54 protein-coding genes, 3 tRNA genes and 3 pseudogenes (1 of these 60 cut by a window edge) are annotated in these 53,418 nt (G+C 73.1%); 49 read left to right on the top strand and 11 right to left on the bottom strand.

Translation table 11 applies throughout. From position 1 onward, the window contains the following. The 6 genes and pseudogenes from FH609_RS26610 to FH609_RS26585 form a co-directional block, all read left to right on the top strand. Window positions 1-146, top strand: a pseudogene (locus tag FH609_RS26610) (ATP-binding protein); the annotation flags it as partial. A gap of 184 nt (window positions 147-330) precedes the next feature. Continuing rightward, a complete protein-coding gene (locus tag FH609_RS26605) occupies window positions 331-1,113 on the top strand; it encodes a fumarylacetoacetate hydrolase family protein (RefSeq protein WP_139672595.1) in 783 nt (260 codons plus the stop codon). Continuing rightward, entirely contained in the window at window positions 1,106-2,581 is a 1,476-nt protein-coding gene (gene gltX, locus FH609_RS26600; protein WP_139672598.1) for a glutamate--tRNA ligase, read from the top strand. The genes FH609_RS26605 and gltX overlap by 8 nt, the downstream gene beginning before the upstream one ends. 148 nt (window positions 2,582-2,729) lie before the next feature. Further along, window positions 2,730-2,801, top strand: a tRNA-Gln gene (locus FH609_RS26595). Window positions 2,802-2,834: 33 nt separating this feature from the next. Further along, window positions 2,835-2,907, top strand: a tRNA-Glu gene (locus tag FH609_RS26590). Between the two features lie 29 nt (window positions 2,908-2,936). Further along, window positions 2,937-3,009 (top strand) — tRNA-Glu (locus FH609_RS26585). A gap of 62 nt (window positions 3,010-3,071) precedes the next feature. Here the strand turns inward: FH609_RS26585 and FH609_RS26580 are convergent. Then, window positions 3,072-3,743, bottom strand: coding sequence for a MerR family transcriptional regulator (locus tag FH609_RS26580; protein ID WP_139672601.1), 672 nt, complete (start codon window positions 3,741-3,743; stop codon window positions 3,072-3,074). 199 nt (window positions 3,744-3,942) lie between these two features. Between FH609_RS26580 and FH609_RS26575 the strand changes: the two genes are divergently transcribed. Further along, window positions 3,943-4,455, top strand: coding sequence for a DUF4188 domain-containing protein (locus FH609_RS26575; RefSeq protein WP_193318063.1), 513 nt, complete (start codon window positions 3,943-3,945; stop codon window positions 4,453-4,455). 31 nt (window positions 4,456-4,486) lie between these two features. Here FH609_RS26575 and FH609_RS26570 read toward each other — a convergent pair whose 3' ends face one another. After that, window positions 4,487-5,215 carry an IclR family transcriptional regulator gene (locus FH609_RS26570; RefSeq protein WP_139672603.1) on the bottom strand — a complete coding sequence of 243 codons (729 nt, stop codon included), beginning with the start codon at window positions 5,213-5,215 and terminating at the stop codon, window positions 4,487-4,489. Window positions 5,216-5,376: 161 nt separating this feature from the next. Here FH609_RS26570 and leuC point away from each other — a divergent pair, with 161 nt between their 5' ends. The 5 genes from leuC to FH609_RS26545 all read left to right on the top strand — a co-directional run bounded on the left by leuC (window position 5,377) and on the right by FH609_RS26545 (window position 8,827). Then, the gene (gene leuC, locus FH609_RS26565) at window positions 5,377-6,801 is read left to right on the top strand and encodes a 3-isopropylmalate dehydratase large subunit (RefSeq protein ID WP_139672606.1); all 1,425 of its coding nucleotides are present in this window, start codon (window positions 5,377-5,379) and stop codon (window positions 6,799-6,801) included. A gap of 3 nt (window positions 6,802-6,804) precedes the next feature. Beyond that, a complete protein-coding gene (leuD, locus tag FH609_RS26560) occupies window positions 6,805-7,398 on the top strand; it encodes a 3-isopropylmalate dehydratase small subunit (protein WP_139672609.1) in 594 nt (197 codons plus the stop codon). 125 nt (window positions 7,399-7,523) lie between these two features. Continuing rightward, window positions 7,524-7,775 (top strand): hypothetical protein, encoded by a 252-nt coding sequence (locus FH609_RS26555; protein ID WP_139672612.1) that lies wholly within the window; start codon window positions 7,524-7,526, stop codon window positions 7,773-7,775. 126 nt (window positions 7,776-7,901) lie between these two features. Next, on the top strand, window positions 7,902-8,486 hold the full coding sequence (locus tag FH609_RS26550) for an HU family DNA-binding protein (protein ID WP_139672614.1): 585 nt from the start codon (window positions 7,902-7,904) through the stop codon (window positions 8,484-8,486). A gap of 137 nt (window positions 8,487-8,623) precedes the next feature. Further along, window positions 8,624-8,827, top strand: coding sequence for a hypothetical protein (locus FH609_RS26545; RefSeq protein ID WP_122185502.1), 204 nt, complete (start codon window positions 8,624-8,626; stop codon window positions 8,825-8,827). On the opposite strand, the gene cofC is transcribed toward FH609_RS26545, so the two are convergent. Then, window positions 8,799-9,527, bottom strand: a complete 729-nt coding sequence (cofC, locus tag FH609_RS26540; protein ID WP_226961966.1) for a 2-phospho-L-lactate guanylyltransferase — start codon at window positions 9,525-9,527, stop codon at window positions 8,799-8,801. The two genes, FH609_RS26545 and cofC, sit on opposite strands and share 29 nt — an antisense overlap. Window positions 9,528-9,756: 229 nt before the next feature. Here cofC and FH609_RS26535 point away from each other — a divergent pair, with 229 nt between their 5' ends. The 3 genes from FH609_RS26535 to FH609_RS26525 are packed head-to-tail and all read left to right on the top strand — an operon-like array spanning window position 9,757 to window position 12,717. Beyond that, a complete protein-coding gene (locus FH609_RS26535; RefSeq protein ID WP_139672620.1) occupies window positions 9,757-10,530 on the top strand; it encodes a lysophospholipid acyltransferase family protein in 774 nt (257 codons plus the stop codon). Then, complete coding sequence (locus FH609_RS26530; RefSeq protein ID WP_139672623.1) at window positions 10,527-11,528, top strand: NAD(P)H-dependent glycerol-3-phosphate dehydrogenase; 1,002 nt, start codon at window positions 10,527-10,529, stop codon at window positions 11,526-11,528. Before FH609_RS26535 ends, FH609_RS26530 begins: the two co-directional genes overlap by 4 nt. Before the next feature lie 34 nt (window positions 11,529-11,562). Next, window positions 11,563-12,717: a D-alanine--D-alanine ligase family protein gene (locus FH609_RS26525; RefSeq protein WP_139672626.1), complete on the top strand. Its 1,155-nt coding sequence runs from the start codon at window positions 11,563-11,565 to the stop codon at window positions 12,715-12,717. Window positions 12,718-12,749: 32 nt separating this feature from the next. Here the strand turns inward: FH609_RS26525 and FH609_RS26520 are convergent, their stop codons facing one another. Both FH609_RS26520 and FH609_RS26515 read right to left on the bottom strand, forming a co-directional pair. Beyond that, window positions 12,750-13,319, bottom strand: a complete 570-nt coding sequence (locus FH609_RS26520; protein WP_226961965.1) for a DUF3515 domain-containing protein — start codon at window positions 13,317-13,319, stop codon at window positions 12,750-12,752. A 35-nt stretch (window positions 13,320-13,354) separates the two neighbouring features. After that, window positions 13,355-13,588, bottom strand: a complete 234-nt coding sequence (locus tag FH609_RS26515; protein WP_122185497.1) for an Lrp/AsnC family transcriptional regulator — start codon at window positions 13,586-13,588, stop codon at window positions 13,355-13,357. 137 nt (window positions 13,589-13,725) lie between these two features. On the opposite strand from FH609_RS26515, the gene FH609_RS26510 reads away from it, so the two are divergent. Continuing rightward, window positions 13,726-14,715, top strand: coding sequence for a thiamine-phosphate kinase (locus FH609_RS26510; RefSeq protein ID WP_139672628.1), 990 nt, complete (start codon window positions 13,726-13,728; stop codon window positions 14,713-14,715). A gap of 27 nt (window positions 14,716-14,742) precedes the next feature. Beyond that, window positions 14,743-15,528 (top strand): bifunctional hydroxymethylpyrimidine kinase/phosphomethylpyrimidine kinase, encoded by a 786-nt coding sequence (gene thiD / locus FH609_RS26505; protein ID WP_139672630.1) that lies wholly within the window; start codon window positions 14,743-14,745, stop codon window positions 15,526-15,528. 395 nt (window positions 15,529-15,923) lie between these two features. Here the strand turns inward: thiD and rpmB are convergent, their stop codons facing one another. Next, window positions 15,924-16,109, bottom strand: a complete 186-nt coding sequence (rpmB, locus tag FH609_RS26500; protein ID WP_122185494.1) for a 50S ribosomal protein L28 — start codon at window positions 16,107-16,109, stop codon at window positions 15,924-15,926. Window positions 16,110-16,358: 249 nt separating this feature from the next. Here rpmB and FH609_RS26495 point away from each other — a divergent pair, with 249 nt between their 5' ends. From FH609_RS26495 to mutM, 10 genes are all read left to right on the top strand, one after another. Further along, window positions 16,359-18,035 (top strand): DAK2 domain-containing protein, encoded by a 1,677-nt coding sequence (locus tag FH609_RS26495; RefSeq protein WP_139672632.1) that lies wholly within the window; start codon window positions 16,359-16,361, stop codon window positions 18,033-18,035. 40 nt (window positions 18,036-18,075) lie between these two features. Next, window positions 18,076-20,331: an ATP-dependent DNA helicase RecG gene (gene recG / locus FH609_RS26490; protein ID WP_139672635.1), complete on the top strand. Its 2,256-nt coding sequence runs from the start codon at window positions 18,076-18,078 to the stop codon at window positions 20,329-20,331. Between the two features lie 184 nt (window positions 20,332-20,515). Further along, complete coding sequence (locus FH609_RS26485) at window positions 20,516-21,001, top strand: DUF6227 family protein (RefSeq protein WP_139672638.1); 486 nt, start codon at window positions 20,516-20,518, stop codon at window positions 20,999-21,001. Window positions 21,002-21,127: 126 nt separating this feature from the next. Next, complete coding sequence (gene rsmD, locus FH609_RS26480) at window positions 21,128-21,772, top strand: 16S rRNA (guanine(966)-N(2))-methyltransferase RsmD (RefSeq protein WP_139672641.1); 645 nt, start codon at window positions 21,128-21,130, stop codon at window positions 21,770-21,772. Window positions 21,773-21,798: 26 nt separating this feature from the next. Next, a complete protein-coding gene (gene coaD / locus FH609_RS26475) occupies window positions 21,799-22,278 on the top strand; it encodes a pantetheine-phosphate adenylyltransferase (RefSeq protein WP_193318064.1) in 480 nt (159 codons plus the stop codon). A gap of 82 nt (window positions 22,279-22,360) precedes the next feature. Continuing rightward, on the top strand, window positions 22,361-23,452 hold the full coding sequence (locus FH609_RS26470; RefSeq protein WP_139672648.1) for a cell division initiation protein: 1,092 nt from the start codon (window positions 22,361-22,363) through the stop codon (window positions 23,450-23,452). A gap of 212 nt (window positions 23,453-23,664) precedes the next feature. Continuing rightward, a complete protein-coding gene (locus tag FH609_RS26465; protein WP_139672651.1) occupies window positions 23,665-24,276 on the top strand; it encodes a YceD family protein in 612 nt (203 codons plus the stop codon). A gap of 2 nt (window positions 24,277-24,278) precedes the next feature. Next, on the top strand, window positions 24,279-24,452 hold the full coding sequence (gene rpmF / locus FH609_RS26460) for a 50S ribosomal protein L32 (protein ID WP_078856454.1): 174 nt from the start codon (window positions 24,279-24,281) through the stop codon (window positions 24,450-24,452). A 19-nt stretch (window positions 24,453-24,471) separates the two neighbouring features. Beyond that, window positions 24,472-25,305 carry a ribonuclease III gene (gene rnc, locus FH609_RS26455; RefSeq protein WP_139672654.1) on the top strand — a complete coding sequence of 278 codons (834 nt, stop codon included), beginning with the start codon at window positions 24,472-24,474 and terminating at the stop codon, window positions 25,303-25,305. After that, the gene (mutM, locus tag FH609_RS26450) at window positions 25,298-26,158 is read left to right on the top strand and encodes a bifunctional DNA-formamidopyrimidine glycosylase/DNA-(apurinic or apyrimidinic site) lyase (protein ID WP_139672657.1); all 861 of its coding nucleotides are present in this window, start codon (window positions 25,298-25,300) and stop codon (window positions 26,156-26,158) included. The genes rnc and mutM overlap by 8 nt, the downstream gene beginning before the upstream one ends. Window positions 26,159-26,195: 37 nt before the next feature. On the opposite strand, the gene FH609_RS26445 is transcribed toward mutM, so the two are convergent. Then, window positions 26,196-27,011 carry a CAP domain-containing protein gene (locus tag FH609_RS26445; protein WP_139672660.1) on the bottom strand — a complete coding sequence of 272 codons (816 nt, stop codon included), beginning with the start codon at window positions 27,009-27,011 and terminating at the stop codon, window positions 26,196-26,198. A 172-nt stretch (window positions 27,012-27,183) separates the two neighbouring features. Between FH609_RS26445 and FH609_RS26440 the strand changes: the two genes are divergently transcribed. The 4 genes from FH609_RS26440 (at window position 27,184) to ftsY (ending at window position 33,221) form a co-directional block, all read left to right on the top strand. After that, entirely contained in the window at window positions 27,184-27,537 is a 354-nt protein-coding gene (locus FH609_RS26440) for an acylphosphatase (RefSeq protein WP_139672663.1), read from the top strand. Window positions 27,538-27,870: 333 nt separating this feature from the next. Then, window positions 27,871-28,077 carry a hypothetical protein gene (locus FH609_RS26435; RefSeq protein ID WP_139672665.1) on the top strand — a complete coding sequence of 69 codons (207 nt, stop codon included), beginning with the start codon at window positions 27,871-27,873 and terminating at the stop codon, window positions 28,075-28,077. 188 nt (window positions 28,078-28,265) lie between these two features. Beyond that, on the top strand, window positions 28,266-31,832 hold the full coding sequence (gene smc / locus FH609_RS26430; protein ID WP_139672668.1) for a chromosome segregation protein SMC: 3,567 nt from the start codon (window positions 28,266-28,268) through the stop codon (window positions 31,830-31,832). A 174-nt stretch (window positions 31,833-32,006) separates the two neighbouring features. After that, entirely contained in the window at window positions 32,007-33,221 is a 1,215-nt protein-coding gene (gene ftsY, locus FH609_RS26425) for a signal recognition particle-docking protein FtsY (RefSeq protein WP_139672671.1), read from the top strand. Between the two features lie 57 nt (window positions 33,222-33,278). Here ftsY and FH609_RS26420 read toward each other — a convergent pair whose 3' ends face one another. Further along, a complete protein-coding gene (locus FH609_RS26420) occupies window positions 33,279-33,983 on the bottom strand; it encodes a bifunctional DNA primase/polymerase (RefSeq protein WP_139672674.1) in 705 nt (234 codons plus the stop codon). 297 nt (window positions 33,984-34,280) lie between these two features. Between FH609_RS26420 and FH609_RS26415 the strand changes: the two genes are divergently transcribed. From FH609_RS26415 to FH609_RS26330, 18 genes and pseudogenes are all read left to right on the top strand, one after another. Further along, window positions 34,281-35,825, top strand: coding sequence for a hypothetical protein (locus tag FH609_RS26415; protein WP_139672677.1), 1,545 nt, complete (start codon window positions 34,281-34,283; stop codon window positions 35,823-35,825). A gap of 403 nt (window positions 35,826-36,228) precedes the next feature. After that, on the top strand, window positions 36,229-37,431 hold the full coding sequence (locus FH609_RS26410) for an ammonium transporter (RefSeq protein ID WP_405379112.1): 1,203 nt from the start codon (window positions 36,229-36,231) through the stop codon (window positions 37,429-37,431). After that, entirely contained in the window at window positions 37,428-37,766 is a 339-nt protein-coding gene (locus FH609_RS26405; RefSeq protein ID WP_122399767.1) for a P-II family nitrogen regulator, read from the top strand. The genes FH609_RS26410 and FH609_RS26405 overlap by 4 nt, the downstream gene beginning before the upstream one ends. 32 nt (window positions 37,767-37,798) lie before the next feature. After that, complete coding sequence (locus FH609_RS26400) at window positions 37,799-40,285, top strand: [protein-PII] uridylyltransferase (RefSeq protein WP_139672679.1); 2,487 nt, start codon at window positions 37,799-37,801, stop codon at window positions 40,283-40,285. Window positions 40,286-40,361: 76 nt separating this feature from the next. Continuing rightward, window positions 40,362-41,918: a signal recognition particle protein gene (gene ffh / locus FH609_RS26395; protein WP_139672682.1), complete on the top strand. Its 1,557-nt coding sequence runs from the start codon at window positions 40,362-40,364 to the stop codon at window positions 41,916-41,918. A 73-nt stretch (window positions 41,919-41,991) separates the two neighbouring features. Beyond that, window positions 41,992-43,407 (top strand): proline--tRNA ligase, encoded by a 1,416-nt coding sequence (gene proS, locus FH609_RS26390; protein ID WP_139672685.1) that lies wholly within the window; start codon window positions 41,992-41,994, stop codon window positions 43,405-43,407. A gap of 146 nt (window positions 43,408-43,553) precedes the next feature. Continuing rightward, window positions 43,554-44,153, top strand: a complete 600-nt coding sequence (locus FH609_RS26385) for a hypothetical protein (protein ID WP_193318065.1) — start codon at window positions 43,554-43,556, stop codon at window positions 44,151-44,153. 148 nt (window positions 44,154-44,301) lie between these two features. Beyond that, window positions 44,302-44,727, top strand: coding sequence for a 30S ribosomal protein S16 (rpsP, locus tag FH609_RS26380; RefSeq protein ID WP_139672691.1), 426 nt, complete (start codon window positions 44,302-44,304; stop codon window positions 44,725-44,727). A 1-nt stretch (window position 44,728) separates the two neighbouring features. Next, window positions 44,729-44,968, top strand: coding sequence for an RNA-binding protein (locus tag FH609_RS26375; RefSeq protein ID WP_122184000.1), 240 nt, complete (start codon window positions 44,729-44,731; stop codon window positions 44,966-44,968). Window positions 44,969-45,075: 107 nt separating this feature from the next. Then, entirely contained in the window at window positions 45,076-45,666 is a 591-nt protein-coding gene (gene rimM / locus FH609_RS26370; protein WP_139672693.1) for a ribosome maturation factor RimM, read from the top strand. After that, a complete protein-coding gene (gene trmD, locus FH609_RS26365) occupies window positions 45,663-46,472 on the top strand; it encodes a tRNA (guanosine(37)-N1)-methyltransferase TrmD (RefSeq protein ID WP_139672696.1) in 810 nt (269 codons plus the stop codon). The genes rimM and trmD overlap by 4 nt, the downstream gene beginning before the upstream one ends. Window positions 46,473-46,606: 134 nt before the next feature. Beyond that, window positions 46,607-46,954, top strand: a complete 348-nt coding sequence (gene rplS / locus FH609_RS26360; protein ID WP_097233032.1) for a 50S ribosomal protein L19 — start codon at window positions 46,607-46,609, stop codon at window positions 46,952-46,954. 30 nt (window positions 46,955-46,984) lie between these two features. Further along, the gene (lepB, locus tag FH609_RS26355; protein WP_139672699.1) at window positions 46,985-47,713 is read left to right on the top strand and encodes a signal peptidase I; all 729 of its coding nucleotides are present in this window, start codon (window positions 46,985-46,987) and stop codon (window positions 47,711-47,713) included. Continuing rightward, window positions 47,706-48,875: pseudogene (lepB, locus tag FH609_RS26350) on the top strand (signal peptidase I); the annotation flags it as partial. The gene lepB (FH609_RS26355) and the pseudogene lepB (FH609_RS26350), both read left to right, overlap by 8 nt. Then, entirely contained in the window at window positions 48,781-49,806 is a 1,026-nt protein-coding gene (gene lepB, locus FH609_RS26345; protein WP_405379118.1) for a signal peptidase I, read from the top strand. The pseudogene lepB (FH609_RS26350) and the gene lepB (FH609_RS26345), both read left to right, overlap by 95 nt. Before the next feature lie 57 nt (window positions 49,807-49,863). Next, a complete protein-coding gene (lepB, locus tag FH609_RS26340) occupies window positions 49,864-50,628 on the top strand; it encodes a signal peptidase I (RefSeq protein WP_139672705.1) in 765 nt (254 codons plus the stop codon). Between the two features lie 13 nt (window positions 50,629-50,641). After that, window positions 50,642-50,977, top strand: coding sequence for a DUF2469 domain-containing protein (locus tag FH609_RS26335; protein ID WP_139672708.1), 336 nt, complete (start codon window positions 50,642-50,644; stop codon window positions 50,975-50,977). Between the two features lie 108 nt (window positions 50,978-51,085). After that, window positions 51,086-51,592 (top strand): annotated as a pseudogene (locus tag FH609_RS26330) (peptidoglycan DD-metalloendopeptidase family protein); the annotation flags it as partial. Window positions 51,593-51,676: 84 nt separating this feature from the next. Here FH609_RS26330 and FH609_RS26325 read toward each other — a convergent pair. From FH609_RS26325 to dprA, 3 genes are all read right to left on the bottom strand, one after another. Then, window positions 51,677-52,300 carry a TetR/AcrR family transcriptional regulator gene (locus FH609_RS26325; RefSeq protein WP_139672957.1) on the bottom strand — a complete coding sequence of 208 codons (624 nt, stop codon included), beginning with the start codon at window positions 52,298-52,300 and terminating at the stop codon, window positions 51,677-51,679. 117 nt (window positions 52,301-52,417) lie between these two features. Then, the gene (whiG, locus tag FH609_RS26320) at window positions 52,418-53,260 is read right to left on the bottom strand and encodes an RNA polymerase sigma factor WhiG (protein WP_122184008.1); all 843 of its coding nucleotides are present in this window, start codon (window positions 53,258-53,260) and stop codon (window positions 52,418-52,420) included. Between the two features lie 144 nt (window positions 53,261-53,404). Next, a protein-coding gene (gene dprA, locus FH609_RS26315; protein ID WP_139672960.1) for a DNA-processing protein DprA crosses the window boundary here: on the bottom strand, window positions 53,405-53,418 show its 3' end. Its footprint extends 1,144 nt past the window's final position; the window shows 14 of its 1,158 coding nt (coding positions 1,145-1,158); its start codon lies off the right edge, out of view; it ends in the stop codon at window positions 53,405-53,407.

The following is a 53,418-nucleotide window of genomic DNA, read 5'->3' as shown; positions in this document are numbered from 1 at the left end:
AGCCGTACTCTCCGGAGGAGGTGCGGGAGGCGTTGCAGATCGGTCCTGACGCGCCGATCATCACGACCGACGCGCGGCATCGCGCGGAGGCGAAGAGCGCGTTGATCACCCTCGTCGAACACGCCCTCATGGCCCGCCTGCGCTGAGCCGCCGCGCGGCCGCACGCTCCGCCACCTCCCTCGTTCCCCCGCCTCCCGAACGCGCGGTTCGGGAGGCGCCGTCCTCGTCGCGCCCGCCGGTGTCCTAGGCTGGGGCCCGCAGGTTTCCGGGCGCGAGCCGGGCTCGGCCGGGCCGCGCCACTCCGAGCAGGCCAGTGAGGGACTACCCAGCGTGCGCATCGCCAGATTCTCCATCGACGGCACCGTCGGATTCGGTGTGGTGGAGGGGGAGCCGACCGACGAGAACGGGCTCCAGCTCGACATCATCAAGGGCCATCCGTTCGCCGAGTTCGAACGCTCCGGCCACCGCGTCCCGCTGAGCGAGGTCAGGCTCCTGCCGCCGGTGCTCCCCAGCAAGGTGGTGGCCATCGGCCGCAACTACGCCGAGCACGCGCGGGAGCTGGGCAACGAGGTCCCCGACGTTCCCGTCACCTTCTTCAAGCCGTCCACCTCGGTCATCGGCACCGGCGACGAGATCCGCTACCCCTCGATCTCCTCCGACGTCCACCACGAGGCCGAGTTGGCCGTGGTCATCGGCCGGCTCTGCCGCGACGTGCCCAGGGAGCGTGCCCGCGAGGTGATCCTCGGCTACACCTGCGCCAACGACCTGACCGCGCGCGACGTTCAGCAGCGCGAGAAGCAGTGGGCCAGGGCGAAGGGCTTCGACACGGCCTGCCCGCTCGGCCCCTGGATCGAGACCCAGCTCGACCCCGAGGACCTGGCCATCATGTGCACGGTCAACGGCGAGCAGCGACAGTTGGGGCGCACCAGCGAGATGGTGCGCTCGGTGGAGGATCTGATTGTGCACATCACGGAGTCGATGACCCTGCTGCCGCAGGACGTCATTCTCACCGGAACCCCGGCCGGCGTCGGCCCCGTGCGGGTCGGCGACGAGGTCGCCGTCAGCATCGAGGGCATCGGCACCCTGACCAACAAGGTGGTGCGCCGTGACTGAGGTCAGGGTCCGCTTCTGTCCCTCGCCGACCGGCGACCCGCACGTCGGGCTGGTCCGCACCGCCCTGTTCAACTGGGCGTTCGCCCGCCACCACGGCGGCACCCTGGTGCTGCGCATCGAGGACACCGACGCAGCGCGGGACTCCGAGGATTCCTACCGCGCGCTGCTGGACTCGCTGCGCTGGCTGGGCCTCGACTGGGACGAGGGCCCCGAGGTCGGCGGCCCGCACGCGCCCTACCGGCAGTCGCAGCGGATGGAGATCTACGCCGACGTCGCCACGAAGCTGCTGGCCGCCGGGCACGCCTACCACTGCTACTGCACGCCCGAGGAGTTGGCGACCCGCCGCGAGGCCGCCAGGGCCGCCGGCCGGCCCTCCGGCTACGACGGCGCCTGCCGCACGCTGAGCGAGGAGCAGGCCGCCGCCTACCGCGCCGAGGGCCGCGAGCCGATCGTCCGGTTCCGGATGCCGGACACCGAGATCGGCTTCACCGACCTGGTGCGGGGCGAGCTGACCTTCGCCCCGGAGAACGTCACCGACTACGGCATCGTCCGCGCGAACGGCGCCCCGCTGTACACCCTGGTCAACCCGGTCGACGACGCGCTGATGGGCATCACCCACGTGCTGCGCGGCGAGGACCTGCTCTCCTCCACGCCCCGGCAGATCGCGCTCTACCGCGCGTTGGCCGAGATCGGCGTGGGCTCCGGCGCGGTGCCCGCCTTCGGCCATCTGCCCTATGTGATGGGCGAGGGCAACAAGAAGCTCTCCAAGCGCGACCCGCAGTCCTCGCTCAACCGCTACCGCGAGGCCGGATTCCTGCCCGAGGGGCTGCTCAACTACCTTGCCCTGCTGGGCTGGTCGCTCGCCGAGGACCGGGACGTCTTCGGCCTGGACGAGCTGGTCGCCGCCTTCGACATCGCCGCGGTCAACGCCAACCCGGCGCGCTTCGACCTCAAGAAGTGCGAGGCGATCAACGCCACCCACATCAGGGAACGGCTCACCGTCGAGCAGTTCGTCGAGGTCTGCCAGCCCTGGCTGCGCGCCCCGCACGCGCCCTGGCGCCCCGAGGACTACGACCCGGCGGCGTTCGCCGCGCTGGCCCCGCTGGCGCAGACGCGGGTCACGGTGCTCTCCGACATCACGGCCAACGTGGACTTCCTGTTCCTGCCGGAGCCGGCCATCGACGAGGCGTCCTGGGCCAAGGCGATGAAGCCGGGTGCCGACGCGGTGCTGGCCAGCATCGCGAAGGGGCTGGCCGAGCTGGACTCCTGGACGGCCGAGCCGCTGAAGGAGGCCGTCCTGGCCGCCGGGGAGGCGCACGGGCTCAAGCTGGGCAAGGCGCAGGCCCCGCTGCGGGTGGCGGTCACCGGGCGCACGGTAGGGCTGCCGCTCTTCGAGTCGCTCGAGGTCCTGGGCCGGGAGCGCACCCTGGCCCGGGTCGACGCCGCCCTGGGCCGGCTGGCGGGCTGACCACGGACGGGGGACGGAGCCCGCGAGGCCCATCTCGTTTTGGTGCACCGTCCCCCATCGGGTAGTGTTCTTTCTGCCGCTGAGGGGCTCAACACCCCGAACAACAGCGGTCACCCAAGCAAAACCCCCGGTCGGGGTTGCGTTTTGGTGGGCTATGGTGTAATTGGCAGCACGACTGATTCTGGTTCAGTTAGTCTAGGTTCGAGTCCTGGTAGCCCAGCGCGATCTTGTATCAAGCACTTCGCAAGATCATGCCCCCGTTGTGTAGCGGCCTAGCACGCTGCCCTCTCAAGGCAGTAGCGCCGGTTCGAATCCGGTCGGGGGTACGGAGATCCTTCCGGGGATCTCTGCGGGAGCCCCCGTTGTGTAGCGGCCTAGCACGCTGCCCTCTCAAGGCAGTAGCGCCGGTTCGAATCCGGTCGGGGGTACATGATCCACCAGCGGCCTTCCGCCCCAAGGGGCGGGAGGCCGCTCGGCGTTGTGCGTCCCTTCAGTCCGAGGCGCGGGGCGCGTCCTCCCGGGGAAGGGCGTCCTCGCGCAGGCGGCGGGTGGCCTGCTCGGCGTGGGCCAGCCGGCGCAGGCTCAGCAGCACCGGCTCGTAGAGCACGGTGAGCGCCACGGCTGCCTCCAACTGCGTGGTGGGCGCGGCGAACTTGTCGATCAGCGCCAGCTCGTGCTCGGCCAGCCGCTCGGCCAGCTTGCCGTAGGGCAACAGCGCCTCGCCGTCGCAGGGATAGCCCAGCCGCAGCAGGGCGCTGACGGCGGAGACCAGCGCCTGGTGCGCCGGGTTCTCCGGGACGACGCGCCAGCCGAGCCGCTCCTGCACCTCTCTGGCCACCAGGTCGGCCGTGACCGCCTCCGCGTCGTCCGGTGCGGGCGCCGGCAGCACCTGGGGGAGGGCGGCGACGGCCGTGCCCATCCGGGAGACCTGGTCGAGCGAGGCGTCGTCGACGGCGGCCAACACCGCGCGGGCGTCGGCCACCGAGATCCCACCGACCTGGATCAGCGCCCTGATCAGCGTCAGTCGCCGCAGGTGCTCCTCGTCGTAGTCGGCCTGGGTGCTGGTGATCCGCCTCCCGGGGTGCAGCAGCCCTTCGCGCAGATAGAACTTGATCGTCGCCGTCGACATCCCGCTGCGCCTGCTCAGCTCCGAGAGCCGCATTCGTACACCCCTTGCGCGATCGGTGGGAGAGTGGCACTATCTAAGCATGGATAGTGATGCTATCCAATGTGGGGTCGGCGCCGTTCACGGTGCCGCGACCGGCGCGTTCCGTTCCGCGTCGCTCGCTCTTCTCGCCGCCGTGGTGGGGGAGTTGGGCCGCGTCGGGCGGGCGGCCACGAGAGAAGGGGAGGTGTGTGCCATGGCGGCGACGATCGCGCGCGAGCGGATGACGGCCCGGGTCGACGAGCAGCTGGTGGTGTTTCTGGTGGGGATGCGGATCACCCGCTTCTGGCGGGTCCGCGAGTGGTGGCCGGTCTTCCGTGCCATGCCCGCGATGCTGCGGGAGCTGTCCCGCGAGCGGGAGCGCGGGATGTTGGGCTATCGGCTGTGCCTGAGCCCGGTCAGGGAGATCTTCGTGGTGCAGTACTGGTCGGGCCTGGAGCCGCTGTTGGCCTACGCCTCGGACTCGGACGGGGAGCACCGGCCGGCCTGGGCCGAGTTGAACCGCCGGCTGAGATCCGGCTCCCGGATCGGCTTCTGGCACGAGACCTTTGTGGTTCCGGCCGGCTCGGCGGAGTCCGTCTATCTGAACATGCCGCCCGTGGGGCTGGGCGCGGCCACGGAGTTGATACCCGTGGCCGGGCGTGGGGACCGGCTGCGGCAGCGTCTGGGGCGCCCGGCGGACCAGGGCGCCTCGGAGGCACGGGGCTGAGCGCGCGCCGGGCCGCCTCCGAGGAGCGGCCTCAGCCGGTGGTGCCGCGCTTGAGCGCCTCGGTGAGGCGGCCGGCCGCCTCCAGGAGCGCCTGGGCGTGCATCCGGCCCGGGTGCCGGGTCAGTCGCTCGATGGGGCCGGAGACGGAGACGGCGGCTACCACGCGGTTGGACGGGCCGCGCACGGGCGCGGAGACGGAGGCAACGCCCGGCTCCCGTTCGCCGATGGACTGGGCCCAGCCGCGCCGGCGCACCCCGGAGAGCGCGGTCGCCGTGAAGCGGGCGCCCTGGAGGCCGTGGTGCAGCCGCTCCGGCTCCTCCCAGGCGAGCAGGATCTGGGCGGCGGAGCCGGCCTTCATGGGCAGCGTGGAACCGACGGGCACGGTGTCGCGCAGCCCGGAGAGCCGCTCGGCGGCGGCCACACAGATCCGGCGGTCGCCCTGGCGCCGGTAGAGTTGGGCACTTTCGCCCGTCACGTCGCGTAGCTGTGTCAACACGGGCCCGGCGGTGGCCAGCAGCCGGTCCTCGCCGGCGGCGGCCGCCAACTCGGCGAGCCGGGGCCCGAGCACGAAGCGGCCCTGCATGTCACGGGCCAGCAGCCGGTGGTACTCCAGCGCCACGGCCATCCGGTGCGCGGTCGGCCGGGCCAGCCCCGTCGCCGCGACCAGCCCCGCCAGGGTGGCGGGACCGGACTCCAGGGCGCCCAGGACCAGGGCCGCCTTGTCGAGGACGCCCACTCCGCTGCTTTCCGAACTGTCCATGCAACGATACTCGCGTCTCACAGTGTGAAACGCAAGTTCAAATTTCCGGCGGACGCGCCACTCTTGGTGAGGTGCTCGGCGTCGCGCGCCGGGCAGGCCACCGTCCGCGCTCGGGGGAGCGGACGGCGGAGCGGATCGGCGGCAAGCCCGGAGGGAATGCGATGGGACGGACACTGGCGGAGAAGGTTTGGGACGACCATGTCGTCCGGCGGGTGGAGGGTGAGCCCGACCTGCTCTATATCGACCTCCACCTGCTGCACGAGGTCACCAGCCCGCAGGCCTTCGACGGGCTGCGCAAGAGCGGGAGGCGGGTGCGTCGGACGGATCTGACGATCGCCACCGAGGACCACAACACCCCGACGTTGGACATCGACAAGCCCATCGCGGACCCGGTCTCCCGCACCCAGCTGGAGACCCTCAGGAAGAACTGCGTCGAGTTCGGCGTCCGGCTGCACTCGCTGGGCGACGCCGAGCAGGGCGTGGTCCATGTCGTGGGCCCGCAACTGGGGTTGACCCAGCCGGGCACCACCGTGGTGTGTGGCGACAGCCACACCTCCACCCACGGCGCGTTCGGCGCGCTGGCCTTCGGGATCGGCACCAGCCAGGTCGAGCACGTGCTGGCCACCCAGACGTTGCCCATGGCCCCGTTCCGGACCATGGCGGTCACCGTCACCGGCGAACTGCCGGCGGGCGTGACGGCCAAGGACCTCATCCTGGCGATCATCGCCAGGATCGGCACCGGCGGCGGCCAGGGCTATGTCATCGAATACCGGGGCGAGGCCATCGAGAAGCTCTCGATGGAGGCCCGGATGACCATCTGCAACATGTCGATCGAGGCCGGCGCCCGCGCCGGCATGATCGCCCCGGACGAGACCACCTTCGCCTACCTCAGGGGCCGTGACCACGCGCCCCGGGGCGAGGACTGGGACGCGGCCGTCGAGTACTGGCGGACGCTGCGCACCGACGAGGACGCGGTCTTCGACCACGAGGTCGTCATCGACGCGGCCACGCTGGCCCCGTTCGTCACCTGGGGCACCAACCCCGGCCAGGGCGCGCCCCTGTCGGAGGCGGTGCCGGACCCGGCGTCCTTCGACGACCCCACCGACCGGGTCGCGGCCGAGAAGGCCCTGGAGTACATGGGCCTGGCCCCGGGCCAGCGGCTGCGGGAGATCGCCGTGGACACCGTCTTCGTCGGCTCCTGCACCAACGGCCGGATCGAGGATCTGCGCTCGGCCGCCGAGGTGTTGCGCGGCCGGCGGATCGCCGACGGCGTGCGGATGCTGGTCGTTCCCGGCTCCGTCCGCGTCGCGCTCCAGGCCGTCGAGGAGGGCCTGGACAAGGTCTTCACCGCCGCCGGCGCCGAGTGGCGGCACGCGGGCTGCTCGATGTGTCTGGGCATGAACCCGGACCAGCTCTCCCCCGGGGAGCGCTGCGCCTCCACCTCCAACCGCAACTTCGAGGGCCGGCAGGGCAAGGGCGGCCGCACGCACCTGGTCTCCCCCCAGGTCGCCGCCGCCACCGCCCTCACCGGCCGCCTCGCCTCGCCCGCCGACCTGGCCGACGTTCCCACCCTCGCGGAGGTCTGATCCATGGAAGCCTTCACCACCCACACCGGCCGGGCGGTTCCGCTGCGCCGTTCCAATGTGGACACCGACCAGATCATCCCGGCGCACTGGCTGAAGAAGGTCACCCGCGACGGGTTCGAGGACGGCCTCTTCGAGTCCTGGCGCAGGGACCCGGAGTTCGTGCTCAACCAGGAGGCGTACCGGGGCGCCACGGTGCTGGTCGCCGGGCCCGACTTCGGCACCGGCTCCTCGCGTGAACACGCCGTCTGGGCCCTACAGAACTACGGCTTCAAGGCGGTGATCTCCCCCCGCTTCGCCGACATCTTCCGGGGCAACTCCCTGAAGAACGGCCTGTTGACGGTCGTGCTGCCGCAGTCGACGGTCGAGGCGCTGTGGGATCTGGTCGAGCGCGAGCCCAACACCGAGGTGACCGTGGACCTGGTGACCCGCACGGTCACCGCCCCGGGGATCGAGGCCGATTTCGACCTTGACGAGAACGCTCGCTGGCGCCTGTTGGAGGGCCTGGACGACATCTCCCTCACCCTGCGCCACGAGGGCGACATCGCCGACTTCGAGAGCCGACGCCCCGTCTACAAGCCGCGCACACAGGCAGTCTGACGTTCCGTCAGCGATCGCGCCCCCGCAGGTTTGACCTGCGGGGGCGCACCCGTGTTGGCAGGCGCGACACGGGCGTTGGGGGGCTTAGGGGGCGATAACCGGCCCAAGGTGGCACAATCGGCCGCATGGAACGCGACGGTCAACTCGAACTCTACGACCGCGTCGCCGCTCGACTGAAGGACGCGCACCGGACGGTGCGGGATCTGCAAGTTCCCGAGGACGTACGGCAGGCCCTGGCTCACAAGCTGCTGGTCATCACGGCGGCGACCAAGCGGGATCTGCCCGGTGCGGCCCGTCGGCTGGAGCGGTTGATGGCGGACGTGGACCAGGGTCGACTGCCCTCGGATCGCACCGGCGGCCATGACGGAACTCCGTGATGGGTCGAGTTCGTTGCGACACAAGGGTGATTCGCCCGTTTCGCGTTTGATTTGCGGAATATATCTGCCTAACGTGCGAAAAAGCTTGAACACATTCGTTCCAGCAATGCCTGCGAAGGGGAAGACGTGAACAAGGCGCAACTCGTAGAAGCGATTGCGGACAAGCTCGGCGGTCGTCAGCAGGCGGCCGACGCCGTCGATATCGTGCTCGACGCCATCATCCGCTCGGTCGTCTCGGGTGAGCGGGTTTCGGTCACCGGCTTCGGTTCGTTCGAGAAGGTCGACCGGCCGGCCCGCTACGCGCGCAACCCGCAGACCGGCGAGCGGGTTCGGGTCAAGAAGACCTCGGTGCCTCGCTTCCGCGCGGGCCAGGGCTTCAAGGACCTGGTCTCGGGGACGAAGAAGCTCCCGAAGAACGACGTCGCGGTGAAGAAGGCCCCCAAGGGCAGCCTCTCCGGCGGCACCACCACAAAGAAGGCGGCGACCAAGAAGGCCGCCGCCAAGAAGGCCACCGCCAAGCGGACCTCGGCGGCGAAGAAGACGACCGGTCGCGGCGCGGCGGCCAAGAAGTCCTCCGCCAAGAAGGCCACCACGAAGAAGGCCACCGCCAAGAAGGCTCCGGCCAAGAAGACGACCGCGAAGAAGGCTCCGGCCAAGCGGGCATCGTCCCGTGCGACCACCGCCAAGAAGGCCACCTCGCGCCGCAGGTGACGGCCCCGCACGATCGCCCGCGGGCCGGACTCCCCTCATCGGAGCCCGGCCCGCAGCTGTTTTTCGGGGCGGCCGCTCCGCACCCGGCGCTCGCGGGCGCCTGCCGGCGGCCGCCGGACAGCGGCTAGGCTCGGGCCATGCAGGCCACCGCATTCACCTTCGACCCGGAGACCCGCGCCGGCAGCGTGCTGCTCGACGACGGCACCCCGTTGGAGTTCGACGCCGCCGCCTTCGACGCCGGCGGCCTGCGGCTGCTGCGTCCGGGACAGCGGCTGCGGATCGAGGTCTCCGGCGAGGGAGACCGGCGCCGGGTCAGCTTTCTGACGCTCCAGACGTTCTGACGGCGTCCCTTCGACGCCCCGCCCCGCGCGTCCCGTCCGGGCCCTCCGGTCCCACCGGCGCGAACTTCCCGCGCAGCGCCGGGAGTTCGTCCAGACAGGCGGCCGTCGTCGGGCCGACGCCCAGCTCCAGCGCGGCCCGCAGATCGGCGGCCGTGTCCACGTCCCGCCGCACGCTCGGCACGCCGGTCGAGGGCAACTCCACGGCCCCGGAGGCGAGATGGCGCCGCCGCGAGGCGCCGCCGAAGGCGGGCTCCAGCGGAACGGAGGGCCGTGCCGCCAACAGCGTGGTGCCCACCCCGGCCGCGTCCGGCAGAAAGGCGCGCCGGTGGCGCCACGCCGCGCGCAGCACCCGCGTCAACTCGGCCGGCCGCAGCGCCGGCAGGTCGGCGTTGAGCGCCGCGACCGCCCGCCCCGGCAGGGCGGCGGCGCCGTGCTCCAGCGCCGCGTTCAACCCGGCGTCCGGCAGGTCGGGAACGATCCGGGCGCCCAGGGCGGCGAGGTGACGCGCGGCCGTCGGATCGTTCGTGACAACCACCACATTCCGCACCGCCGAGGCGGCCAGCGCGGCGGCCACCGTGTCCTTCGCGAAGGCCAGGGCGAGGGTGCGCCGCTCGGCGTCGGCCACCGCGTCGGCCAGCCGGCTCTTCGCCGCGCCGAGCGGCTTCAGGGGGACGACGAGCCCCCACTCACTGTCGCGCACCGCGTCATTCTCCTCTCGTGCCCGCGTTCCGGAGCGAGCCGGGCCGCGCGGGTGCGGCGCCCGGGGCCGCACACGCGTGCGGTACGGCGGCGCCACGCGGACTAGGGTGCCGGGTGAGGGTGGTGGCGCGGCGGCGATGCGCTGGACAGGCCCAGGACCCACGGCCACACTTGGGCGGCCGTCCGCAGCGGGCCGCGTCGGAACAGTGCAAGAGGGAGATGGTGACCGAGTGTCTCGCCGCAGAATCGGCTTCTGGTACCGATTCGCAGCATTTCTGGTAAAACCGGTGCTGCGGATCTTCTTCAAGCGGGACTGGCGGGGAATGGGCCACATTCCGGCCGACGGAGGATTCATCACGGTGGTGAATCACAACTCGTATCTCGATCCGCTCTCCTATGCGCACTACCAGTACAACACCGGCCGGGTGCCACGATTCCTGGCCAAGAACGCCCTGTTCCAGCATGGTCTGGTCGGCCGCTTCATGCGGGGCACCCACCAGATCCCGGTCTACCGCGAGACCACCGACGCGGCCGACGCCTACCGGGCCGCCGTCACGGCCGTGCGCGAGGGAGAGTGCGTCGCATTCTATCCCGAGGGCACCCTCACCAGGGACCCGAACCTGTGGCCCATGGAGGGCAAGACGGGCGCCGCGCGGGTCGCGATGGCGACCAGGGCCCCCGTGATCCCCGTTGCCCAGTGGGGCGCGCACGAGGCGATGCCGCCCTACGCCAAGGAGCGGCGGCTGCGGCTCTTTCCGCGTAGGACACTGGTGGTGGTCGCCGGCGCACCGGTGGACCTCAGCGAGTTCTACGACCGCGAGCCGAGCGTCGAGCTGCTGCGCGAGGTGACCGACCGCATCATGGACGCCATCACCGCGCTGCTCGCCGAGATCCGTCAGGAGACGCCGCCGGCCAGGCGTTTCGTCTACCGCAGGGCGCCGGGCCAGCCGCCGGTCCAGCCGAGCCCGCCCGTGAGCCCGCCCGACAAGGAGAAGGCCGAGTGACACACGCCGCCGTCTACGGCAGCGGTTCCTGGGGGACCGCGTTCGCCATGATCCTGGCCGATGCCGGCTGCCAGGTGACGCTCTGGGCACGCCGGGAGGACGTCGTGGCGTCCATCAACTCCGAACGTGCCAATCCGGACTACGCGCCCGGCCTCCGGCTGCCGAGCGGGGTGCGCGCCACCACCGACCCCGCCGAGGCGGCCGAGGGCGCCGAGTTCACCGTGCTGTGCGTGCCCTCCCAGACGCTGCGCGAGAACCTCGCCCGCTGGTCGAGGGTGCTGGCCAGCGACACGGTGCTCGTCTCCCTCATGAAGGGCGTGGAGTTGGGGACGGCCAAGCGGATGAGCGAGGTGATCGAGGAGGTCGCCGGCGTCGGCCCGGAACGGGTCGCCGTGCTCTCCGGGCCCAACCTCTCGGGCGAGATCGCCCAACGCCAGCCGGCCGCCGCCGTGGTCGCCTGCCGCGACGAGTCCGTGGCCCGCCGCCTCCAGTCCGCCTGCCACACCCCGTACTTCCGGCCCTACACCAACACGGACGTGGTCGGCTGCGAACTCGGCGGTGCCGTCAAGAACGTGATCGCGCTGGCCGTGGGCATCGCCGACGGGATGGGCCTGGGCGACAACACCAAGGCGTCGCTGATGACCAGGGGACTGGCCGAGACCTCCCGGCTCGGGCTCGCGATGGGCGCCGACCCCAAGACGTTCGCCGGCCTCGCCGGCATGGGCGACCTGATCGCCACCTGCTCGTCGCCGCTGTCCCGCAACAACACCTTCGGCACCAACCTCGGGCGCGGCATGACGGTCGAGGAGACCATCGCCGTCACCCGGCAGACCGCCGAGGGCGTCAAGTCCTGCCGCTCCGTGCTGGATCTGGCGCACCGTCACGGCGTGGAGATGCCGATCACGGAGACCGTCGTCGGCATCGTGCACGAGGGCACCTCGCCCCGGGTCGCGGTCAAGGAACTGATGTCGCGAACCGCCAAGGCCGAGCACCGCTGACGACCGCCATCACGTTAGGTAACCTGCGAGAGTGATGAGCAGCGAGTCCTCTTCCCCCGTCCGTTCCGAGCGCAGCAAGCCGCGTGTGGCCGTGGTCTTCGGCGGCCGCAGCTCCGAACACGCCATCTCCGTCGTGACGGCGGGCGCCGTGCTGCGGGCCATCGACCGGTCCCGTTACGACGTGTTGCCCATCGGCATCACGCTGGACGGGCGTTGGGCGCTGACCGCCGACGAGCCCGAGCGGATGGCGATCGCCAACCGGACGCTGCCCAGCGTCGAGGGCATCGCCGAGCCGGGCGGCGGCGGGGTGATGCTGCCCGTTGACCCGGGGCGGCGCGAAGTGGTCTACGCCGAGCCGGGATCGGTGCCCAAGGACCTCGGCGAGGTCGACGTGGTGCTGCCCGTGCTGCATGGCCCCTACGGCGAGGACGGCACCCTCCAGGGCCTGCTGGAGATGTCCGGGGTGCCCTATGTCGGGGCCGGGGTGCTCTCCTCGGCGATCGGCATGGACAAGGAGTACATGAAGCGGGTCTTCACCTCCTTCGGCCTGGCCGTCGGCCCCTATCTGGTGGTCAGGCCCCGCGAGTGGGCCGCCGACCGGGCCGGCGCGCTGGCCCGGATCGAGGCGTTCGCCGGCGAGCACGGCTGGCCGGTCTTCGTGAAGCCGGCGCGGGCCGGCTCCTCGATGGGCATCAGCCGGGTCACCGGGCCCGAGGAGCTGGCCGAGGCGATCGAGGAGGCGCGACGCCACGACCCGAAGGTCGTCGTCGAGGCGCAGCTGGTGGGGCGCGAGATCGAGTGCGGCGTGCTGGAGTTCGAGGACGGGCCGCGCGCCAGCCTGCCGGCGGAGATCCCGCCCGTCTCCAGCCACGCCTTCTACGACTTCGAGGCCAAGTACATCGACTCGGCCGAGGGCCTGGTGCCCGCCCCGCTCACCGAGGAGCAGACGGCCGAGGTCCGGCGGCTCGCCGTCGAGGCCTTCGAGGCCGCCTCCTGCGAGGGGCTGGTGCGCGCCGACTTCTTCCTGCTGGAGAACGGCGAGTTCGTCATCAACGAGATCAACACGATGCCGGGGTTCACCCCCATCTCGATGTTCCCCCGGATGTGGGAGGCGACGGGCGTCAGTTACCCGGAGCTGATCGACCTGCTGATCCAGGCCGCCCTGCGCCGGCCCACCGGGCTGCGGTAGCGGCCCGGCCGCCACGTTCGGTGGCGGCACGTTCAGTGGTGGTGCTCGTGGCCCTCGGCGTCACCGTCGTCGGTGCCTTCGTCGTCCGGCCGGTACAGCTCGTCCAGCGGTATGTGCCGGTCGATCGGCGCGGCCACGTCCAGCAGCGGGTTGACCTCGGGCGCGTAGTCGTCCGGCACGGTCATCTCCACCCACACCGTTCGCTCGGTGGTGGTGAACCGCTTGCCGCCCGAGACCTCCTCCAGCAGCCAGGACACCTCGTTGACGCCCACGATGTCGGCGTGCGTCGGGTCGTACTCCCCGCTGTCCGCGTCGAGTTGGGCCGGCTCGGGCACGCCGCAGCGCAGCACGATGCCCGGCGAACCCCAGACGGCCGCATACGGGGTCTCCTCGTCCAACGCCCGGCGCTCCTGGCCGTCCACCACGTCCGGCAGCTCGTCCGCCAGCGCCCGGCAGGCCGCGGCGGCCTCGCCGCTCGGCGCCGGCACCTCCACGTCGGGCGTCCCGGCGGCCGACGAGCAGGCGGCCAGCGTCAGCACGACGCCCACGCCCAGGCCGACGGCGCGAACGGTCGGCAGGGCGCGGCGTACGGTGGGGGTCACGCGGCGGACGGTCACGCCGGGAGCATAACCAAGCGCTACAGATGGACCACCGGGCAGGTCAGGGTGCGGGTGATCCCCGGCACCCGCTGCACCTCGGCCACCACCAGCCGGCCCAGTTCGTCCACGGTGCCGGCCTCCGCGCGGACGATGACGTCATAAGGCCCGGTGACGTCCTCGGCCTGGATGACACCCGGGATCTTGGAGATCACATCGGCCACGGTGGACGCCTTGCCCACCTCGGTCTGGATCAGGATGTATGCCTGCACCACGGGTCCTCCACAGCGGCTACGAGGATCGGGGGCGCTACCGTAGCGCGTCATGACCTGCGCCGGGAGACAGCGTTCGGCGTCGGTCGGGCGGATCGAGGCACCGGTCGGCGCACACAGAGCATGAGGAGAGGCTTCACGTGAAGGGCAGTGTGGGGGCGCTCGGGGAGTTCGGGCTGATCCGGGAGTTGACCTCCCGGATCAGCGGGACCCCGGCGGTACGGCTTGGCCCGGGGGACGACGCCGCTGTGGTCGCGGCACCCGACCGACGCGTGGTCGCCAGCACCGACATCCTGGTCGAGGGCCGCCACTTCCGCCGTGACTGGTCCACCGCCTACGACGTGGGGCGCAAGGCGGCCGCGCAGAACCTCGCCGACATCGCCGCCATGGGGGCCACACCGAGCGCCGTGCTGCTGGGACTTGTGGTGCCGGCCGAGCTTCCGGCGACCTGGCCCGTCGAGTTGATGGACGGCATCCGCGACGAGTGCCAGGTCGCGGGCGCCGGGGTCGCCGGCGGGGACGTGGTGCGGGGCGAGACGGTGATCGTCTCCATCACCGCGCTGGGGGACCTCGCCGGCCGGGAGCCGGTCACCAGGACGGGGGCCAGGCCGGGCGATCTGGTCGCCGTCACGGGCTGGTTGGGGTGGTCGGCCGCCGGGCACGCGGTGCTCTCCCGGGGGTTCCGTTCCCCCCGCGCCTTCGTCGAGGCGCACCGCAGGCCCGAGCCGCCCTACCCGGCCGGGCCCGCCGGCGCCGCCCTCGGTGCGACCTCGATGACCGACGTCAGCGACGGGCTGATCGCCGACCTGGGCCACATCGCGCAGGGCAGCAAGGTGCGGATCGACATCCGCTCGGCCGCCCTGGACATGCCGGCGCAGCTGAACGACATCGGGCAGGCCGTCGGCGTCGACCCGCTCCAGTGGGTCCTCACCGGCGGCGAGGACCACGCGATCGTCGCCACGTTCCCGCCGGAGACCAAGCTCCCGGCGCGCTGGCGGGTGATCGGCGAGGTGCTGCCCACCCGGGGACGGGGCGCGCCGGCGGCGCCGGGCGGTGCGGCGCCGCCCCGGGTCACGGTGGACGGGGCGCCCTGGGAGAAGGCCGGCGGCTGGGACCACTTCGCCGGCTGAACAGGGGCGTTGAGTAGGGTCGTGGCCATGGAGACGCCCCCCTGTGTGCTCACCGTCGCCGGCTCGGACTCGGGCGGCGGCGCCGGAATCCAGGCCGACCTCAAGACCATGTTGGCCCTGGGCACCCACGGGATGAGCGTGATCACCGCCGTCACCGCGCAGAACTCGCTGGGCGTGGACGGCTTCTGGGAGTTGCCGACGGAGGCGGTGCGGGCGCAGTTCCGCGCCGTGGTGGACGACATCGGCGCCCGCGCCGTCAAGACGGGGATGCTGGCGAGCGCCGAACTGGTCGAGACCGTCGCCGAGTTGCTGACCACGGTGGACGCGCCGGTGGTGGTCGACCCGGTGGGCGTCTCCAAGCACGGCGACGCGCTGCTGGCGCCGGAGGCGCTCGCGGTGGTGCGCGAACGGCTGCTGCCCGTCGCGACCGTCGTCACGCCGAACCTGGCGGAAATCGCCCAGCTGACGGGCGTGCGCGTCACCGAGGAGGCGGACCTGCCCCGGGCGGCGGAGGCGCTGCTGGCGCTGGGGCCGCGCTGGGCGCTGGTCAAGGGCGGGCACCTGGCGGGGGAGGCCGTCGACCTGCTCACCGACGGCTCACACGAGCACTGGCTGCGCGCGCCGCGCCACGACAACCGGCACACGCACGGGACGGGTTGCACCCTCGCCTCCGCGATCGCCGCGCGGCTGGCGCACGGCGACGCGCTGCCGGCGGCGGTGGCGGCGGCCAAGGCGTACGTCACCGGAGCGATCGAGGCCGGGTTCCCGCTGGGCGCGGGCATCGGGCCGGTGCGCCACGGGTTCCGGATCTGAACCGGGGGAGCGCGGGGGTGTCGCGCGGGGCGCGCGGCCGGCCGGTGGGGGCGTGCGTGGCGCGCACCGGCTTCGCAGGCGCACGCCGGCGGAGGCGTGACGCCATGCCGGCAGCAGGAGGCCCAGCCATGGAACGAACCGTTCACTTTCCGACGGGCGCCAGAAGAGACCGCACAGCCGGGTGCCGGAGTCGACGGCGCGCGGACTACCGGCACAGCCCGCGCGACCGGCCTCCCGCCGGCCGGCGGGAGGCCGGTCGCGCCGCTCGCTCGGCGCCCCGACCCGCGCGGCAAGCGCCCCCGCGTCCGCCGGCGCGCGGCGGACAGACCAAAAAGCCGGCTCACCGCGAGGTGAGCCGGCTCCTGCGGCCGGAAATCGGCGCGTACGCCGAAGGGTCAGCGCGTGACCTTGCCAGCCTTGATGCACGAGGTGCAGACGTTCAGGCGCTTCGGCGTCCCATTGATCACGGTACGCACCCGCTGGATGTTGGGGTTCCAACGGCGGGGCGTGCGGCGGTGCGAGTGGGAGATGCTGTTGCCGAAGCCCGGCCCCTTGCCGCAGACATCGCAGTTGGCAGCCACGGGTCACTCCAAAGACGGGTCAGCCCACGACAGGCGCGGGAGACAGAAACTTACGCGGAAAGCCGGGGCTTTGCGGCCCCGGAGAGTGCGCCCGACGCTCAACAGAGGGGCATCAGGCAACCGGGGCAGCATACCCCGGGCGTTCCCGATGGGCGAAATCGCCCCCGTGGGCGGAACGACCCCTGGCCCGGGCGGCCCGACCAGGGCATAAGCTGCACCCGCCGTTCACCCTAGCCCGGGAGGTTCCCCGTGCCGCAGCCGCTCGACGCAGGGGCGGTGTGTCGCTGGAGCCGGCTGGCCGTGCGCGCGCTGGGCGCGGCCCGCGAGGACATCGACGCCATCAACGTCTATCCCGTGCCCGACGGCGACACCGGCACCAACCTCTACCTCACCGTGGAGTCCGCGGCGCAGGCCGTGGCCGCCGCCGAGGCGGGCGAGCCCAGCCTGGGCGAGGCGGCGCGCGCGCTGGCGCACGGCGCGTTGATCGGCGCGCGCGGCAACTCGGGCACCATCCTCGCGCAACTCCTGCGCGGCATGGCCGACGTGTTCGCCGCCGAGCGCGAGCCCGCCACCCCCGCCACCCTGGCCGCCGCCCTCGACCGGGCCGCCGCCTCGGCCCGCCAGGCCGTGGCCCATCCCGTCGAGGGCACCATGCTGACCGTGGCCACGGCGGCGGCCGACGCCGCCGTCCTGGCCGCTGGGGAAGGCGCTCGGGAGGCCGCTCGGAAAGGCGCCGAGCCGCCGGCCGCCGGGCTGGCCGAGGTGCTCGCGGCGGCCCGCGAGGCCGCCAGGGCGGCGCTGGCCGCGACCACCGGGCAGCTGCCCCAACTCGCCGCCGCCGGCGTGGTGGACGCCGGCGGCAGCGGCCTGGTCACGGTGCTGGACGCGTTGGACGCCGCGCTCTTCGGCGGCCCGCCGGCCGACGCGCCCCGCGCCCGCCCGGTCCGCCCCGCCCAGCCGCTGCCGCACCCCGGCGAGGCCGGCGGCGGCTGCGCCGAGCCGGCGGCCGACGTCGGCTTCGAGGTGACCTATCTGCTGGACGCGGCCGACGAGGCGGTCCCCGCGCTGCGCGAACGGCTGGACGCGCTCGGCGACTCCCTGGTGGTGGTCGGCGGCGACGGCCTGTGGCACATCCACATCCACACCGACCAGGCCGGCCCCGCCGTCGAGGCCGGCATCGCCGCCGGCCGCCCGCACCGGGTGCGGATCACCGGGCTGGTGCCCGCTGTTCCGCCGCTCGCCGGCAGCCCGGAGGGCGGCCCGACCCACGGCCGCGCCGTGGTCGCCGTGCTCCCCGGCCCCGGCCTGGCCGGCCTGTGTGCCGAGGCCGGCGCGACCACGCTGACCGTGCGGCCGGGGGAGCGGCCGGGCGGCGGGGAGTTGGCGGCGGCGATCGCCGGCACCCGGGCCCGCGAGGTCGTGCTGCTGCCCAACGACAAGGAGCTGTGGCACGCGGCGGCCGCCGCCGCCGAGCAGGCCAGGGTGGCCGGCGCCCGGGTCGCCGTGATCCCCACCCGTTCCCCGGTCCAGGGCATCGCCGCGCTGGCCGTGCACACCCCGGAGCGGCGCTTCGACGAGGACGTGGTGGCGATGACGTCGGCGGCCGGCGCCACCCGGTTCGGCGAGGTGAGCGTGGCCGAACGCCAGGCGTGGACCATGGCCGGCGTCTGCCAGCGCGGCGACGTGCTGGGCCTGGTGGACGGCGATGTGGTGGTCATCGGCGGCGAACTCCCCGAGGTCGCCGGCCAGGTGCTGGAACGGATGCTGGCGGGCGGCGGCGAGCTGGTCACCCTGGTGCTCGGCGCCGACGCGCCCGCCGGGCTGGCCGACGGCCTGACGGAACGGCTCCGCCAGGGGCATCTGGGCGTCGACACCGTGGTCTGCGCGGGGCAGCAGTCGGCGCCCCTGCTGATCGGCGTGGAGTGAGCGGGCCGGTGCGGGGCGGCTGTCAGTGCCATGGTGTGCAATGGGCACCGTGACCGCGCCGCACGATCCCCTCGCCTCCGTCGTCGGCGGCACCACCGCGAAGGTGATGGCCGCCCACCTCGACCTGCACACGGTCGGTGACCTGCTCCACCACTTCCCCCGCCGGTACGCCGAGCGCGGGGAGCTGACCTCGCTGGGCGCGCTGCCCGTCGACGAGCACGTCACCGTGGTCGCCGAGATCGCCGACACCCGCAGCCGCCCGTTCAACCACGGGCGCGGGCTGCGCCTTGAGGTCACCCTCACGGACGGGCGTAGCCGGCTCAAGCTGGTCTTCTTCGGCCGCCGCGCGGTCCACCACCACGAGCGGGTGCTGGTCCCCGGGCGGCGCGGGATGTTCGCCGGCAAGGTCACCCGCTTCCAGCGGGACCTCCAACTCTCCCACCCCGCGTACGAGTTGATCGACGAGGAGAGCGAGGAGAGCGACGCCTCGGCCGTCGAGGAGTTCGCCGGCCGGCCGCTGCCGATCTACCCGGCCTGCAAGCAGCTGGAGTCCTGGCGGATCGCCAAGGCCGTCGGCCTGCTGCTGGACTCGCTGCACGCCACCGGCTGGAAGGGCGTGGACGACCCGCTCCCCGACGGCCTGCGGTCGCGGCGCGGGCTGCTCCCGCTGCCCGAGGCGTTCGAGAAGGCGCACCGCCCGCGCAGCCGCGCCGACATCGCCGCCGCCCGCTCCCGGCTGAAGTGGGACGAGGCGTTCGTCCTCCAGGTCGCCCTCGCCCGCCGCCGCCGCTCGGGCGCCCAGCTGCCCGCCAGCCCGCGCACGCCGGCGGCCGACGGGCTGCTGACCGCGTTCGACGGGCGGCTGCCGTTCGCGCTGACCGACGGGCAGCGGCGGGTCAGCGAGGAGATCCTCGCCGACCTGGCCGCCGAGCACCCGATGCACCGGCTGCTCCAGGGCGAGGTCGGCAGCGGCAAGACGCTGGTCGCGCTGCGCGCCATGCTGGCCGTCGCCGACTCCGGCGGCCAGTCCGTGCTGCTGGCGCCCACCGAGGTGCTCGCCCAGCAGCACCACCGCTCGCTGCGCGAGATGCTGGGCCCGCTGGCCGAGGGCGGGCTGCTGGGCGGCGCCGAACGGGCCACCCGCGTCGCCCTGTTGACCGGCTCGATGGGCGCGAAGGCCCGCCGCGCCGCGCTGCTGGAGGCGGCCAGCGGCCAGGCCGGCATCGTGGTCGGCACCCACGCGCTGATCGAGGACACCGTCTCCTTCGCCGACCTGGGCCTGGTGGTGGTCGACGAGCAGCACCGCTTCGGCGTCCAGCAGCGGGACGCGCTGCGCGCCAAGGCCGAACGCCCGCCGCACCTGCTGGTGATGACGGCCACCCCCATCCCGCGCACCGTCGCCATGACGGTCTTCGGGGACCTGGAGACCTCCGTGCTCGACGAGCTGCCTCCCGGCCGCTCGCCGATCGCCAGCCATGTGGTGCCCGCCAGCGACAAGCCGCACTTCCTGGCCCGTGCCTGGGAGCGGGTCCGCGAGGAGGTCGCGGGCGGCCACCAGGCCTATGTGGTCTGCCCCCGGATCGGCGACGACGGTGAGAAGGCGGCGGACGGCCCCGCGCCCACGGAACGGACGGACGCCCAGGACCCGCAGGCCCCGCAGGACCCCGAAGCCGCCGAGCGCCGGCCCCCGTTGGCCGTGCTCGACGTGGCCGACGAGCTGGCCGGCGGCCCGCTGCGCGGCCTGCGGGTCGCGGTGCTCCACGGCCGGCTCGCGCCCGAGGAGAAGGACGAGGTGATGCGCCGCTTCGCCGCCGGCGAGGTGGACGTGCTGGTCGCCACCACGGTGATCGAGGTCGGGGTCAACGTCCCCAACGCCACCGTGATGGTGATCATGGACGCGGACCGGTTCGGCGTCTCCCAGCTCCACCAGCTGCGTGGCCGGGTCGGCCGGGGCGCGGCGCCCGGGCTGTGCCTGCTGGTCACCGACGCGATGGAGGGCGGCCCGGCCCGCGCCCGGCTGGACGCGGTCGCCGCGACCACGGACGGCTTCGAGCTGTCCCGGATCGACCTGGAGCAGCGCCGCGAGGGCGACGTGCTGGGCCGCGCCCAGTCCGGCGGCCGCAGCAGCCTGCGGATGCTGGCCGTGATCGCCGACGAGGACACCATCGCCGAGGCCCGCGACGAGGCGGTCGCGCTGGTCGACCAGGACCCGGAGCTGACCTCGGCCCCCGCCCTGCGGACGGCGCTCGACGCGCTGCTGGACGCCGAGCGCGAGGAGTTCCTGGAGAAGGGCTGAACCGAGGGGCCGAACGCGAACTAACCCCGCCCTTCGGCGCGTTGGACTGTCGACGGGTCGTGGCGAACGGCCGGTCGAGGCCCTTCGGCATGTTTTTCGGAAAACGCCACCCGGGTCACGGTCGGCGGTCTACCGTGTGTGCCCCGTCGCGCCCCGTCACCGCGCCATACCGGGAGGAACCCGCATGACCGAACAGCCAGCGGCCTCGGCCGACCCCCGCCCCGGCCCGGCCCCCGAGCCGGAAGCGCCGTGGCAGGGGTCGAGCCCCGCCGGGCCGCTCCCGGACGAGGCGTTCGTCCGGGCACTGGCTGCCGAGGGCCGGCCCGACGGGCGCCGCGCCTACCCGGGCCGGGACGCGGCCGACCACGCGCGGCGGTTACTGCGCCGCGCCGTCAACGCGGACCGCCCGGGCGACGACACCCGGCTGCTGCTGGCCATGGCCCTGGGGTACGACATCGTCCGGCTGGCCGAGCCGCGCGCCGGTTACGCCGGCCGGGGCTGGTGCTCGATCTACCAGCACGCGTTCCTGCTGCCCGACGGCGGCGAGGTCTGCCTCTACGAGCTGGAGCACGACCTCACCGACGACCGCCGGCTGGTGTGCGAGGTCTACGCCGACGAGGCCAGCGCCAGCCGCGCCGCCCGCCGCCGGGCCCTCCCACCCCGACCCTGACCGCCCCGGACCGCACCCGAGCGCCCGCCCCGGACCGCACCCGCCCACCTCTCCACCGGGTCCCGAGGCGCGCCGTATAGCGTGGACGTCACCACCGAAGGACGACCCAGCTGTGAGGACCCTCGAATGACCCGCGTGATCGCCGGCGCGGCCGGCGGCCGGCGGCTGGCCGTGCCACCGGGCCGGGGGACGCGGCCCACCTCGGACCGGGCGCGCGAGGGACTCTTCGCCACCTGGGGCTCGCTCTTCGGGTCCCTGGAGGGCGCCAGGGTCATCGACCTCTACGCCGGCTCCGGCGCCGTGGGGCTGGAGGCGCTCTCCCGGGGCGCCGCCCACGCCCTGCTCGTCGAACGCGACCCCAGGGCCGCCGCCACCGTCCAGGCCAACATCCGCGCCCTGGGCCTGCCCGGCGCCGAGGCCCGCACCGCGAAGGCGGAGCGCGTCGCCGCCACGGCCCCCGGCACCGCGCCCTACGACCTGGCGTTCCTCGACCCGCCCTACGCGGTGTCCGACGCCGAGGTCGCGCGTATCCTGGGCGACCTGCGAACCACCGGCTGGCTGGCCGACGGCGCCCTGGTCACCGTCGAACGACCCACCAGGGGCGGAGACTTCGCCTGGCCCCCCGGGTTCACCGCGCTGCGTTCCCGGCGCTACGGGGAGGGCACCCTCTGGTACGGCGGGCTCGCCCGCCACGAGGCCGCCGAAGATCCTAACGAGCATCCCGACGAACGCCCCGACGAACCCCCCAACGAAGAAGGTGACCGGCCCTGACCGGCCGGCCGAGCGAGGAGAGGCCGTTGCGCCGCGCAGTCTGTCCGGGGTCGTTCGACCCCATCACCCTGGGCCATCTCGACATCGTGGCACGCGCCGCCCAGCTGTACGACGTGGTCCATATCGCGGTGATGGTCAACAAGTCAAAGCAGGGCCTGTTCACCGTCGACGAACGCATCGCGCTCATCGAGGAGTCGCTCAGCGACCACGGCAACATCAAGGTCGAGTCGTTCCACGGCCTGCTCGTCGACTACTGCCGGCAGCGTGACATTCCGGCCATCGTCAAGGGCCTGCGCGCGGTCAGCGACTTCGACTACGAGCTTCAGATGGCCCAGATGAACAACGGGCTCACCGGCGTCGAGACGCTGTTCATGCCGACCAACCCGGCCTACAGCTTCCTCTCCTCCAGCCTGGTCAAGGAGGTCGCGGCCTGGGGCGGCGACGTCTCCCACCTGGTGCCGGAGCCCGTGCTGCGCGAGCTGAGGCGCAAGCTCGCGCGCCCCTGAGCGCGCCCGCGCGCCCCCGGCCGGCCGACCCGACCCGTGGACGGGTGCCGCCCGCACGCGAGTTGGCCGTACAGTCGCTTCCGTGGACGTACAGCGGAAACTCGACGAGATCGTCGCCACGGTGAGCAACGCCCGGGGAATGCCCATGTCGGCCTCGTGCGTCGTCAACCGGTCCGAGCTGCTCGCCGGCCTCGAAGAGGTGCGCGACGCGCTGCCCGGCTCCCTCGCCCAGGCCAGCCAGGTGCTCGGCGACCGCGAACAGGTGGTGGCCGAGGCCCGTCAGGAGGCCTCCCAGGTGTTGGACGCCGCGCGGGCCGAACGGGCGGCGCTGGTGGACCAGACCCAGATCGTCCAGCAGGCCAGGGCCGACGCCGCCCGCATCCTCGCGGAGGCCCGCGCCGAGGCCGACGAGATCAAGGTCCAGGCGGACGACTACGTGGACAGCAAGCTGGCCAACTTCGAGGTGGTCCTGGGCAAGACCATCGACTCGGTCGACCGGGGCCGCACCAAGCTGCTCGGTCCCGACCGGGGCAGCCCCGAGGAGCTGCTGAGCCAGGCCGACTCCTATGTGGAGGCCCAGTTCGGCGCCATCGAGGCCGTGCTGCGCAAGACCCTGGAGGCCGTCGGGCGCGGCCGCCAGAAGCTCACCGGCCACCGGCCCATCGACGAGCTGGCCGAGCACGTCGCCGCCCAGGAGGCGGCCGAGGCCGCCGACGGCGGAGCGCACACCGGGTACTTCGGCCAGGCCGAGGCCGAGCAGGATACCTACGAGTACCTCGGCGTTCCCCCGTCCCAACGGCCGGCCCCCGCCGCGCCGCCGCCCCCGGCCGAGGCCCCGGGGCCCGCCTCCTACGCGGCGACCGCCGGCTACCAGGACACCGGTTACCAGGAGGGCGCCTACGACCAGGGCGCCTACGCGCAGGGCGGCTACCAGCAGGACGGCTACGGCCAGCAGCCCTACGCCGCCGGCGGCTACGGAGCCGACGGCTACGACTACTCCCAGCAGCAGGCCGCCCAGCCGCCCGCCCTGCCGGCCCCCAGCGCCGCCGGCGGCCCCCCGCCGCAGCAGGGCTACGGCTACCAGGGCCAGGGCGCGCTCGACGAGACCAGCCTCTTCGACACCGGCATGATCGACCCACAGCAACTGCGCAACTACCAGCAGGGCCAGCCCTGATCACGGTCCGTACCGAGGGTCCTGGGCCAGGTGGGCGGGATTGGGAGCTGGCCGACCCGTGCCGTATGCTAGCCCTTCGGTTGTGAGCACCTTCGGTGGTCACGGCTGCCCGCTCGGCTCCACCATCCCGGAGCCGACACGCGCGGTCACCCGCAAGCTTCGCGAGAAAGCAGAACGCCCTGAACGCCCCGCTGGACCACCGAGCCCCTCTCGTGTTCGACACACGCGAGCTGGGTCGGCGTCCCGGTACGCTCAAGCGCCTGTCGCGGACGGTGGAGGCCCCCGACAACCTCGGAGTCGAGGTCATTCGGGTGCCCAGGGGCGCTCCGCTGGAGCTTGAGCTGCGCATGGAGTCGGTGATGGAGGGTGTGCTGGTCACCGGCACCGTCCGTTTCCCGCTGGCGGGGGAGTGTGTCAGGTGTCTGGAGCCGCTGGCCCGCGAGGGCACGGCGGAGTTCCAGGAGCTGTTCTCCTACCCGGACTCGGAGTTCTCGCCCCGCTTCGCGGATGCCGAGGACGAGGAGGCGGACGAGGAGCGGCTGTTCCTCCAGAACGACCTGTTCGATCTGGAGCCGGTGGTGCGGGACGCGATCGTGCTGGCGCTGCCGCTGCGACCGACCTGCCGGGAGAACTGCCCGGGCCTGTGCCCCGACTGTGGGGCGCGGCTCGCGGAGGACCCCGACCACCAGCACGACGAGCCCATCGACATCCGGTGGGCGGCGCTGCGGGAGTTCGCCGAGGCCCGCGCCTCGGACGAGCCCGCCGGGCATGACAGGCAAGCAAAGGCTCCCCGCGCGAGCGGGGACGAACCACAGGAGAAGTAGCCGTGGCTGTTCCGAAGCGGAAGATGTCGCGCAGCAACACGCGTCACCGCCGGTCGCAGTGGAAGGCCGCTGCCCCGAACCTGGTGCGTTGCGAGCGCTGCCAGGAGCCGAGGCTCCAGCACATCGCGTGCTCCAACTGCGGCACGTACAACCGTCGTCAGGTTCTCGACGTCTGATCGGCGGGTGACAGGCGTCATGGCACACGCCAGGAGGTCCCAGCCGCAGCCCCAGGCGGCGGCGGACGTCGCCGCGTCCCTCGCGACGCTGGAAGGGCGGCTCGGCTACCAGCTGGAGCCCGCCCTTCTGGTGCGTGCCCTGACCCACCGCTCCTACGCGTACGAGCACGGTGGCCTGCCCACCAACGAGCGCCTGGAGTTCCTCGGGGACTCGGTGCTGGGGCTGGTGGTCACCGACACGCTCTACCGGCGTCATCCCGACCTCGCCGAGGGCCAGTTGGCCAAGCTGCGGGCCGCCGTCGTCCAGGCCAGGGCCCTGGCGGAGGTGGCGCGCGGGCTCGACCTGGGCGCGTTCGTCCGCCTGGGGCGCGGCGAGGAGGGCACCGGCGGCCGGGACAAGGCGTCGATCCTCGCCGACACCCTGGAGGCGGTGATCGGCGCGGTCTATCTCGACCAGGGCCTGGACGCCGCCGACGAGTTGGTGCACCGGCTCTTCGACCCGGTGATCGAGCGTTCCTCGAACCTCGGCGCCGGCCTCGACTGGAAGACCAGCCTCCAGGAGCTGAGCGCGGCGGAGGGGCTCGGCGTTCCCGAGTATGTGATCGGCGAGTCGGGACCCGACCACGAGAAGACCTTCACCGCCGCCGCCCGCGTCGGGGGCCAGACCTATGGCACCGGCACCGGCCGCAGCAAGAAGGAGGCCGAGCAGCAGGCGGCCGAGACCGCCTGGCGCTCCATCCGCGCCGCGCTCGACGCGGCCCGCAAGGCCGAGGCCGAGGCCGCCGCGCGCGCCGAGGCGGAGGCCGCCGAGAACGCGGAGGACGCCCCGGCCGGCGGGACGTCCCTTGCCTGAGCTGCCCGAGGTCGAGGTCGTTCGACGCGGCCTCGACCGCTGGATCAGCGGCCGCACCGTCACGGGCGCCCAGGTGCTCCACCCGCGCGCCGTCCGCCGCCACCTCGCCGGGGCCGACGACTTCACCGCCCGGCTGCGCGGCGTCCGGATCGCCGCGCCCCGCCGCCGGGGCAAGTACCTCTGGCTCCCGGTCGGCGACGACCTGGCGCTGCTGGCCCATCTCGGCATGAGCGGCCAGCTGTTGGTGCAGCCGGACCGCACCCCGGACGAGAAGCACCTCAGGGTGCGCATCACCTTCGCCGACGTCGCCGGCGGCGAGCTGCGCTTCGTCGACCAGCGCACCTTCGGCGGCCTCTCGCTCCACCCGGTGCTGCCCGACGGCCTGCCGGACGTGATCGGGCACATCGCCCGCGACCCGCTGGACCCGCTGTTCGACGAGGACGCGTTCCACGCCGCGCTGCGCCGCCGGCGCACCACGGTCAAACGGGCGCTGCTGGACCAGTCGTTGATCAGCGGGGTGGGCAACATCTACGCCGACGAGGCGCTCTGGCGCACCCGGCTGCACTACGACCGCCCCACCGCGACCCTCGACCGCCCGACGGTCGGGGCGTTGGTCACCCATGTCAGGGATGTGATGACGCGGGCGCTGGCCGCCGGCGGGACCAGTTTCGACAGCCTCTATGTGAACGTCAACGGCCAGTCCGGGTACTTCGAACGTTCGCTGGACGTCTACGGCCGCGAGGGCCTGCCATGCCGCCGCTGCGCGACCGAGGTGCGCCGCCGCCCGTGGATGAACCGCTCCAGCTACTTCTGCCCGCGCTGCCAGCGCCCGCCCAGGGCGCCGCGCGGCTGAGCGTTCCCGGACACGTTCCCGGACGCCGGGCGCGTGCTCAGTAGCCGAACGTCTGGGTCCACCAGGGGCCGCCGTCGGCGAAGTGCGCGCCCAGGCCCATGGTGGTGAAGTCGCAGTTGAGGATGTTGGCGCGGTGCCCCTCGCTGTTCATCCAGGCGTCGACCACGGACTGGGCGTCCGGCTGGCCCATGGCTATGTTCTCGCCGCCCATGCCGCTGACGCCGGCCGCCGCCGCGCGGTCCCAGGGGGTCCGCCCGTCCGGGTCGGTGTGGTCGAAGTAGCCGCGCTGGGCCATGTCCCTGCTGTGCGCGAGGGCGACGTTGGTCAGCCCAGCGTCCAGCCGCAGCGGCTGGCAACCCGCCTGGCCCCGCGCCTGGTTGACCAGGCCCAGCACGGCCTCGGCGGCCTGGACCTCGGGCGAGGACGGCTCCTCCTCGGCCGCCGGCGGGTCGCTCGGCTCGGGCTCCGGCTCGGGGGTCGGCGTCGGCGAGGGCTCCTCGGTGGTCTCCTCCGGGGTGGGGGAGGGCTCCTCCGTTGTCTCCTCGGGCTCCGGCTCCTCGGTGGGCTCCTCGGCCTCCTCCGTCGGCGTCGGCTCGGCCGACTCCTCGGCGGCCTCGCGCTCGGCGCTCCTGGTCGGCCTGGGGTCCTCGCGCTCCAGCTCGTCCTCGGCGGCGAACGGGCTGCTCGACCGCTCGCCCGAGGCGTCGAGTTCGGCGTCCCGCTCGCCGGTGAGGTGCTGGCTGAGGCCCGGCATCAGGCCGCTGCCCACGGCCACCGCACCCACGGTGAGCGCGGCGGAGGCACCGACGAGGCCGGTGCGCGCGTGCCCCCGCCGGCGACGATGGCGTCCCATGCGTGGCCCCTCCTTGTGTCGTCCGTGTCGTCTGCTTGGCGATCTGGTGGCGCATCGTCCAGTTATGCACGAGATATTCACTCGAACGGGCGATGCTTCATCGCGTGACTGTACGGCATGAGGTGGTACTCGTAAGGGTCGCGCAGGGGAAAGGACGGATAGCGTGCGTCACATGACGGACCCCACACCCTCCTCGAAGCCGGGCGCGCCGGGCCCCGAGAGCGCGCCGACCGGCGAGGCCGAGGACGGCGCCCCGGCGCGGCTGACGGCGTGGGTGCGCGGCCGGGTCCAGGGCGTCGGCTTCCGCTGGTACACCCGGGCCCGCGCGCTGGAGATCGGGGAGTTGACCGGATTCGCCGCCAACCTCTCCGACGGCCGGGTCCAGGTGGTCGCCGAGGGGGCGCGCGAGCGCTGCGAGCGACTCCTGGAGTGGCTTCGGGCGGGGGACACACCCGGTCGGGTGGCGGGCGTCACCGAGATATGGGACACACCGCGCGGGGGTTACGAGGGCTTCGAGATCCGCTGAGCCGCCCTCCCAAGAGGGCTGGAATGTGCCTCAAACTGCTTGCCATCCCCGCTGCGACGTGCAAGGCTCTCGCTCCAGGACGACCTTGGCGCCCCCGATCCCCCCTGATGATGATGTTGGGCGCCCCTCCCCGGCGAAGCCCCCGTGCGAGGCGCGCGGGGCGATACGCGGTGTGATCGTGTTGACCGTCCCACTTTTTGGTGAGACGCTGAAAGTCCCGCGCGGCTCTGCCGGCTGGCCCTGGAACACCAGGCAGGGCGCCTGTCGCGGCAGTTATCCCTCACGACCCACCAACGGCTTCGGTCGGTCACTCAGTGTGGAGGACCATCCATCATGGCAAAGGCGCTTCTCGGTCACGTCGGCGGTTTCGACCCCCGAGTCCTCGCCGAGATGCGACGGCTTCAGCAGCGCGTACAGGACCTGGAGACCCAGCTTGTCAGGGTCCAGGCGGAGAACGACGCGTTGGCCGCCGCCGCTCGGCAGAGCGACCCGATGCTTAACGGCATCGACGTGCGAAAGGCGGAGCCCGCCCTGACCTGACCTCAACGGAGAGGCTGGCAAGGCGCACCGCCTGCTTACCTATGCGAGGGACGCTTCGGCGTCCCTTCGTCATGTCGTGACGTAGTGAGTACGGGTGTTGACCCAGGCTGGCTTACTCACTGATCTGCCCCCCATCCTCCGCGTCGAAACGGCGAATCCCACATCGACGGCCGGTAAAGTCCGACGGCGTGCACCTGAAGAGTCTGACGCTGCGGGGGTTCAAGTCCTTCGCCTCGGCCACGACGCTGCGCTTCGAGCCCGGCATCACCTGCGTGGTGGGCCCCAACGGCTCGGGTAAGTCCAACGTCGTGGACGCGCTCTCGTGGGTGATGGGGGAGCAGGGCGCCAAGTCGCTGCGCGGCGGCAAGATGGAGGACGTCATCTTCGCCGGCACCACCGGCCGTCCGCCGCTGGGCCGTGCCGAGGTCTCCCTGACCATCGACAACTCCGACGGCGCGCTGCCCATCGAGTACACCGAGGTGACCATCACCCGGACGATGTTCCGCAACGGCGGCAGCGAGTACCAGATCAACGGGGACACCTGCCGGCTGCTCGACGTCCAGGAGCTGCTGTCGGACTCCGGCATCGGCCGCGAGATGCACGTCATCGTCGGGCAGGGGCAGCTCGACTCGGTGCTGCACGCCGACCCGACCGGCCGCCGGGCGTTCATCGAGGAGGCGGCCGGCGTCCTCAAGCACCGCAAGCGCAAGGAGAAGGCGCTCCGCAAGCTGGACGCGATGAAGGCCAACCTCGCGCGAGTGCAGGACCTCACCGACGAACTGCGGCGGCAGCTCAAGCCGTTGGGTCGACAGGCCGCCGTGGCGCGCAGGGCCGCCGTGATCCAGGCCGACCTGCGGGACGCCAGGCTGCGGCTGCTCGCCGACGACCTGGTGACGCTGCGCCGCGCGCTGCGCGCCGAGGTCGCCGACGAGGCCGCGCTCAAGGAGCGCAAGGAGCAGGCCGAGGAGCGCCTGAAGGTCGCGCTGCGCCGGGAGAGCGAGCTGGAGCAGGAGGTGCGCACCCTCGCGCCCCGGCTCGCGCGGGCGCAGGAGACCTGGTACCAGCTGTCCCAACTCGCCGAGCGGGTGCGCGGGACCGTCAACCTCGCCGACGCCCGGGTGAACAGCGCCCGTTCCCAGCCGGCCGAGGAGCGGCGCGGCCGGGAGCCTGAGGAACTGGAGCGCGAGGCGGCCAGGGTCAGGGAACAGGAGGCCGAGCTGACGGCCGCGCTGGAGGCGGCGAGCGCCGCGCTGGAGGACACCGTCGCGCACCGGGCCGAGCTGGAGCGGGCGTTGGCCGAGGAGGAGCGGCGGCTGAAGGACGCCGCGCGGGCGGCGGCCGACCGGCGCGAGGGCCTGGCCCGGCTGCACGGCCAGGCCAACGCCGCCCGCAGCAGGGCCGCCTCGGCGCAGGCGAGCATAGACCGGCTCACGGCCAGCCGGGATGAGGCGTTGCAGCGCGCCACCGAGGCCGGCGAGGAGTACGAGGCGCTGCGTGCCGAGGTCGACGGCCGGGAGGCCGACGACGGCGAGCTGGCCGAGGCGCACGAGGCGGCCGGACGCGAACAGGACGACGCCGAGGCCGCGTTGTCGACGGTGCGGGAGCGGCTGGCCGGGGTCGAGCGGGAACGGGCGGCCGTCGAGGCGCGGCGCGAGGCGCTGTCGTTGGGGCTGCGCCGCAAGGACGGCACGGGCGCGCTGCTGACGGCAGGCGAGGCCCTGGCCGGCGTGCTGGGCCCGGCCGCCGAGCTGTTGACCGTCACACCGGGATACGAGGTGCAGGTGGCGGCGGCGCTGGGCGCGGCGGCCGAGGCGGTCGCGGTGGCCGGGCCCGCCGAGGCCGTCGAGGCGCTGCGGCTGCTGCGCAAGCGCGACGCGGGGCGGGCCGCGCTGCTGGTGGGCGAGGCGGTGGAGCCGGACCGGCCGGCGGTCGGCGAGCCCGCGCCCGCGCCGTGGTGCTGGGCGCTCGATCTGGTGCGCGGCCCCGACGCGCTGCTGCCGGCCGTCCGGCACCTGTTGCGCGGCGTCGTGGTGGTGGACACCCTGGACGACGCGCTGCGGCTGGTGACGGGCAGCCCGGCGCTGACCGCCGTGACCGGGGAGGGCGACGTGCTCTCCCGGCGGCTGGCGGCCGGCGGCTCGGCTGGCGCGCCCAGCCTGCTGGAGGTGCGCGCCTCGGTGGACGAGGCGACGGCGGAGCTGGAGCGGCTCACCGCGCTGGCGGGGGAGTTGACGGCGGAGCGGGACGCGGCGGTCGAGCGGCGGCGGGCGGCGAAGGCCGCCGTCGGGGAGCTGGCGGCGCGGCGCAGTGCCGCCGAGCGGGAACGGTCCCGGGTAGCGCAGGACCTGGGCCGGCTCGGCGGGCAGGCCAGGGCGGCGGCGGGCGAGGCCGAACGGGCCGAGGCGGCCGTAGAGCGGGCCGGGCAGGAGCTGACCAGGGCGCTGGAGCAGGCCGAGGAGTTGGCGGAGCGGCTGGCCGTCGCCGAGGAGGCGGGCGAGGCGGTCGAGGAGCCCGACACCTCGGTGCGGGACCGGCTGGCGGCCGACGGCGCCAACGCCCGGCAGACCGAGATGGAGGCCAGGCTCCAGGTGCGCACCCACGAGGAGCGGGTGCGCGGGCTGAGTGGGCGGGCCGACGGGCTGGACCGGGCCGCCCGCGCGGAGCGCGAGGCGAGGGCGCGGGCCGAGCGGCGTCGGGCCAGGGCGGCGCACGAGGTGGAGGTGGCCGGCGCGGTCGCCGACGGCGCCCGCCAGCTGCTGGCGCACGTGGAGGCGTCGCTGGCGCGCGCCGAGGCGGAGCGGGCGGCGGCCGAGGAGGCCAGGGCGGAGCGCGAGCGGGCGCTGGACGCGGAGCGCGCGGCCGGCCGGGAGTTGAAGGAGGAGCTGGACAAGCTCACCGACTCGGTGCACCGGGGCGAGGTGCTGGGCGCGGAGAAGCGGCTGCGGATCGAGCAGTTGGAGGCGCGGGCGCTGGAGGAGCTGGGCGTCGAGCCGGCCTCGCTGGTCGCCGAGTACGGCCCGGAGCAGCCGGTGCCGCCGTCCCCGCCCGCCGAGGGCGAGGAGCTGCCCGACGACCCCGAGCACCCGCGCAACCAGCCCGTTCCCTTTGTCCGCGCCGAGCAGGAGAAGCGGCTGCGGGCGGCGGAGCGCGCCTACAAGCAGCTGGGCAAGGTGAACCCGCTGGCCCTTGAGGAGTTCGCGGCGCTGGAGGAGCGGCACCAGTTCCTCAGCGAGCAGCTGGAGGACCTGAAGAAGACCAGGGCGGATCTGTTGCAGATGGTGAAGGAGGTGGATGAGCGGGTGGAGCAGGTCTTCACCGCCGCCTACCACGACACCGCGCGGGAGTTCGAGGGCGTCTTCAGCCGGCTGTTCCCCGGCGGCGAGGGCCGGCTGGTGCTCACCGACCCGAACGACATGCTGACCACCGGGGTCGAGGTCGAGGCCAGGCCGCCGGGCAAGAAGGTCAAGCGGCTCTCGCTGCTGTCCGGTGGGGAGCGCTCGTTGACCGCCGTGGCCCTGCTGGTCTCCATCTTCAAGGCGCGGCCCAGCCCGTTCTATGTGATGGACGAGGTGGAGGCCGCGCTGGACGACACCAACCTCCAGCGGCTGATCCGGATCATGCGGGAGTTGAAGGACAGCTCCCAACTCATCGTGATCACGCACCAGAAGCGCACCATGGAGGTGGCCGACGCGCTCTACGGCGTCTCCATGCAGGGCGACGGCGTCTCCAAGGTGATCAGCCAGCGTCTCTCGTAGCGCCCGTTCCGGCCCTGCCCGAACTCCGGGGCCGCCGCCGGGCCCGCGAGGCTGGCGCTACCTTAGAGCCGGACCGCACAGCCGAATCTCACCGCCAACGCCCCTGCCGCACCTCTCCGCCGAACCTCACTGCCGCGCGGTCCGGCCGGGCGCCGGGCACCACCAAGGGAACCCATGGACACCATTCTCCTCGTCGTCATCATCGCCGTGGTCGCCGTGTTGGCGGTCGCGGGACTGCTCGTCGGCCGCAGGCGCGGGCAGGCCCCGCCGCCGCCCGCCGACCGGGGCACGGGCGCGACCGGCACCACCACGGCGCCGCCCGCCGAGCCGCAGGTCGGCGACGACGCGGCGACGCCGGTGACGGAGGAGCGCCGCACGGTCGAGGACGTGACGCTGCCGCCGGCCCCCGGGGAGACGGTCGAGGCGCCCGAAGCCCCCGAGATCGAGGTGCCGGAGCCGTCCGCCGGTCGGCTGGTGCGGCTGCGGGCGCGGCTGGCCCGCTCGCAGAGCTCGCTGGGCAAGGGCCTGTTGACGCTGCTGTCCAGGGAGCGCCTCGACGAGGAGACGTGGGAGGAGATCGAGGACACCCTGCTGACCGCCGACATCGGCGTCGGCCCGACCCAGGAGCTGGTCGAGCGGCTGCGGGAGCGCGTGCGGGTGCTGGGCACCCGCACCCCGGAGGAGCTGCGGACGCTGCTGCGCGAGGAGCTGCTGGCGCAGCTCGACCCGTCGCTGGACCGCGCGGTGCACACCGAGGGCGGGGTCTCCGTCGAGGGCGAGGAACGCCCGGCGGTGATCCTGGTGGTCGGCGTCAACGGCACCGGGAAGACCACCACCACCGGCAAGTTGGCGCGGGTGCTGGTCGCCGACGGGCGGTCCGTGGTGCTGGGCGCGGCCGACACCTTCCGAGCCGCCGCCGCCGACCAGCTCCAGACCTGGGGCCAGCGGGTCGGCGCGCGCACGGTGCGCGGGCCTGAGGGGGGCGACCCCGCCTCGGTCGCCTATGACGCGGTCCGGGAGGGCATCGAGGCCGCCGCCGACGTGGTGCTGATCGACACCGCGGGACGGCTGCACACCAAGACCGGCCTGATGGACGAGCTGGGCAAGGTCAAGCGGGTGGTGGAGAAGCTGGGCCCGGTGGGCGAGGTGCTGCTGGTGCTGGACGCCACCACCGGGCAGAACGGTCTGGTGCAGGCGCGGGTGTTCGCCGAGGTCGTGGACATCACCGGGATCGCGCTGACCAAGCTGGACGGCACCGCCAAGGGCGGGATCGTGGTGGCCGTGCAGCGGGAGCTGGGCGTGCCGGTCAAGCTGGTCGGCCTGGGCGAGGGGCCGGACGACCTGGCGCCGTTCGAGCCCGAGGCGTTCGTGGACGCGCTGCTGGACTGAGGAGACCGAGGGGTCGGCCCGTTCCGCACCGGTTGGCTGGCCTGCCGGTCGGGCCGGTCAGCCGGTCGGGGCCAGCCGGCGGCAGAGCGTGGCGAGGACGCCGAGCAGCGGGCTGGCGCCCGGCGGGGTGGCGGCCGTCTCCACGTCGGGGCGGCGCAGCCAGACCACCTCGCCGAGGTCGGCGACGGCGGACGGGGGAGCGGGAACCTGCGCGCCCCGGCCCAGCGCGGCCAGCCGGGGCGGCGTCGCCGGCCAGCCCAGAGCCCGCAGCAGGGACGGGAGTTGGGCGGCGATGCCGGGCGCGACAAAGAACCAGGCGCGGTCGTCGGGCGCCAGCGCGACCGGGCCGAGCGGCAGCGCCAGCCGGTCGAGCCGGGGCAGCGCGGCCCTGGCCACCGCCTCGGGCACCTGGAGGACGTCGAAGCGCAGCCCGGTGGGCAGCAGCGCGGTGGCGCCGGGCGCGGCGGCGCGCGCCTCGGCCCAGGCGTCGAGCGCCTCGTCGAGCGGGGTGCCGGCCGGGATCAAACGCCCCGGGGCCAGCGGGTGGGCCCCGGGCGCCGGGCAGTCGGCCCGCCCGCAGGAGCAGCGGCAACCCGCCTGGCCGGTGACGAGCACCGCGCCGGGGGTCACGTCCCAGCCCCAGAGCCCGACGTACTCGGCCACGGCGGTGTCGAGCGGGGAGCCACCGGCGCCGCGCCGGCCCGTGCGGGTCGGCGCACGCGGCGTCCGACGCTCCCGCATACCGACGATGGTGAAACCCATGCACACTCCAACGGGTCTGATCAGCCGAGGTTACGGCCCGCGCCGGCGGCGCCCGGGGCGCGCAACGCACAACGCGCGCCCCCAAAGTGCTTCGCTCCGCCCGGCAGTGAGCAGCGTGCGTACCAGTGAATCGTGCGAGGTGGGCAGGAGGTTCTCGCGTGAGGGGTGGCGAATGGTGGCGATTGCGGTGGCGACCTCGTCACGCGCGTGATCGTAGGATTACTTTCGGTGCATCGTAGACGGGATGTCAGCAGGCATCCGTCACAACTGGGCGATATCCGGGATCGGAGCGAAAGCGTGGGCGGCAACGGCAGCGGCGGCAACCCCGCCAGGCGGCCGAACGAACGGCTGACGTCGTGGTTCCACCGCAGTGGCTGGTCCAAGGGCGAGCTGGCCAGACAGGTGAACCGACGGGCCAGACAGCTGGGCGCGCACCACGTCAGCACCGACACCTCGCGGGTGCGGCGCTGGCTGGACGGCGAACAGCCCCGCGAGCCGATACCACGCATCCTCTCCGAGCTGTTCTCCGAGCGCTTCGGCTGCGTCGTCAGCGTCGAGGACCTGGGGCTGCGCGCCACCCCGCACGCGGCCGCCGTCTCCGGCATCGACCTGCCCTGGGCCGGCAACCAGACCATCGAGCTGATCAACGAGTTCTCCCGCAGCGACCTGATGCTCGGCCGGCGCGGCTTCCTCGGCACCTCGCTGACCATGTCCGCCGGCCCGGCGCTGATCGAGCCCCTCCAGCGCTGGCTGGTGCCCAGCCCCACCCCGCCCGAGGAGCGCGGCCCCGGCGGCGTGCACGGCGGTGTCGGCGGCAACGTCAGCGCCCTGCCCACGGCGCTCGGCGCCCCGTCCCGCCGGGGGACCCGGATCTCCCGCGCCGAGCTGGACCAACTCCAGGAGGCCACCGACCAGTTCCGCGCCTGGGACGCGCAGTGCGGCGGCGGGCTGCGCCGCAAGGCCGTCGTCGGACAGCTGCACGAGGTCACCGACCTGCTCCAGGACAGCCACCCCGCGCCCGTGCGGCGCCGCCTGTTCCGGGTCACCGCCGAACTGGCCGAGCTGGCCGGCTGGATGAGCTACGACATCGGGCTCCAGCCCACGGCGCAGAAGTACTTCGTGCTGTCCCTGCACGCGGCGAAGGAGGCCGAGGACCGACCGCTGGGCGCGTTCGTCCTCTCCCAGATGAGCCGGCAGATGATCCATCTCGGCCGCGCCGAGGACGCGTTGGAGCTGGTGCACCTGGCCCAGTACGGCAGCAGGGAGCAGGCCACGCCGCGCGCCCAGGCGCTGCTGTACGCGCTGGAGGCCAGGGCGCACGCCTCGCTCGGCCAGCCGGCCCGCTGCCACCGCGCCGTGCGGCTGGCGGAGGAGGCGTTCGCCGAGAGCGCCCCGGCGGACGGCGACCCGGGCTGGCTCGGCTTCTTCTCCCGGGCCGAGCTGTGCGCGGAGAACGCCCACTCCTACCGGGACCTGGCCTATGTCGCGGGCCGCAGTCCCACCTACGTCAGCCGCGCCAGGCCGCTGATGGAGGAGGCGGTCGCCGGGTTCGCCGAGGAGTGCGAGCGCGATCCGAACGGCGGGCACCAGCGGTCGTATGCACTCAACCTGATCGGGATGGCCACCGTGCACCTCCTGGCGCGGGAGCCGGAGGACTGCCTGCGGCTGGCCGAACGGGCACTCGATCTGGCCAGCCGGCTCCGCTCCGAGCGGGTCGCCAACCGGCTGCGCACCACCCTCGCCGCCGTCCGCCGGGACTTCGGGGAGCTGCGCCAGGCCGCCGGCCTGACCGAGCGGCTCACCGTCGAACTCCCGGAAACGGAGGCCAGCCGGGCGGTCTGAGCGCCGCCCGCCCCTCGACACCGGCCGTGCCGGCCGCCCCGGACAGTCCGCTTCGGCTCCCCCGCCAGGTCACCCGGGTGGCGCATCGGCACGGCCGGTTCTCGTCCTCGGCGCGCGGCCGCCCGAGGGGCTGCCCCGGGGTGTCGGACACGGTACCGCGCCTGGCCGGGGCCGCCGTTCGTTTCATGGTCGCGTAACACGTGATCGGCCATCGTCACGCCCGCGAAACAAACCGGAGCATCGACCGAAACCGCCCTCCGAGAGCCTGTGGCGCATCCTGACCCGCCAAGAACCTGCCCGCACGGGTCGTACATATGAGGAGACGTCCACCTTGAGTCCTGAAGAAGCGCTATCAGCAACAAATGTTGCCTATGTGGTGATCTGCGCCGCCATGGTGATGCTCATGACCCCTGGTCTCGCCTTCTTCTATGGCGGCATGGTTCGGGTCAAGAGCGCCCTCAACATGCTGATGATGTCGTTCATCTCGCTGGGCATCGTCAGCATCCTCTGGGTCCTCTACGGCTACAGCATCGCCTTCTCCGGCACCAGCCCGATCGTGGGTGACCTGGACTTCATCGGCCTGCGGGACATCTCGGTTGACCAGGGCGAGGTCGTCGCGTTCATCGCGTTCCAGCTGATGTTCGCCATCCTCACCCCGGCCCTGATGAGCGGTGCCCTGGCGGACCGGGTCAAGTTCAGCACCTGGGCGGTCTTCATCACGCTGTGGGTCACCGTGGTCTACTTCCCGGTCGCGCACTGGGTCTGGGCCGCCGACGAGGGCTGGCTGTTCAACCAGGGCGTGATCGACTTCGCGGGCGGTACCGCCGTGCACATCAACGCGGGCGCCGGCGCGCTGGCCGCCGCGCTGGTGGTGGGCAAGCGGATCGGCTTCAAGCGCGACCCCATGCGCCCCCACAACCTGCCGATGGTCCTGCTGGGCGCGGCCCTGCTGTGGTTCGGCTGGTTCGGCTTCAACGCCGGCTCCGCGCTGACCACCGGCTCCGGCTCGCCGGCCGCCATGATGGCCCTCAACACCCAGGTCGCCACCGGCGCCGCCGTCGTCGGCTGGCTGATCTACGAGCGCATCAGGCACGGCGCGTTCACCACGCTCGGCGCCGCCTCCGGCGCGATCGCCGGCCTGGTCGCCATCACCCCCTCCGGCGCCAACGTCAACCCCATGGGCGCCATCCTCATCGGCCTGCTCGCCGGCGCGATCTGCGCCTGGGCCGTGAGCCTGAAGTTCAAGCTGGGCTACGACGACTCGCTCGACGTGGTCGGCGTCCACCTGGTGGGCGGCGTGGTCGGCACCCTGCTGGTCGGCTTCCTGGCCACCGAGGGCGCCGGGTTCGAGCAGTTCGGCAAGCAGGCCCTGGGCGCCGTGTCGGTCATGGCCTACTCGTTCGTGGTCACCTACCTCATCGCCCAGCTGCTCCAGCGCACCATCGGCTTCCGTGCCTCCGAGGACGAGGAGACGGCCGGCCTCGACCTGGCCTTCCACGCCGAGACCGGGTACGACTTCAGCCAGGCCGGCTCCGGAACGGTGCCCGGCAGCACGGTCACCGCGTCCGCCGAGGTGGCGGCCGGTCAGAAGAAGGTGGACGCATGAAGCTCATCGTCGCGGTGATCAAGCCGCACCGGCTGGACGAGGTCAAGGAGGCCCTCCAGGCGTTCGGAGTCCAGGGCCTGACGGTCACCGAGGCCAGCGGCTACGGTCGGCAGCGCGGGCACACCGAGGTCTACCGGGGCGCGGAGTACACCGTCGACCTGGTGCCCAAGGTCCGCGTCGAGATCCTGGTGGAGGACGACGACGCCGACCAGCTCCTGGACGTCGTGGTCAAGGCCGCCAGGACCGGCAAGATCGGCGACGGCAAGGTGTGGAGCCTGCCCGTCGAGACCGCGATCCGCGTCCGCACCGGCGAACGCGGCCCGGACGCCCTCTGAACGATTCGGGACACCTCGGGAGCTACCACCGCATGACGGCCCAGACACCCACCACCGGCGAGGAAGAGGGCCACGAAGGCGGCTACGCCTCGGCCCGGCTGCGCCTCCTCAACGAGGAGGCGCGGCCCGGGCCTTCCCGGCGTTCCCGGCTCGCCCGCCTCACCGACGACTGGCTCGCCGGGCTGCTGCGCGCCGCCCCGCGCCCAGGGCGGCTGGCCCTGGTCGCCGTCGGCGGCTACGGCCGGGGCGAACTCTCCCCGCGCAGCGACCTGGACCTGCTGCTGCTGCACGACGGCAAGGCGTCGGCCCGGGAGATCGCCGCCGTCGCCGACCACCTGTGGTACCCGGTCTGGGACCTGGGCCTCGCCCTGGACCACTCCGTGCGCACCATCGCCGAGGCCCGCGCCACCGCCGGCGATGACCTCAAGGTCCAACTCGGGCTGCTGGACGCCCGCCACCTCGCAGGCGACGCCGCGCTCACCGCCGAGCTGCGCACCGAACTCCTCGGCCAGTGGCGCTCCCAGGCCCCGGCCCGGCTCCCCGAACTCCACGAGCTGGGCCGCGAACGAGCCCGCCGCCAGGGCGAGTTGCCGTTCCTCCTCGAACCCGACCTCAAGGAGGCCAGGGGCGGCCTGCGGGACGCCACCGCGCTCCGCGCCGTCGCCGCCTCCTGGCTGGCCGACGCCCCGCGCCAGGGCCTGGCCGCCGCCCGCAACACCCTGCTCGACGTGCGCGACGCGCTGCACCTGTGCACCGGGCGGGCCACCGAGCGGCTGGCGCTCCAGGACCAGGACCAGGTCGCCGAGGCGCTCGGCGTGCTGGACGCCGACAGCCTGCTGCGCCAGGTCTACGAGGCCGGCCGCACCATCTCCTACGCCTCCGACGTCACCTGGCGCGAGGTCGGCCGGGTGCTGCGCGCCCGCACCGCCCGCCGCCGGATCGGCCGGCTGCTCGCCGGCCGGGGCGGCCGTTCCGCGCCGGCCGACCACCGCACCCCGCTGGCCGAGGGCGTGGTGGAACAGGACGGCGAGGTCGGCCTGGCCCGCGCCGCCCGGCCCGACCGCGACCCGGTGCTGCCGCTGCGCGCGGCGGCGGCCGCCGCGACCGCCGGCCTGCCGCTGGCGCTGCCGGCCGTCTCGGCGCTGGCCGCCCAGCCCGCCACGCTGCCGGTGCCCTGGCCGGCCGAGGCGCGCGAGCAGCTGATCACCCTGCTCGGCGCCGGGCCCGACACCGTTCCGGTCTGGGAGGCGCTGGAGGCCGGCGGGCTGATCACCCGGCTGCTGCCCGACTGGGAACGGGTGCGCTGCCGCCCTCAGCGCAACCCCGTGCACCGCTGGACCGTCGACCGGCACCTGGTCGAGACGGCCGTGCGGGCCGCCGCGTTGACCCGCCGGGTCCGCCGCCCCGACCTGCTGCTGGTGGCCGCGCTCCTGCACGACATGGGTAAGGGCTGGCCCGGCGACCACAGCGTCGCCGGCGAGACCATCGCCAGGGACATGGCGACCCGGATCGGCTTCAACGCCGCCGACACCGACGTGCTGGGCACCCTGGTCCGCCACCATCTGCTGCTGATCGAGACCGCCACCCGCCGCGACCTCGGCGACCCCGCCACCGTCGCGCTGGTCGCCGAAGCGGTGCGCGACCCGCTCACCCTGGAGCTGCTGCACGCCCTCACCGAGGCCGACGCGCTGGCCACCGGGCCCGCCGCGTGGTCGAGTTGGCGCGCCTCGCTCGTCGCCGACCTGGTGAAGCGGGTGGCCGCCAGCCTCCAGGACGGCGCCGCCCCGCCGCCCGAGGGCGAGCCGGGCCCCTCGGTCGCCGCCGAGCGGCTGGCCGTCGAGGCGTTCCGCACCGCCGGGCCCGTGCTCGCGCTGCGGCCCCGCCCCACCGACACCGAGGGGCCCGAGCCGGAGGAGGACGCCGAGCCCGAGCCCGTCGGCGTGGAGCTGGTCGTCGCCCTGCCCGAGCAGCCCGGGGTGCTGCCGGCCGTGGCCGGCGTCCTCGCGCTGCACCGACTCGCCGTGCACTCGGCCGAGTTGCGCGCCATCGATCCCGTCGGCGCCGGCCAGATCCTGCTGCTGGACTGGCGGGTGTCCACCCAGTACGGCTCGCTGCCCAGGGCCGAACGGCTCCGCGCCGACCTGGTGCGCGCGCTGGAGGGCTCGCTGGACATCGGCGGCCGCCTCGCGGAACGGGAGGCCGCCTACCGCCGCCCCCGCCGCCGGCCCGGCGCCCCGCCGCCCCGGGTGACCGTGGCCCCGCTCGGCTCCCGGCTGGCCACCGTCCTGGAGGTGCGCGCGCAGGACGCCCCCGGGCTGCTGTACCGGATCGGCCGCGCGCTGGAGGCCGCCGGCGTCTGGGTGCGCAGCGCGCACGTCAGCACGCTGGGCGCCAACGCCGTCGACGCGTTCTATGTCACCACCGCCGACGGCGCGCCCCTGTCCGAGGCCAGGGCCGGCGAGCTGGCCCGTGACCTGGAGCGGGACCTGGCCGGCGCGGGCGGCTCCGGCACGGGCTGACACCTTCCGCCGCCGGGCGGATACGCTGGAGGGCACCGCCGACCCGACCGCCGATGTGTAAGGATTCGCCAGCGCCGTGTTCGACACACTCTCCGACCGCCTTGCGGCCACGTTCAAGAACCTCAGGGGCAAGGGCCGTCTGAGCGAGGCGGACATCGACACCACGGCGCGGGAGATCCGCATCGCGCTGCTGGAGGCGGACGTCGCCCTGCCGGTCGTCCGCGCGTTCATCAAGCAGGTCAAGGAGCGCGCCGCCGGCGCCGAGGTCTCCAAGGCGCTCAACCCGGCCCAGCAGGTCATCAAGATCGTCAACGAGGAACTGGTCGGCATCCTGGGGGGCGAGACCCGCCGGCTGCGCTTCGCCAAGAACCCGCCGACCGTCGTCATGCTCGCCGGCCTCCAGGGCGCGGGCAAGACGACCCTCGCCGGCAAGCTGGGCCGCTGGCTCAAGGAGCAGGGCCACACCCCGCTGCTGGTCGCCTGCGACCTGCAACGCCCCAACGCGGTCAACCAGTTGAGCGTCGTCGCCGAGCGCGCCGGCGTCGCGGTCTTCGCGCCCGAGCCGGGCAACGGCGTCGGCGACCCGGTGCGGGTCGCCGAGGACTCGGTGGTCTTCGCCCGCGACAAGCAGCACGACGTGGTGATCGTCGACACCGCCGGCCGCCTCGGCATCGACGAGGAGCTGATGCGGCAGGCCGCCGACATCAGGGACGCGGTCCGCCCCGACGAGATCCTCTTCGTCGTGGACGCCATGATCGGTCAGGACGCGGTCACCACGGCCGAGGCGTTCCGCGACGGCGTGGGCTTCGACGGCGTGGTCCTCTCCAAGCTCGACGGCGACGCGCGCGGCGGCGCCGCCCTGTCGATCGCGCAGGTCACCGGCCGGCAGATCATGTTCGCCTCCAACGGCGAGAAGTTGGAGGACTTCGACGCCTTCCACCCGGACCGGATGGCGTCCCGCATCCTCGGCATGGGCGACGTGCTCAGCCTGATCGAGCAGGCCGAGCGCACCTTCAGCCAGCAGGAGGCGGAGAAGCTCGCCAGCAAGCTCGCCAAGGGGCCCAAGGAGTTCACCCTCGACGACTTCCTGTCCCAGATGGAGCAGGTCCGGAAGATGGGCTCCATCTCCAAGCTGCTCGGGATGATGCCGGGCATGGGGCAGATGCGCGAGCAGATCAACAACCTCGACGAGCGCGAGGTGGACCGCACCGCCGCCATCATCAAGTCGATGACCCCGGCCGAGCGCTCCGACCCCAAGATCATCAACGGCTCGCGCCGCGCCCGCATCGCCAAGGGCTCCGGCGTGGACGTCAGCGCGGTGAAGAACCTGGTGGAGCGGTTCTTCGAGGCGCGCAAGATGATGTCCAGGATGGCCCAGGGTGGCGGCGTGCCCGGAATGCCCGGCATCCCCGGGATGGGCGGCCCCGGCGGCGGCAAGCGCAAGGGCGGCAAGCAGCAGAAGAAGGCCAAGGGCAGGCGCCGTTCGGGCAACCCGATGAAGCGCCAGGCCGAGGAGCAGGGCGGCGGCCGGGGCGGCCAGGACGGCGGCGCCTTCGGCATCCCGGGCGCCGGCCAGGACCCGGGCGACTTCGAACTGCCCAAGGAGTTCCGGGACATCCTCCCGCCCAAGTGACCACGGCGGGGAACGGGCCGCCGGCGCGACACCGATTCACGCTCGGGGCCCGTTCCCCCGTACCATCTGCCGCATGGCAAAGGCTCCCGTACTCACCCCCCAGGCGGAGGACTTCCCGCGCTGGTACCAGGACGTGATCAGCAAGGCCGAGCTGGCCGACAACGGGCCGGTGCGCGGCACCATGGTCATCCGACCGTACGGCTACGGTCTCTGGGAGCGGATGCAGGAGGAGCTGGACACCCGGATCAAGGCGACGGGGGCCCGCAACGCGTACTTCCCGCTGCTGATCCCCCAGTCGTTCCTGGCCAGGGAGGCCGAGCATGTCGAGGGCTTCGCGCCCGAGCTGGCGGTGGTCACGCACGGCGGCGGCAAGCAGCTGGAGGAGGCGGCGGTCGTCCGCCCCACCTCCGAGACCATCATCAACGAGTACTTCGCCAAGTGGGTGCAGAGCTACCGCGACCTGCCCCTGCTGATCAACCAGTGGGCCAACGTGGTCCGTTGGGAGATGCGCCCGCGCGTCTTCCTGCGCACCACCGAGTTCCTCTGGCAGGAGGGCCACACCGCGCACGCCAGCTACGAGGACGCCCGCGACTTCGCCGCGCTGATCCACACCGACGTCTACGCCGACGTGATGGTCAACGTGCTCGGCATCGACGTGGTGTTGGGCCGCAAGACGCCCTCCGAGCGCTTCGCCGGCGCGATCAACACCCTCACCCTGGAAGCCATGATGGGGGACGGCAAGGCCCTCCAGATGGGCACCAGCCACGAGTTGGGGCAGAACTTCGCGCGCGCCTTCGACACCCGCTTCCTGGGGAAGGACGGCGAACGCGAGCTGGTCTGGCAGACCTCCTGGGGCGCCTCGACCCGCATGGTCGGCGGCCTGATCATGGCGCACGGCGACGACAACGGGCTGCGGGTGCCGCCCCGGCTCGCCGCCGTCCAGGCCGTGGTGCTGGCGATCAAGGGCGACGAGGCCGTGCTGACCCGGGTCCGCGAGATCGGCGCCCAACTCGCCGCCGCCGGCGTCCGCGTGGAGGTGGACGACCGCACCGACGTGCCGTTCGGCCGCCGCGCCGTCGACTGGGAGCTGAAGGGCGTACCGGTCCGGGTCGAGGTCGGCCCGCGCGACCTGGAGGCCGGCACCGCGATGCTGGCGCGCCGCATCCCCGGCGGCAAGGAGCCGGTCGCGATCGACGCGCTGCCGACCGTGATCCCCACCGCGCTGGAGGAGGACCAGGAGCTGCTGCTGCGGCAGTCCCGCGAGCGCAGGGAGAGCCGCACCTTCGACGTGCGGACCCTGGACGAGGCGGCCGAGGCGGCCAGGACGGGGAACTGGGCCAGGCTGCCGTGGTCCGAGGTCGGCGCCGAGGGCGAGAAGCGGCTGGCCGAGGACGCGGTCACGGTGCGCTGCCTGGTCGCCGAGGACGGCTCAGTGCCGACCTCGGACGACGCCCCGGGAACCCTGGCCGTGGTCGGCCGGTCCTACTGAACGACGGCGGTCGGGACGCGCGGTCCGGGGCGGTGCGAAACGCCCCGGGCACCGCCCGTTCACGCTCCGAACTGACGGGTAAGTGCAAATTCGCGGACTTGCCCCGGAATCGGAACACAGCGGGGCCATCGCTCGTTATGCACGACGTGAGCACGACACCACCAGTTCTCGCCGCCGAGCTGGCACACGCGTGGGCCGACATCCAAAGGCACCACCCGGAGCTGCCGGATCTGGCCGCGCCCGAATCCCTGATCGGAGAGTCCTCGTCCGCCTGCGGCGCCGAGCTCTCCTTCGAACGACTGCTGCACGAGGCGGTGCACGGCATCGCCGCCGCCCGGGGGGTCAGGGACACCTCTCGCGCGGGGCGCTACCACAACCGCCGATTCCTCGCGATCGCCGAGGAGTTGGGCCTTGACCACCCCGAGGACCCGCACCCGAGCAGCGGCTTCTCCCTGGTCACCATGAGTCCCGAGACCAAACGGCGCTACCGCCCCACCGCCGAGCGCCTCCAGCGCGCGCTCAAGGCCCACATCGCCGCCACCGCCAGCGACACCAAGCGCAGCTTCCGCGGCCCGGCCGCGCGCCACGGCTCCTCCGGGGGCGGCGTGCGGGTCAAGGCCGTCTGCGAGTGCGGGCGGAACGTCCGCGTGGTGCCCTCCGTGCTGGCCCAGGCCCCGATCGTCTGCGGCGCCTGCAAGACGCCCTTCCAGATCGTGGACGCGGTGACCGTGGGAGCCTCGTCCTGACGGCTGTGGCAGAATGGTCCGCTGAACTCGACAGTCGTCAAGGACCCCTCTCTCCTCCGACTGACGCGTCCACCGGGCCCAGGCCCGCCGCATCCCCACGCGGCGGGGGCGGGCCCACCACGTCAATCACGCAGGAGACACCACACTCGTGGCAGTCAAGATCAAGCTGAAGCGACTGGGCAAGATCCGTTCGCCTCACTACCGCATCATCGTCGCCGACGCTCGTACCCGCCGGGACGGCCGGGCCATCGAGGAGATCGGCCTGTACCACCCGGTGCAGAACCCGTCGCGCATCGAGGTCAACTCGGAGCGCGTGCAGCACTGGCTGAGCGTCGGCGCCCAGCCGACCGAGCCCGTGCTGGCCATCCTCAAGGCCACCGGCGACTGGCAGAAGTTCAGGGGTCTGCCGGCCCCGCCGCCCCTGAAGGAGCCCGCCGCCCGCCCCGACCGCCGGGCCGCCTTCGAGGCCGCCGCCAAGGAGTCGGGTGGCGAGCCGAAGGGCGAGGCCATCACCCCCAAGGCGAAGAAGGCCGAGAAGAAGGCCGAGGCGCCGGCCGAGTCCTCCGAGGGCTGAGATGCTCGAGGAGGCCCTGGAGCACCTGGTGAAGGGCATCGTCGATCATCCCGACGAGGTCCAGGTCGCCTCGCGCACCCTGCGCCGGGGACGTGTGCTGGAGGTCCGGGTGCATCCCGAGGACCTCGGCAAGGTGATCGGCCGCAACGGCCGCACCGCGCGTTCCCTGCGCACGGTCGTGGGCGCGCTCGGTGGCAAGGGCATCCGCGTCGACCTGGTCGACGCGGACGAGGTCCGCTGAGGCGCGTTTTACATGGCATCACCGTGAGGGCCGGGTGCGGCGCGAGTCGCACCCGGCCCTCACGCCGTCCCGGCATTCCGCCGTCAGCAGTGAGGAACGTAGACACCGTGCAACTGGTCGTCGCACGCGTGGGCCGCGCCCACGGGATCAAGGGCGAGGTCACCGTCGAGGTGCGCACCGACGAGCCCGAACTGCGGCTGGTCCCCGGCGAGACGCTCACCACCGAGCCGCCCGAGGTGGGCCCGCTGACCATCGAGAGCGGCCGGGTGCACAGCGGCCGGCTGCTGCTGCGGTTCGCCGGCGTCAACGACCGGAGCGCGGCCGAGGCGCTGCGCAACACCCTGCTAATCGCCGACGTCGATCCCGACCAACTCCCGGACGACCCCGAGGAGTTCTACGACCACCAGCTGATCGGCCTCGCCGTGGTCACCGTCGGGGACGGGACCGAGGTCGGCGAGGTGCGGGAGGTGGCCCATCTGCCGGGCCAGGACCTGCTGGTGGTGGCGCGGCCGGGCGGCGGGGAGGCGTTCGTCCCCTTCGTCGAGGCCATCGTGCCGGAGGTCGACCTGGAGGCCGGCCGCGTGGTGATCGACCCGCCGCCGGGCCTGCTCGCCCTGGACGGCTCGGGCGAGCCGGGCGCCGACGCCGGGGGCGACGACGGAGCGGGCGAGCGGACGGGCGACGAGGCCGGCGCATGAGGCTGGACGTCATCACGATCTTCCCCGAGTACCTGGAGCCGCTCAACGTCTCCCTGGTCGGCAAGGCGCGCGCCCGGGGGCAGTTGGACGTCCGGGTGCACGACCTGCGCGCGTTCACCCACGACCGGCACCACACCGTGGACGACACCCCCTACGGCGGCGGCCCCGGCATGGTGATGAAGCCCGAGCCCTGGGGCGAGGCGCTGGACGCCGTGCTGGCCTCGGGCGAGGGGCGGCCCGTGGTGGTCGTGCCCACGCCGAGCGGGCGGCCCTTCACCCAGGAGCTGGCCGTCGAACTGGCCGACGAGCCCTGGCTGGTCTTCACCCCGGCCCGCTACGAGGGGATCGACCGGCGGGTGGTCGAGGAGTACGGCGAGCGGCTGGACGTGCGGGAGCTGTCCATCGGCGACTATGTGCTGGCCGGCGGCGAGGCCCCGGTGCTGGTGATGGTCGAGGCCGTCGCCCGGCTGCTGCCCGGCGTGCTGGGCAACGCGGACTCCCACCGGGACGACTCCTTCGCGCCGGGCGCCATGGCCGCCCTGCTGGAGGGGCCGATCTACACCAAGCCGCCCGAGTGGCGCGGGCGGACCGTTCCCGAGGTGCTCAGCAGCGGCCACCACGGGCGGATCGCCCGCTGGCGGCGGGACGAGGCGCTGCGGCGCACCAGCCTCAACCGGCCCGATCTGATCGCCGGTTGCGACCCGAAGGACCTCGACCGGCACGATCGCGCGACGCTCGCCGAGCTGGGCTGGGCCGAGGGGCCGGATGGCCGATTTGGGCGCTCGCCGGGGGCCGTGGAAGAATAGGCCGCTGGCTCACGCCCGGCGCGCGACCCTGCCACAGGGGGACCGACGCCGCCGGGGCGAGGAAGCCACACCCAGACACCCGGCAACGTACCGCCGCGATGACCTGTGGCATCGGGCGAGGAAAGCAGCAGGCCATGAACCTCCTGGACAGCATCGACAGCGCCTCCCTGCGCGAGGACGTCCCCGACTTCCGTCCGGGCGACACCGTCAACGTCCACGTCCGCGTCATCGAGGGCAACCGCTCCCGGGTCCAGCAGTTCAAGGGCGTGGTCATCCGCCGGCAGGGCTCCGGCGTGCGGGAGACCTTCACGGTCCGCAAGATCAGCTTCGGCGTCGGCGTCGAGCGCACCTTCCCCGTCCACACCCCCGTGGCGGAGAAGATCGAGGTCGTGACCCGTGGTGACGTCCGCCGCGCCAAGCTCTACTACCTGCGCAACCTGCGGGGCAAGGCCGCGAAGATCAAGGAGAAGCGGGAGAACTGACCGGCCCGCGCGGGCGGTTAGCATCTCCGCGTGACCGACTCCGACGCGGAAGCCTCCTCGGGAACTCCCGAGCCCGAACGCCCCGAGCGCGACCAGCCCTCCGACTCCCCGAAGTCGAAACGGCGCTGGTCGCGCTCGACCCGTTTCTGGCTGTCGGTGCTGTTGGCTACGGTGGTGGTCACCTCCCTGGTCAGCAGGTTCGTGGTGCAGCCCTTCGTGATCCCCAGCGGCTCGATGGAGGGCACGCTGCGGGTCGGCGACCGGGTGTTGGTGAACAAGCTGGCCTACAGCTTCGGCGGCGAGGTGCGGCGGGGCGACATCGTCGTCTTCGACGGCACGGGCTCGTTCGTCGCCGAGGAGTCCGACCCCGGGCTGCTGGAGGGCCTGCTGCGGACGGCGGCCGGCGCCGTGGGGCTGGCCAGGTCGTCCGACTCCGACTTCGTGAAGCGGGTGATCGGCATCGGCGGGGACCGGGTGCGCTGTTGTGACGACGAGGGCCGGATCGAGGTCAACGGCGAGCCCCTGGAGGAGCCATATCTCTATCCGGGGGACAAACCTTCGAATGTCAGGTTTGATATTCGAGTGCCCGAGGGACGGTTGTGGGTAATGGGCGACCACCGTTCTGACTCGGCGGACTCCAGGGAGTATCTGGGCTCCCCGGGGGGCGGCACCGTCCCCGAGGACAAGGTCATCGGCCGTGCCGACTGGGTCGGTTGGCCCGTCGGCCACTGGACGTCCCTCCGGTCGGACCATGGGTGAGCGGGGACGTCCGCGCGGGCGCCGGGGCGAGGGCCAGGGGCGTCGCGCGGGGAAGGGGCATGAGCCGGGGCCGGAGCGGGCGTCCGGGCCGGGCCAGGACGACCAGCGTTGGGGTCGCCACGCGGCGCCTCGCGGCGCGCACCCTTCCGAGCCGGACCGGGAGCCCACCCCGACGTTGCGCGGCCCCGGCGAGGGGCGGGCGGCGCGTCGGAAGGCGGCCAAGCGGATCAAACGGCGCCGCCGGCTCCGGGCCACCCGCGAGATACCCATCCTGGTCGGCACCGCGCTGCTGATAGCGCTGGTGTTGAAGACGTTCCTGGTGCAGGCGTTCGTCATCCCGTCCGGCTCCATGGAGGAGACGATCAGGATCGACGACCGGGTGCTGGTGGACAAGCTCACCCCGTGGTTCGGCTGGGAGCCGCAGCGCGGCGACGTGGTGGTCTTCAAGGACCCGGGCGGCTGGCTGGACACCGAGCAGAACGCGGGCCCCGAGGACGACCCGCCGGTGGGGATCAAACAGGGCCGGGACTTTCTGACCTGGATCGGTCTGTTGCCATCGCAGGACGATCAGGATCTGATCAAGCGGGTGATCGCCGTCGGCGGCGACACCGTGGTGTGCTGCGACGAGGGCGGCCGGATCACGGTCAACGGGGCCGCCCTGGACGAGCCCTACCTCTACCCGGGAAACCCGCCCTCGCAGATCGAGTTCGAGGTGGAGGTGCCCGAGGACCGCCTCTTCGTGATGGGCGACCACCGCTCCAACTCGGCCGACTCCCGGTACCACCTGGATGATCCCGGGCAGGGTACGGTACCCGAGGACCTGGTCGTCGGCCGTGCCGTGGTGATCGCCTGGCCCTTCGGGCACTGGCAGCGGCTGGGTGACGCGGAGGCGTTCGCGGGGGTGCCCGAGCCCGACTCCGGCACCGTCAACGCCCGGGGTCCCACCGAGGTGAAGGAAAACGCACCCCTGCCGATCCCTGCGGAACTCCCGCTCGTTATGGGTGTGGTGGGCCTGTTGCGGCCCTCGGACCGGTCAACGCGAGGCGTGAGGAGTGGAAGTGGGGGATGTGGCGGTGGGTGCGCGATCCAACGCGGAGGAGCCGGAGGATCGTCCGGTGAGTCCGAATGGCGACGCGCCCGGCGGTGGCTCCCCCGGGGCGGGGTCGGCCGGTGGCGCCGGCGAAGACGGCGCGCCCGGGGCTGCCGGGGCTGCCGAGGAGGCGGCGGAGACGGGGCGGGAGACCGATCAGGAGGCTGACCAGGGGGCGCAGCAGGGCTCGGAGGGCGCCCGGGGTGCCCGGCGCAAGCAGCGCTCCTTCTGGAAGGAACTGCCGATCCTGATCGGCATCGCGGTGGTGCTGGCGCTGGTCATCAAGACCTTTCTGCTTCAGGCGTTCTCGATCCCCTCGGACTCGATGCAGAACACCCTCCAGCGGGGCGACCGGGTGTTGGTGGACAAGCTCACCCCGTGGTTCGGCAGCACGCCGGAGCGGGGCGAGGTCGTGGTCTTCCACGACCCGGGCGGCTGGTTGGGGGAGACGCCGTCCAGCGGCGGGTTCGGCGCGGCGGTGCAGGACGCGCTGAGCTTCATCGGGCTGATGCCGTCCGCCGAGGACCAGGACCTGATCAAGCGGGTCATCGCGGTCGGCGGGGACACCGTCGAGTGCCACAAGGGCGGCTCGGTCATGGTGAACGGCGAGGCCGTCGACGAGAGCGACTACCTCTACCCGGGCAACACCCCTTGCGACGACCGGCCGTTCGGGCCGATCGAGGTGCCCGAGGGGCGGCTGTGGGTGATGGGGGACCACCGCCAGGACTCGCTGGACTCCCGCTACCACCAGAACCTCGCCGGCCAGGGCACGATCTCCGAGGACGAGGTGGTCGGCCGGGCCGTCGCCATCGCCTGGCCGGTGACGCGCTGGGGGACGTTGCCGGTGCCGGGCTCCTACGACGCGCTCGCGGGGCCGGCGGCGGTCGGTGCCCCGGGCGCGGTGGCGTTGGTCGGCGCGGTCCCGCTGGTGTGGTGGCGCCGCCGGCGCGCGGCGGCGGCCGTTGCCGTCGAGCGTGGGGAGACGCGGGGCCCCACGGGCTGATCGGCGGGGGCCCGGTGGGTAGGGTCACCCCCTGAGACCGATCAGGAGGGGGCGCCGATGAGCGGGACGCCACGCCGTGGTGGGCGAATCGGCCGCGCGCTGTCCAATGTGGCCGTGGGCCTGGGGTGTGTGCTGTTCCTCGGCGGCTTCGTGTTGGCCGCCTTCCTCTACCAGCCCTACACCGTGCCGACGGATTCGATGGCCCCCTCGGTGGCCTCGGGCGACCGGGTGCTGGCCGAGCGGATCGAGGGGCACGAGGTGCGGCGGGGCGATGTGGTCGTCTTCCGGGACGACACCTGGGGTGACCTGCCGATGGTCAAGCGCGTGGTCGGCGTCGGCGGCGACACGGTCGCCTGCTGCGACGAGGGCGGTCGGCTGCTGGTGAACGGCGAGCCCGTCGAGGAGCCCTATCTCGACGAGAGCGAACGGGCGGCCTCGCCGACCGGTTTTGACACCGAGGTGCCCGAGGGCGAGCTGTTTCTTCTGGGGGACGACCGTTCGGACTCGCTGGACTCCCGGAGCCTGCTGGCGGAGGGCGAGCCGTCGACGGTGCCAAGAAGCGCCGTCTCCGGGCGGGTCACGGCCACCGTCTGGCCCCTGGACCGGCTGGGGTCGCTTCCCGAGGCGGCAGGGTTCGCCGACCAGCCGGGCGGCATCTCGGGGCAGGGGCCGCTGTGGCCCCTGGTCTGGGCGACGGGCGGCGGCGCGGTGTTGATCATCCTTGGCGGGCTCTACGGGCCCCTCGTTCGGCTCACCTCACGTTCCCGGCGCGATGGCGTGCGCTCGTCCTCGGTGACGCACAATGAGGGGACGCACGGCTGAAGGGGATCACGCCATGAGTGCCGAGGACCTCGAAAAGTACGAGACCGAGATGGAGCTGAAGCTCTACCGGGAGTATCGGGACGTCGTCGGTCTGTTCACGTACGTGATCGAAACCGAGCGCCGGTTCTACCTCACCAACGACTACGAGATGCAGGTCCACTCGGTGCAGGGCGAGGTGTTCTTCGAGGTCAGCATGGCCGACGCCTGGGTCTGGGACATGTACAGGCCGGCTCGGTTCGTCAAGCGTGTGCGGGTGCTCACCTTCAAGGACGTGAACATCGAGGAGCTGAATCGCAGCGAACTCGACCTTCCCGAGGACTCCGGCTTCAGGGGCGGGCGCAGCGGCTAGTGCGACCGTTTCACCCTGGTGGGTGAGCAGTTTCTGGCCAGTGCCCGAGTTATCCACAGATTTGCGCTCCCGGCCCCACCGGGGTGTTCCGGCTGCCATGCTGCCAGCATGAGATCACTCTGGGTGGTGTTGGTGGCACTGTTGGTGTCGGTGCTGGGGTTGTCCATCGGCGCCGCCGCGTTCGGCGGGGCTCCGGTGCCGGCCCACGCGGTCGGCGTCCCCGGCCCGGGGGCCGGGGAGAGCGCCGTGCCGGGCCTGGCCCGATCGGCCGAGCCGGCGCCGGCGGGTCCGGCGCTGGGGTGGCCGGTGCCCGGGGTGGACGGGGGGACGCGGCCCACGGTCATGCGCGGCTTCGAGCCGCCGCCCACGCCCTGGGCGGCGGGGCACCGGGGCGTCGATCTGGCCACCGGGCCGGGTGCCACGGTCCTGGCGGCGGCCGAGGGCCGGGTGTCGTTCGCCGGCCGGGTTGCCGGGCGGGGCGTGGTCACGCTGGAGCTGTCCGGCACCGGGGACCCGCCGCTGCGGCTGACACACGAGCCGCTGGCGCCGCTGGTTCGCGAGGGGGACCGGGTGGAGGCGGGGGAGCCGCTGGGCGTGTTGCAGTCGGAGCCCTCGCACTGCGCGGGGCCGTGCCTGCACTGGGGGCTGCTGCGGGAGCGGACCTACCTCGATCCGCTCGCCCTGCTGCCGGAGCGGCTGCTACGCCGGGGTCCCGCCCGGCTGCTGCCGGTCTTCGGCGTCCCCGAGCCCCCGGGGCTGCCCGCCGCCGGCGACGCCGTCGAGGGCGATGGCCACGGCCAGCTCGGCGATCCGCTCGGGGGGGTGGGCGCCCCGGCCGCCGGTGGCGGCGCCCACGGCGGCGTCGACCAGACCGCGGAGCAGCCCGGCGACCACCGAGGGCTCCGGGTGGCCCAGCTCGCGCAGCACGTCGACGACCAGTTCGGCCAGCTCCCCGTGCGCGGCCCTGATCTCGGCGCGGGCCGCGTCGTCCAACTCGCTGGCGGAGATCGCCACCACGGCCTGGTGCCGCCGGTCGGTGGCCAGCGCCAGCTGTTGGCGGACATACGCGGCGATCTTCTCGCGCGGCGTGTCCACGGCGTCCATGGCGGCGGACACCTCGGCGGCCCACAGCGGGAAGTCGTTGGCGCACAACTCCGTGACCAGGGCGGCCCGTGAGGAGAAGTACTCGTAGACCGAGGAGCGGGCGAGCCCGGTGCGCTCGGCCAGCGCCGCGAAGGTCAGCGCCCGGGCGCCGCCCTCCACCAGCAGGGTGCGGGCGGCCTCCAGCAGCGCTGCGCGCTGCATCGCGCGGTGCTCGGCCACCGTGGCCGCTCGAATCCTGGGCACCCTCCCACTCTAGGACGCCCGGGTGTGCGGAGCCCACGACCGCGCACGGTTTCAACCGGCGCCGGTCAACCCGTGCCGTTCAGCACGTTCCGTTCAACCGGTGACGTCGGCGAGCTTGGCGCGCAGCTGCAACACCGACTTGGTGTGGATCTGGCTCACCCGGCTCTCCGTGACGCCGAGCACCGCCCCGATCTCGGCCAGCGTGAGGCCCTCGTAGTAGTAGAGCGTCACCACCGTCTTCTCCCGCTCGGGAAGGGTGTTGACCGCGCGGGCCAGCAGCCGGCGCAGCTCGCGGTCCTCGGCCACCTCCACCGGGTTGTCGGCGGCGGTGTCCTCCAGGGTGTCCATCAAGCTGAGCCGGTCCCCGCCGCCCTCGCCCGCGTGCAGCAGCTCCTCCAGGGCCACGACGTTGGCCAGCGACAACTGGCTGAAGACCCCGTGCAGTTCCTCCAGCGGGATGTCCATCTCCCGGGCCACCTCGGCCTCCGTGGGGGTGCGGCGCAGCGAGGCCTCCAACGTGGCGTAGGCGCGCTCGATGGCGCGGGCCTTCTGCCGGACCGAGCGGGGAATCCAGTCCAGCGCGCGCAGTTCGTCGATCATCGCGCCCCGGATGCGGGTGATCGCATAGGTCTCGAACTTGATGGAGCGCGTCGGGTCGAACTTCTCGATCGCGTCGATCAGGCCGAACACCCCGGAGGAGACGAAGTCCGCCTGTTCGACATTGGGCGGCAGCCCGACGCTGACCCGGCCCGCCACATACTTCACCAACGGTGAGTAGTGCAGGATCAGCTGCTCGCGCAGCCGTTCGTCGCCGGTGGACTTGTAAGCACGCCACAGCTCGTCGAGCGCGGAGGGCGCCGAGGGGGTCATGGCGCCCTCCGCCGCGTCCGGTGCAGCCTGGGCCACCTGCCAGGGCCCGGGGGAGTGCTGGGGCATACGTCGTCGTGAGCCGTTCTGCGGGGGGTTCGTGGAGGTTCTGAAGCCAGAACTCTGTGAGCGTAGCGTGACTGAGGGGTCGCATCGCGCATGTGTCGTCCGGGGGCGGATGCGCAGATACGTTCCGCTGGCCGCACGCTGGGGTTACGCGCCGCCAT

It is taken from the genome of Streptomyces sp. 3MP-14 (assembly GCF_006334905.2).
In the GTDB taxonomy this organism is placed as follows: Bacteria; Actinomycetota; Actinomycetes; order Streptomycetales; family Streptomycetaceae; genus Streptomyces; species Streptomyces triticirhizae.
This window is presented reverse-complemented; position numbering and strand designations above follow the sequence as displayed.

Bases quoted from the DNA above. Each gene is read 5' to 3' on its own strand.
- FH609_RS26405 (WP_122399767.1), top strand. From the start codon at position 37,428: ATGAAGCTCATCGTCGCGGTGATCAAGCCGCACCGGCTGGACGAGGTC.
- FH609_RS26545 (WP_122185502.1), top strand. From the start codon at position 8,624: ATGCAGGCCACCGCATTCACCTTCGACCCGGAGACCCGCGCCGGCAGC.
- rsmD (WP_139672641.1), top strand. From the start codon at position 21,128: ATGACCCGCGTGATCGCCGGCGCGGCCGGCGGCCGGCGGCTGGCCGTG.
- FH609_RS26440 (WP_139672663.1), top strand. From the start codon at position 27,184: ATGACGGACCCCACACCCTCCTCGAAGCCGGGCGCGCCGGGCCCCGAG.
- FH609_RS26525 (WP_139672626.1), top strand. From the start codon at position 11,563: ATGAGCAGCGAGTCCTCTTCCCCCGTCCGTTCCGAGCGCAGCAAGCCG.
- proS (WP_139672685.1), top strand. From the start codon at position 41,992: ATGGCAAAGGCTCCCGTACTCACCCCCCAGGCGGAGGACTTCCCGCGC.
- FH609_RS26570 (WP_139672603.1), bottom strand. From the start codon at position 5,215: ATGGACAGTTCGGAAAGCAGCGGAGTGGGCGTCCTCGACAAGGCGGCC.
- FH609_RS26410 (WP_405379112.1), top strand. From the start codon at position 36,229: ATGACCCCTGGTCTCGCCTTCTTCTATGGCGGCATGGTTCGGGTCAAG.
- leuD (WP_139672609.1), top strand. From the start codon at position 6,805: ATGGAAGCCTTCACCACCCACACCGGCCGGGCGGTTCCGCTGCGCCGT.
- FH609_RS26375 (WP_122184000.1), top strand. From the start codon at position 44,729: ATGCTCGAGGAGGCCCTGGAGCACCTGGTGAAGGGCATCGTCGATCAT.
- whiG (WP_122184008.1), bottom strand. From the start codon at position 53,260: ATGCCCCAGCACTCCCCCGGGCCCTGGCAGGTGGCCCAGGCTGCACCG.
- FH609_RS26435 (WP_139672665.1), top strand. From the start codon at position 27,871: ATGGCAAAGGCGCTTCTCGGTCACGTCGGCGGTTTCGACCCCCGAGTC.
- recG (WP_139672635.1), top strand. From the start codon at position 18,076: ATGGGCACCGTGACCGCGCCGCACGATCCCCTCGCCTCCGTCGTCGGC.
- trmD (WP_139672696.1), top strand. From the start codon at position 45,663: ATGAGGCTGGACGTCATCACGATCTTCCCCGAGTACCTGGAGCCGCTC.
- FH609_RS26485 (WP_139672638.1), top strand. From the start codon at position 20,516: ATGACCGAACAGCCAGCGGCCTCGGCCGACCCCCGCCCCGGCCCGGCC.
- FH609_RS26445 (WP_139672660.1), bottom strand. From the start codon at position 27,011: ATGGGACGCCATCGTCGCCGGCGGGGGCACGCGCGCACCGGCCTCGTC.
- thiD (WP_139672630.1), top strand. From the start codon at position 14,743: ATGGAGACGCCCCCCTGTGTGCTCACCGTCGCCGGCTCGGACTCGGGC.
- rnc (WP_139672654.1), top strand. From the start codon at position 24,472: ATGGCACACGCCAGGAGGTCCCAGCCGCAGCCCCAGGCGGCGGCGGAC.
- lepB (WP_139672705.1), top strand. From the start codon at position 49,864: ATGAGCGGGACGCCACGCCGTGGTGGGCGAATCGGCCGCGCGCTGTCC.
- leuC (WP_139672606.1), top strand. From the start codon at position 5,377: ATGGGACGGACACTGGCGGAGAAGGTTTGGGACGACCATGTCGTCCGG.
- FH609_RS26580 (WP_139672601.1), bottom strand. From the start codon at position 3,743: ATGCGGCTCTCGGAGCTGAGCAGGCGCAGCGGGATGTCGACGGCGACG.
- FH609_RS26335 (WP_139672708.1), top strand. From the start codon at position 50,642: ATGAGTGCCGAGGACCTCGAAAAGTACGAGACCGAGATGGAGCTGAAG.
- rplS (WP_097233032.1), top strand. From the start codon at position 46,607: ATGAACCTCCTGGACAGCATCGACAGCGCCTCCCTGCGCGAGGACGTC.
- FH609_RS26575 (WP_193318063.1), top strand. From the start codon at position 3,943: ATGGCGGCGACGATCGCGCGCGAGCGGATGACGGCCCGGGTCGACGAG.
- FH609_RS26420 (WP_139672674.1), bottom strand. From the start codon at position 33,983: ATGGGTTTCACCATCGTCGGTATGCGGGAGCGTCGGACGCCGCGTGCG.
- ftsY (WP_139672671.1), top strand. From the start codon at position 32,007: ATGGACACCATTCTCCTCGTCGTCATCATCGCCGTGGTCGCCGTGTTG.
- FH609_RS26555 (WP_139672612.1), top strand. From the start codon at position 7,524: ATGGAACGCGACGGTCAACTCGAACTCTACGACCGCGTCGCCGCTCGA.
- FH609_RS26400 (WP_139672679.1), top strand. From the start codon at position 37,799: ATGACGGCCCAGACACCCACCACCGGCGAGGAAGAGGGCCACGAAGGC.